The sequence below is a fragment of the Fulvivirga ulvae genome, from assembly GCF_021389975.1.
GTDB classification, from domain to species: Bacteria; Bacteroidota; Bacteroidia; order Cytophagales; family Cyclobacteriaceae; genus Fulvivirga; species Fulvivirga ulvae.
The window spans coordinates 173,014-230,684 of the sequence record NZ_CP089981.1 but is presented as its reverse complement, the minus strand read 5'-3'; the positions used below and the strand labels follow the sequence as shown (position 1 = coordinate 230,684).

The following is a 57,671-nucleotide window of genomic DNA, read 5'->3' as shown; positions in this document are numbered from 1 at the left end:
AAAAGTATAAGTTATGAAAAAAGCCCCTCAATTACCCGACTTGCCTTTTCACGCATGGACTGATACCCGCCTTACACTTCATTTGATATTGCAGATTATCGGCAAGTCCCGGTTAAAACTTACTGCAAGGAAAAACCACTGGTGGTATATCACCCTTTATGTTACCTCACGAGGCTTTGGCACTCATAGCATTCCTATTAATGATGGTCAGGATAGTGTCGATATAGAGTTTGACATACTGAGAAAGGAAGTCGTCATATTGTGCAGTACAGGAACAGTAATGACCATATCTCTTGAAAGTAGCCCTGACATTGCCACTTTCTACAAGCAATATATGGATGCTCTGGCCAGCCTTGGGCTACATCCTCAGTTTGTAGCGAAGCCTTTTGACATGGGTATTGAAGAATCTTTTGAACAGCTGACAATGTATCGTCAATACGACTGGGATTTCATCCATAGGTTCTGGAAGCTAATGAGGTGGAATAATGCTATTTTTAAAGAGTTCAGTGGAATGTTTTACGGCAAGACCTGCCCTGTTCAGATCTATTGGCATCATCTGGACCTGACTGTTACCCGGTTTTCCGGGAAGAAACTACCTAAAATGGATGGGTCTGCCCGCATTCTGGAAAAGGACACCTACTCACACGAACAAATAAGCTTTGGCTTCTGGGCAGGCGATGACAACCTGCAGGAACCTATGTATTACTCTTACACCTACCCGTCGCCCGCAGGCATTGATAAGGAAACGTTACAGCCCGAAGCCGCCAAATGGGCAGAAAGCAATGGCAGTCCCATGGCACTATTAAGGTATGAAGATGTGAAAAATGCGGATGATCCTGCCGGGGCTGTATTAGCCTTTCTGGAAAGTGCTTATCAAGCTGGAGCAAGGCGGGCAGGATGGAATATGGAGGAATTGAAAGTGCCTTCTATTAAAGAGCTGTAATTAGTCATTTTATAATTTCTTGAAAACTTAACCTAATCTGTAACCTTTCAAAAAAGCAAAAGGACTATTTTAGTGTCGTTTTTATTAGGCCTTAGCTATATCCATGCGGCAATTTAATTTCTTCTTTCCGGTCTGTCTTATCTTTTTTCTACTGGTCTTAACGGTTTCATGTAAAAACGATGACTTCGGCTCTATTCCTGAAAAAGAAAAGCGGCTCACCATTTTCTTGTTTAATGATCCGCACGGTCAATTGGATAACTTTGCCAAGATCAAGCATATCGTAGATGCTGAAAAGGAGAAAACCAATGTGTTACTGGTATGTGGAGGGGATATATTTTCCGGCAACCCTATCGTTGATCAATATAACAAGAAGGGCTACCCTATGGTGGACGTTATGAACAGGGCAGGGGTAGATATAGCGGTATTGGGCAATCATGAGTTTGATTACGGTGTGCCTATTCTGAGCAATCGCTATGCAGAAGCCGAGTTTGATTGGGTTTGTGCCAATGTCAATACAAGTGGAAGTGAGCTTCCGCAACCCGATCCTTATAAAACATTAACCATTGACGATTTGAAGATAACTGTACTTGGTCTTGTGGAAACCAACGGAAAAGAAGGAGAGGTTATCCCCTCAACCCACCCTTGGCGTGTTATGGATCTGGAATTCCAGCCTTATACGGATGTGGCAGGCCAATATCAATCTCTGAAGACAAGCGAAAATGCAGACGTATATATGGCATTGACCCATCTGGGAGAGTACACTGATAAAAAGTTAGCCAATGACTTTCCGTATTTTGATTTGATCGTAGGAGGGCATAGCCACACTTTTGTAAACGAGAAGGTAAACGGTATCCCGATATTTCAGGTAGGCTCATACCTTTCGCATTTGGGTAAGATAGAGCTTACCGTTGAAGGTGGGAAGGTAGAGGTAATTGACACTGATCTGATTGATTTAAATGAGTATACTGAGGTAGATGAAGAGTTAAAGGGCATTATTGATGCGTATAATGATGCGCCGGAGTTTGAAGAAGTTGTCGGTTATGCTACGTCGTACCTTAATACTACGGAATTGGGATGTTTTTATACTACTGCTTTGAAAGAATACATGGGGGTAGATGCATCTTTTCAAAATGGTGGAGGCATACGGGCAGGGATTGATGAGGGGGATATTACAGCTATGGAGATATACAGGATGGATCCCTTCAACAATGGAAGTGTGGTATTTACAATGACGGTAGCTGAAATAAAAGACTTCTTTGAAAGTACCGGAACCCGGATGCACATTTCCGGCATTACACTGGAAAATTCAGGTTCGGGAATTATCATTTACAATGAATCCGGAGACGAGATGAGTGATAGCGAAACGGTTACGATCGGAATCAACGACTACATACCTGCTGTTCATGACAGCTACTTTAATTATAGCGGAGCAGATATTAAGGAATTGACCTCGGCAGAAACTATCATCCAATATTTGAAGACAGTCAATAGTACAGTGGATTATGAAGGGTGTGACAGGTATTTTTAATAATATGGAAGTTGAAATAGAAATCTACGACAAAAGGGAGCATTCTACTACCAGGTTGTATGTAGAACAGATTGCTGATAACAAATTCAGAATGCTTGATAATGATATTTTCAATTTCAGGTTGACCCTTGGGACGGAGTTTGAAACCATCATCAATAACGAGGGAAAGCATCAGATAGTAAAAATCACCAAAGAATCAGAATACATAACAAGGTGTTTCTTTTTATCTCCCGAATACAAAGAGTCAGACTACAGGTTGCTTGGTGATGAACTGACAAAGAGAGGAGGTTTCTGGCAGGTGGATTTTGGAGGTATTGCTACCGCTAATTTTCCCAAAGGTTTTGAATTTGATATAGATAGATTAGCCAGCGATCTTAACCTGTCCTGGACAGAAATTGGAGATGATGAATAAATTCATTTTTGAGTCTTTTTCTAAATGAGGTGCTCTGCAGAGCAACATAAAATGAATGTAGATTGGATGAGCACTATTGTTAAAAAATAAAATTCCAGGATGTGCACTTAAATTACAGTCAGTTCTATCAAATTTTTACAAAATAAAACTCAGGAAATTATAAAGTTTATTAATTTGGAATTTGATTAGGTAGCACATCAGCCTGGGGCATTATCATTTATCAACAAATTACAATTATGGGACTATTTAGCAGCATCAGAGGGGAGTTCATCGACATTATAGAGTGGACCGATAATACCAATAATACCCTGGTATATCGGTTTGAACGACACGATAATGAAATTAAAAATGGAGCAAAACTTACCGTAAGGGAAGGTCAGGCAGCGGTATTTATTAACGAAGGCCAGCTTGCCGATGTGTTTTTGCCAGGCATGTACACCCTCACTACGGCTAACCTGCCTATTCTTTCCACCCTCAAAGGCTGGAAATATGGCTTCGATAGTCCGTTTAAGGCCGAAGTGTATTTTGTTAGCACCCGTAAGTTTACCGATCAGAAATGGGGCACGAAAAACCCCATAACCCTTTCCGACAGCCGGTTCGGTATGTTGGAGATCCGGGCCTTCGGTACCTATGTGATGAAGATTAATGACCCCGCTCTTTTCATCCGCGAAGTGGTAGGTACAGATGGTCACTTCACTACCGATGAGATCAACAATCAGCTCCGGAGCCTGGTAGTTACACGTTTTACAGATGCCATTGGAGAGGCTGATCTTCCCGTAGAAAAATATGCTGCGAATACCAACGAGATATCAGGGTTGGTGCAAGGCATTATGCAGGAAGATTTTAAGGTCTACGGTATTGACCTCGCCAATTTTCTCATAGAAAACATCTCCATGCCGGATGAAATTAAGAGCGAGATATTCGAACTAAGCAGGCTCAACGCTGTGGATTTGGATAAATTTGCCAAAATTAAGGCAGCCAAAGCCCTGGAGAAAGCGGCAGAAAACGAAAGTGGTACAGCCGGTGCAGGTATGGGCATGGGTATGGGCTTTGCTATGGCCAACCAGATGGGCCAGGCCTTCTCCCAACAGCAGAACCAACAAACACAAGGCGGACCACCACCACTTCCCAACCAGGTGGCGTTCTATGTGGCTATCAATGGACAGCAGGCCGGGCCATATGATATGGCAGCTTTGCAGCAAATGGTTGCTCAGCAACAAATCACCAGGGAAACTTTGGTCTGGAAGCAGGGCATGGGCAACTGGACGGCAGCAGGTCAGGTACCCGAACTTAATAACTTGTTTGGTAGCGTACCACCACCACTTCCTCCTCAATAATAATTATGGATCAACAATTAAATCAGGAGGCTGCTACTACAGGTACCTTTGGCTGCACCTCCTGCGGTGCGGATTTAAAATACAGAGTTGGAACTACCGAGCTGGTATGCGATTACTGTGGTGCAACCAACGAAATTCCTCAATCAGAAGTCGCCATTGAAGAGCTGGATTTTGAGGCTCATCTTGATCAGGCATCCGTAGCCCAGGACCACATGGAGCTAAATGTGGTAAAATGTTCTGTTTGTGCCGCAGAATCTTCACTGGAGCCGAACATTACGTCATCACACTGCCCATATTGTGATACACCACTGGTGATAAGCAGTGCCCATATCGAAGATATATTACAGCCCAAAAGCCTGTTGCCATTTAAGGTTACCAAAGACGAAGCTCTTAAGGCATTCCGTAAATGGATTAATGGCCTCTGGTTTGCTCCCAACGCCCTGAAAAAAGCAGTGCTTTCATTTGACCATTTCAAGGGAGTTTACCTGCCATACTGGACCTATGATGCCAATACGGACACACCCTATATCGGGCAGAGAGGAGAGTATTATTACATAACAGAAACCTATACAGCTACCGAAAACGGCAAATCGGTGACTAAAACCAGACAAGTTCGTAAAACCCGCTGGTACTCAGCCTCAGGTCGTGTTCAGCAGTTCTTCGACGATGTGCTGGTGCCTGCATCCCGGAGCCTGCCTCAAAAACAGGTAACGGCCCTGCAACCCTGGGACCTGAACAACCTCATTCCGTTTGATGCCAAATACCTGAGCGGCTTTATTACCGAAAAATACCAGGTTGATCTAAAGCAGGGCTTCGGCCACGCCTGTAGAATCATGGATGGCCGTATCTCCAACCTGATCCGTCAGGATATCGGAGGCGACGAGCAACGGATTCTCAATTACAAAACAGGCTATTCCGACATAACCTTCAAGCACATACTGCTACCGGCTTACGTGAGCGCATATAACTTCAAAGGCAAACTATACCGCTTTTTAGTCAATGCCCGAACAGGAACCGTACAAGGCGAGAGACCATGGAGTATAATCAAGATCGTACTGACAATCCTCGCTGTTATAGGTATTTCAGCCCTTTCTTATTGGCTTTTCAGGAAGTAAGGACAGGTGCATTTACCATCAGTTCCTCCAGCCTGTGCCTGTCCCCAGACAGGCACGCTGACAGATGGAATATACTACATACTAAAGATGATCTGTAGGGGGACCGGAACATGGAAAGTTCTGCTATCTTCTGTTATAGCAAAGTAAAAATTCCTTCTTCCGCGACGGAGAGGGCATTCAGGCTATGGCCAAAGGCCCTGGGCAGGGTGAGGTAAAATACTACCCTCCCACCGATGTCCAGCGGCAGCTTTCATATGCAGCAAATACCATAAAACTCTCAAAATCAAAAGCCTGAACAAAGATGCAGCCTTTTTATAATCCACCACATTATAACCAAAAGCCCTGCAAGGGAGAATCACCACTACCTGGAGATATTATCTACTGCCAATGCCCCATAGCAATCTGACTTTACCAAACTGTCGGAATTTAAGCAATGTCCAGTTTTTTAGTTCTGCCAGCTATTGGTTTGGTAAAATCAAACAACTCCTTTAACACTTCATTTACAGCCTTTAACAACCCATTAACATAAATACTGATTGAAAAAATGTTGTTTTACCATTTCAATAATCAACCAAACCATTATGAAACTACCCCTAATCCTTATCGCCCTTGTATTTAGTCACTTTGTACACGGGCAAAATCCTGATACATATTCTGCAAAAGGGCAAACCCATTTGATCGGAGAGTTTGACCTCACTGTACTTGAAACCGATACTGCATATAGCAAATGGTACAAGGAGAGTTATGAAAATGCCCAATTAGATCTTTCAAAAACAGACTGGAAAGAAAATCTGGATAATACAAAGGTCGAAATTTACATGGGTACCTGGTGCGGAGACAGCAAAAACTGGGTGCCGAAATTTGTGAGAATGTGGGAAGAACTTGGCCTTGAAAGAAGTCAGCTAAAATTCATAGGCTTGTATGGTTCCGGTGACCATTATAAGCAAGGGCCTGAGAGCGAGGAGAAAGGGAAACAGATACACAGAGTTCCGACCTTTATCTTTAAAAAAGATGATACCGAGTATGCCAGGATCGTTGAAAGCCCATCCTCTGATTTGATTACAGATGTCGCCCAGATAGCATTAGGGTATCCTCCAAAACCGAATTATAAAGCTGCTAATTTTCTTCTGGATCACTTTACAAAAAACACTATGGGTCAAATGCGAGAACAGAAAAGATACTACCTCTACAGCACATACCACATGGTTGGGAAAAGCAGCGAGTTAAATACTTTGGGCTATGTGTTACTGAAAGCTGGTGAAACGGAAAAGGCTATTTATATTTTCGAGCTTAATACCCACCTGTTCAGGTATGAACCTAATGTTTACGATAGCTATGGAGAAGCGCTGGCAGCGGCCGGGAATGTAGAAGAGGCTAAAAAACAGTACCAAAAAGTCCTGGAGCTTGACCCGGAAAATGATAATGCAAAACAACAATTAATGACTTTGAAAGACTAATCCGGCATTGTCTTTTAAGCATTTTTAAAGAAACTCATTGGCATAGCCGGCTTAAGATAATCCTGAAAGTAAGGCGGCTATGGTCGAAGATTTGGTTATATTTCCTGAGTCTTATTATGGGTTTTTGTCAGATTATACGGAGTTTATACATTGCGATGGCCATGCTTTGGTGCCACACGACTCATGGTCAGTATCTTAACGAAATATGCAACGAACAAGTAAGTAAAAGAGATAGCCTGATCCGGGAAATACTTTATGTCCGCCCGAAGGAAGCATTAGAACTGGCCAGAGAAAATCACAAAGCCGTTCAGAGACAGTATGATAATGACAAATGCAAAGGACGGGTATTGCTGACTCTGGGGCTGGCGGAGCAATATACAAATGACCTTGTTAAATCTGTTGAATACTTAAAGCAGGCCAATACGATATTCGAAAGCGAGGCAATGTATGAGGCATTGGTTGAAAGCCATAACCTCATTGGTGGTAGTTTTTATAAAACAGGTCAGATAGATCTAACCATCAAGTCTACCCAGAAAGCGCTGGAAGTAGCCCAAATACATGGATTAACTGACAAAATTCCTGTTTTATATAATAATCTTGCCGGGGCATATAAAGAACTAAATCAATTTGAGGCTGCACTGAAATATGCAAACCTTGCTATTGAGGAAGTGGCAGATCAAAAGGATTTTACAGGGTTAATGTACGCTTACAGCACAAAAGGGGAAATATTGCTCAGTCTGGAGCAATACGATAGTGCATTGTACTTCATGGAGCAAGCCTACAACACAGGCAATCTTCACAATTTACATATTGACTATTCCGAAGCATTTTGCCTCTACGGGATAGCTGTGAACCACTTCTACCTGGGTAATACCGATCTGGCCATGTCATTAGGCAACAAAGCGTATCAAATAGCCAATAAAGATCATATGGTCTTTATACAAAGAGATATAGCACTCCTGATGTCTCAGCTATGGCACCGGATCGGCAATATAGACAGTGCCTTTTTTTACCAGTCGAGAGTGCTGGAAATAGATGATAAAATACAGTCGAAGGAAAAGACAAGTCAACTGAACAATATTATTTTCAGAGAACAGGAAGAAAAGATGGAACGGCAGATTGTTAAAACTAAAAAACAACAAAACATTTCCATAGTAGGTGCCATTGTGGCCTTTGCGTTGATATGCCTGCTTCTGCTTTTTGTTATGGTCAATAAGAAAATACGGAGCCTGTACCAGCAGCTGAAGGCTCAAAAAGAAACTATTGAGGTATATAATCATCAATTAGCAGCACAGCGGGACGAACTTGATAACCTGAACCAATTAAAAGACAGGATGTTTTCAGCAGTAATACATGATTTTAAAACACCTATCAATACCCTTGAGAGCATGCTTAACCTGCTCATAAAAAAACACATGTCTCCCGATGAAGCAGTGCCTGTTTCAAAAAAGCTGCTACAGAGCGTGCAACAATCCAAAGCATCCATCAACAATATTATTACCTGGATAAAGAGCCACTTTCAGGGATTTAACCCGCAAAAAGAGCCTATAGATTGCGACTCATTGTTCAATGAAATTAAAATTTATCATGCAAGCCCTGCAAAAGAAAAGCGGCTAACAGTAGACGTGGAAAATGGTGTCGATATACTATTTACCTCCGATAGGGAAATACTTTTTATTGTGCTCAACAATTTAATGTCAAATGCCATCAAATTTACAAACAGAAATGGTGAAGTTAGTTTAAAATCCCGTATTGATGGGGAAACCATAATTTTTGAAGTGTCTGATACAGGCATTGGCATTCCCGCAGATGCCCTGAAAAAGTTATTTGGAGTGTCAAACTATTCAACAGCTGGAACTGCGCTGGAAAAGGGTACGGGGTTAGGTTTGCTGATTTGCAGGGAATTGCTGGAAAAAATTGGTGGTACCATATCCGTTGAAAGTGAAACTGGAAAAGGCTCGACTTTCCGGGTTGTTGTCCCTTTTGAGAATTCCTGATCAGGGTCAATACGACCCGGCCTTATCCATACTTATATTTTATCTTCGCAGACTTGGTTAAAATGGTTTCGATTTAATTATCTGATTATTAATTATTTATTCATTTACAAATGACTACAAACGAATAATAAGCGACTACAAATATTTACCATCCGACTATCGCTTTTTGGCTACCCTTACTTTGTGTCAACAAAATCGATGAACAACTCATCAGAATGAAATTTATAAATATATTAATAATTACACGACATGAAAAATTTAAGAAACAGCGTACAATTGATTGGCAGATTAGGTAAAGATCCTGAAGTTAAAAACCTTACAAGTGGAAAAACCGTGGCCACTTTCACACTTGCTACTACCGACAGTTATCGCAATTCAAAAGGAGAAAAAGTTGAAGATACTCAATGGCACAACATTGTAGCCTGGGGGAAAACCGCCAAAATAGCTGAAGAATACCTGCAGAAAGGGCAGGAGGTAGCCGTGCAGGGCAAACTGATCCATCGCTCATACGAAACCATCGATGGTGAAAAGAAATACTTCACCGAAGTCAATATTAACGAAATCCTGATGTTTGGTGGCAAAAAGTAATATAAAACACCACATTCTACCTCGCCGTGGCCTCGTCTCCCGACAGGCCACTAACACCTTATCCACATTCTCCCCTTGGTTTCGTCAGGAAGGAGAATGTGGATATGAGAATGGCACCATAATCCTTGTTTCGTTCCTCTCTTAGAGCGTTGTTCCTATTTCCAATCCGTGGTCTCGTCCCTATTCCCATCCCGTGGTCTCGTCCCCTGACAGACCAGCAAACCCAATTACTCCTGGTGAAGGAACAAACTCCGCCTCGTCCCTGGCAAACCACTAAGCATCCTAAACATTTAATTCGAGGGCTCAGCAATAGAAATGTTCATAGGCAAACCCTTCCTGCCCTTATCGTACAACCTCTTTTCAGCAGGTACAGTCAAAGACAAGTTGCGATACTCCGCAGGCGTAATTCCGGCCCGTTGGGCATAAATCTCGTAATAAGCAGCCTTAACCTCATCCAAAGTTTTAATGAACATCTCCTGCGTAGTGCCCCGATTAGTCTTAATAGAAACTACAGCTTTAGAAGGGCTTTCACTTAGATCAGTCGATTTACCATTATTTAAAATGAAAGTTTTGATTTCCTCTCTCAACCCTGAAGTATTATCACGAGGTTCACCTTCCACCAGGAGTTTATCCTGAGAGTTGATCTGGATCTTGAACAAATTACGTTCATTAATTGGCACCATTTCAGTTTCCTGTCGGTCGGGCGGCAACAACAAACTGATGCCTTTGTCGTTTACAATCGTGGTGGTGATCATGAAAAAAATGAGTAACAGGAAAGCTATGTCGGCCATAGAACCGGCGTTTACCTGCATTTGTTGACTGTTGTGTGAATTTCGCATGACTTTTTTATTTCCATAATCTTTTAAACAGTTAAAGTCACTTCAATTAATCTGCGTATGATTGATTGATTTTTTCTACTTTTGCAGCCAATGAATTTTCTATACCCACAATTCTTATACGCCCTTTTCGCCCTCCTCATTCCGATCATCATTCATTTATTTAATTTTAGAAAGACCAAAAAGGTATATTTCTCCAACACCCGCTTTCTGCAAAAAGTAAAAGAAGCCAGCAGTTCCAAAAGAAAACTCAAGCATTACCTCATTCTGGCCTCAAGGCTTCTGATGCTGTTTTTCCTTGTTATCGCTTTTGCCCAGCCTTTCTTCCCCTCGGAAGAAGAGGCCTCAGCCCAGGGAAAAACTCTGATTTATCTTGATAACTCATTGAGTATGAGTAATGAAGTAGATGAAGGTATATCGGCTTTTGACGAGGCTCTGCAGTATGTTAATACCCTTACAGAACTTTATCCTACTTCCGTAGAATATAAAATACTTACTAACGACTTCAGTACACACTCCGGTATTTATCAAAATAAAAAAGATGTTACGGAGCTCACCACAGAGCTGCGCATGACCGGGGTGGCACGGTCATTCGAAGAAATTAAGGAGCGGCTTACCTTACAGCAGGAGAGCGGTAACTATGATGTGTACTGGATTGGTGATTTTCAGTCTGCAACAGCCGGCAAGGAAGAAGAAATACATTTTGACAGCACCTATAGTGTTAACCTCGTACCTATGAATTTCACTGCTGTTAACAATGTCTATGTGGATTCTATTTATCTGGATAACCCATTTCTCATTGGAGATGAGAAATTAAAGCTAAATGTTGTACTCAAAAATATAGGAGTGGAGGAGGTCAATGACCTTATCGTAAAGGTTTATGTAGACGAGGTGCAGTCAGCCACGGCCAGTGTCAATATCAAACCCAACAATATCGTGACCGCCACTTTTGACCTTGCATTTAATATCGAAGGCAACAACAAGTGCCGCATCAGCTTTGAAGAGTTTCCAGTCACTTTCGACAACGATTTTTACTTCACCATCAATGGAAGTCAGAAAATAGATGTACTGGAGATCAAAAGCAGTTCTCAGGTTACCAATGTGCAGAATGTATTTGGCAACGAAGAATTATTCAATTTAAAAAGCATCAACTTTTCAAACCTCGACTATAGCCTGATACCGGAGGCAGACCTGGTGATTGTAAATGGTCTTGAAAATATTGATCCTTCACTGGCGATTACTTTGAATGAATATCTCGCTGAATATGGCAACATTATTTTTATTCCGGCTTCAGCGCCTGATATAGCCAGCTACAGGCAACTGTCAGGACTAGGAAACTTAAGTCCTATGGATTCTACCGGCAAGGCCGCCCTGGCAACACCAGATTTTAACGATCCGTTTTTTGAAAACGTTTTTGAGGAAACCAACAAGAGCTTTGCTATGCCTGAGGCTGCCGGAGTAGTACAATGGGGCAGGGACCGGACTGCTTTATTAAAATACAACAACGGAATGCCATTCCTGTCAAAAATGAGAGGCAACGGAAACCTCTATGTCTTTGGCTCTCCACTCCACATCGACTATACCAGTCTGCAGGCTCATGCTATTTTTGTGCCTGTCATGTACCGCATAGCCGCTCAAAGTGCCTCAAAAGAGTCTAAGCTCTATTATTTTATTGATGATCCCAATATTATCTTCCGAACTGATACGCTTATCACCGATAATGTATTCAAACTCAGAAGAGGCGATGAAGAGATTATTCCTTCACAGCGGATTTCCGGCAATAACGTATTTATGGAAGTGCCCAGATTTACCCTGGGCATAGGCTTTTATGACCTGATGTTTGAAGGAAAAAAACTCACTACTCTTGCATTTAATGTCTCCCCTGGTGAGTCTGACTTGAGGCAATACACTGTTGATGACCTGAGAAAGATTTTTAAAGGTAAAGTAGATATTTTTGAAGTGCAGGATAAAGAAGGTTTCAAGAGTTCTGTTGAAAGAAAATATATCGGACAGCCCCTGTGGAAATATGCCATTATCATTGCACTCATATTTCTGTTAATGGAAGTTTTATTAATTAGGTTTTTACCATAATTTCATGTGTCTATAATATAAATGAAGAAGATACTACTAAAATCAACCAAGGTAATTGACGAGCCATCCCCCCATCATAACAAGACAGTTAATGTGCTTATTGATAAGGGAAACATCGCAAAGATCGGAAAGGAAACCCCCAATGCAGACAAAGTAATCGATGCTAAAGGAATGATACTTTCTCCAGGCTGGTTTGATATGCGTGCTTCATTTGGAGATCCCGGTTACGAACATAAAGAAGATATTATCTCTGGACTTGAGACTGCTACCGCAGGAGGTTTTACTGGGGTTGCGTTACTTCCCAATAATAAGCCGGTAACACAGACTAAAAATGAGGTCAGCTACCTGAAATCCCGTAACGCAGGTTCAATAACAGAAATATTCCCAATTGGTGCTGTCTCCATAGATGCCAAAGGTGAGGAACTGACCGAGATGATAGACCTGCACCATGCAGGAGCGGTAGCCTTTTCTGACGGGATTCAACCTATTTGGCATACTGATATCCTGCTGAAATCATTACAGTACCTTCAAAAATTTAACGGACTGCTCATCAACCTGCCCGAAGATACCAGGCTCAACCTGTTTGGTACTATGAACGAGGGTGTGAACAGTACCATGCTGGGTATGAAAGGTATGCCTAAACTATCTGAGGAGCTGATCGTGCAGAGGGATCTGGAACTGCTACAGTATGCAGGAGGAAGATTGCACTTTACCAACATCTCTTCAGAAAGATCAGTAGCCATGATCAAAGCCGCCAAAAAGCGAGGATTGGAAGTGTCATGCGATATTGCCGCCTTTCAAACCGCCTTTGATGACAGTGCCCTGAGTGGTTTTGATACCAACTTTAAGGTAAATCCTCCCTTTAGAGAAAAGAAAGATAACAAAGCCTTGATCAAAGGCCTGCAGGAAGGTACCATTGACGTCATCGTATCCAGCCATATACCTCAGGATGAAGAAAGCAAAAAGCTGGAGTTTGACCTGGCCGATTTTGGTATCATCAGTCTGCAAACCATGGCTCATAACCTGGCTATGTTGTCGACATCTGTTGATATGGAATTATTGATCAAAGCAGTAAGCCATAACCCCAGAAAGTTGCTGCACTTACCTGTACCAGCGATAAAGGAAGGCGAACACGCCAACCTTACACTGTTTGACCCCACACGTGAGTGGGTTTTGGACAGCAAAAGCAACAAGTCAAGATCAAAGAACTCACCTTTCTGGAATAAAACCATCAAAGGAAAAGCAGTAGCAGTATTTAACCAGGGAAAGCAATATATAGATGATACAATTTAGCAGTATAAAACCCATATTTAAGATTCCCCTGAAATATGGTCTGATAGGCTCTCTCTTTGGTATTGTTCTTATTGTAGTCCTGTTTTATTCCAACAGGCACCCGTTGCTGATACCACCGATGTTTGATTTCAGGATCATACTGTTTGGCCTGTTTATATTCTTTGGTTTGAAAGAGTTCAGGGAATATCACAATGGAGGCATTTTAAATTTCTGGCAGGGCATGGTGATCAGCTTTATCATGTATATGATGATCGGTATCGTGGTAGGCCTGTTTATTATTGCTTTTTCGAATCTTGTACCTGAGTTCCTTGATGGATATATTACAGGTACGATTAAGGGAATGGAACTGGAGAAAAGCAGGTTGCTGACCGAAGGCAGTATTACCATCTCAGAAGAAGAGTACAGCCGCCAGATGATGCTTTTAAAAGAAACCAGTCCGGCACTCCTGGCAGTCGACTACATCATAAAAAGCTGCTTTATAGGCTTTTTCCTGGCCATCATCATTTCAGTGATCCTGAGAAGAACAGAAAAAAGGTTTTGATAAAAAGTAACCGTATGAGCTAAATCGCCAGCTTTACTAAACTTCTGAGAGTTTGGTAAAGCTTACCGTTCCTTAGTACCTGCTGAAATTGGTTGCCATAAACAGAAGAAAACGGTTTTGTTCTATCTCCGACAGAACACCAGACCCTTCATCAGCCCATCGCTACCTTCTGCTAAACAGGCATTTACCCTTGTCAGTTACGTTAACACCTCCCTTTTTCCGGTTAACAGGATTTCAGACCATGCAATCGATAAGTTTTTGAAAAGCAGATCAATGAAATTAATTTTCAACCATTAATAATTTCAGTTAACTTAAGCGAAACAACCAAAAACCTTTACTATGGAAGATAAAAATTCAATGTTGGATCACTCACATGGAGGCGAGCAGATCAGTGTGAAGCAAGTCGCTACTAAATATGGATTGATTTTAGGTGTTATTTCAATTGCATTATTATTAATTACAGTTTTTGCTGGTCTTATCGGAAATCAGGCTATGCAGTATGTGGGCTATATTCCTACTATTATACTCATTATTTATGCCCATAAGGAGTTTAAAGCACAGGGAGACGGTTTCATGTCGTATGGACAAGGACTGGGGATAGGTACTTTAACGGTTTTGATAGGAACTATCATCTCTACCGTCTTTTTCTATGTGTACGTAAAATTCATTGATGCTTCTTTCATGGAGATCATAAAAGACAAGCAATTGGAAGGTATGCAGGAGCAAGGCATGAGCGAGGAACAGATTGATCAGGCAATGGCCATGACGAGCGGTTTCATGACGCCTGAAATTATGTCGGTATTCGCCATTTTCATATCTGTATTTTTTGGATTTATCTTATCTTTGATCATCAGCGCGTTTACTAAAAATAGTAATCCGGATCTTGATATGTAACTATGTTAAATAACTTGGATATTTCCGTCGTGGTTCCCCTTTACAACGAAGAGGAATCACTGCCGGAACTTTGTGATTGGATAAGCCGTGTAATGTTAACACACGGCTTTACTTATGAAATAATACTGGTGGATGATGGTAGCAAAGATCGCTCGTGGGAGATCGTGCGTAATATTTCTGTCACCAATCCATATGTAAAAGGGATTAAGTTTAATAGAAACTATGGCAAATCAGCCGCTCTAAACACCGGTTTCAAAAAGGCTAAAGGCAATGTGGTGATCTCGATGGACGCCGATTTGCAGGATAGCCCCGACGAAATCCCCGATCTCTACAAAATGATCATGACCGATGGTTACGATATGGTGTCAGGCTGGAAGAAAAAACGCCACGACCCGGTCTCAAAAACCATCCCGTCAAAATTTTTTAATTACATCACCAGGAAAATATCAGGGATCAAACTCCATGATTTCAACTGTGGACTGAAAGCCTACAAAAACCAGGTTGTGCATAACATCCATGTTTATGGCGAAATGCACCGCTATATACCTGTAATTGCCAAATGGAACGGCTATGCTAAAATAGGCGAAAAGGTGGTAGAGCACCGGGCCAGAAAGTATGGTACTACCAAATTTGGCCTTGAGCGGTTTATCAATGGTTTCCTCGACCTGCTTTCCATTACATTCGTTTCTAAATTTAAGCGTAAACCCATGCACTTTTTTGGTTCATTGGGCACGCTGTCATTTTTGTCAGGTCTGATCATCACTATTTACGTTATAGGAGACAAACTCTATCGCCTGCATTACAAAATGCCTGCAAGGGACGTGGTAGATCAGCCCTTGTTCTTTCTTGCACTTGTAGCGCTGGTCATTGGGGTGCAATTGTTTTTAACCGGCTTTTTGGCTGAGATGATGGCCATGAAATCGCAATCATCCAACGAATACCTCGTGATAGAAAAGATAGGTGTAGAATAAGATGCGTCTTTACTCGGTAATTATTCCTGTATACAACCGTCCTGACGAGGTAGACGAGCTGCTGGAAAGCCTGACCCGTCAGACCTATAACAATTTTGAGGTGCTGATAGTAGAAGACGGTTCATCAAAGAGGTGTGACAAAGTAGTTGAAAAATATACAGGCAGTCTACACCTTACCTATTTTTACAAGCCCAATTCCGGGCAGGGTTTTAGCCGTAATTTTGGTTTTGAAAGAGCAAAGGGAGATTTCCTGGTCGTATTTGACTCAGATTGTATTATCCCTGAGCACTACTTTGAAACCGTAGACAAATACCTGGACGAACATATGCTGGATGCTTATGGCGGCCCTGATCGTGCACACAATAGCTTTACAGCCACACAAAAAGCTATTAGCTATTCCATGACCTCCGTTTTTACTACCGGGGGTATAAGAGGAGGCAAAAAGCGCATGGGAGCTTTCCACCCCAGAAGTTTTAATATGGGGATCTCCAAAGAAGTGTACCAGAAAACCAAGGGCTATAAGATCACCCGAATGGGAGAGGATATTGAATTCAGCATCCGCATTATTGAACTGGGCTTTAAAACCGGTCTGATAGAAGATGCCTATGTTTACCACAAGCGACGAACCAGCCTGAGCCAGTTCTATAAACAGCTACATTTCTTCGGGCGTGCCAGGATCAACATCAGCAGGTTCTACCCCGGAGAAGTTAAACTTGTACATTTGTTGCCCGTCATTTTTACCCTCGGCTTCTTTTTCATGTGGTTGCTCCCGGCTATCAGTACAGTGCTTTTTTCTATTGCACTCATACTTTTCGTGTCGTTTTTCGGACTCATATTTTTCGACGCTCTGGCCAAAGAGAAAAGCCTCTCAGTAGCTATACTCAGCGTAGGAGCTGCATTTACCCAATTATTTGCCTACGGCATCGGCTTCCTCGCGGAAGGTTGGAGGAAATTAACGAAAGGCTAAATCCAAAGCCATATCTGATTAAACTAAGCAGCTATTTTACTAAACATCAAAAAAACAGCAAAAGCTTGAACTTTTAACCCTGAAAGGGTGCCATCAATCAGCAAAAGGTGCAGCCTTTTGTAAATAAATATGAATCAATACAAGCCTTGAAAGGGCGAAATTGAACGATTAGATCGGAAAGCATTGAGATCATTTACTCGAACCATGAGTTTGCCGATTGCCATTAACAGGTGCATGTAAAAAAAGATACGAACGCTGATCTCACCGGAACCTTGGATCAACCTCCAATTACCCTTTCTTCCTGCAAAAATAAATGATTTCATGGGCAGGCAGTGCATACTTTTTAACTGCTTCCTCACCCAATTCATAAATAAATTTGTCCTCAGTAACCTCAAAACCGGCCTTACGCAAACGATCAGGATAGTCTTTACCGTACAAACGTACATGGTCGTCCTGTCCGTACCATTTTTCCCGCTCACGAGGATCGGTGATGGTTTTATCTTCAAAAGTAACATCAGGGATAGGATTAAAGAAAGGTACCTGCATAACAGCCCATCCTCCCGGCTTCAATACCCTGTAGATCTCGCTCATGGCTTTGATGTCATCATCTACATGCTCCATAACATGATTACACATGGCAGCGTCAAAAGTGTTGGCCTCAAATGGGATTTTATGCACGTCCATTTTTACTTTAGCCAGCGGGGATTCCAGGTCTCCGGTAATGTACCCATCCTGATGCCGGGCCTCAAACTGCTTCATGAAACACTGCTCCGGGGCGATATGCAGGAAGTGAAGTCTCTCATTAAAAAAATTGGTTTTCTCCTTAAAATAAAGCCACAAAAGACGGTGCCTTTCCAGCGACAGAGAATCAGGGCATAGAGCATTTGCACGAGGATTAATCCGGCCGTAGGGAAGAAACTTTTTATAGCTCTTGTTGATTATAGGGCAGGTGACATTATTGCCACGGAGAAATATTCCTACTACTTTTAGTGCAGGGGCACTCACCCGCTGCAAATACTTACGGGGTACAAAACGTATAATGAAGCTGATCAATTTTTTCATGAAGGGGCAAATATATCAATTTTCACTAACTCTGACAGGGTTCAAAACCGGGTCAGAGTTAGTGAAAATATTTATGTTAGATTTGTAATATGAGAATTTACATATATGTAATAGCATTTATACTAACTATAGGTGTTAGCTATGGCCAGGAGGATTTGAAGTTTGGAGATACAGGCACGACCAATAAAGCACCCAAATATAAGCCCAACGCTAAAAAACATAAAAACAAGCGCATGATCCAATGGGTGAAGAGTGATGCCAAAGGATTGCTGTTGGGCAATAAATGCCTGAAAGAAGTTACTGATGACATGGGATTCATCTACGTAGTCCAACCCCGTGGACAAGCCGGAAACAGAAGCGAATTTGGCCGTTTGGCTCATAACTTCTTCGCCAAAATAGGGATCACCCTACGAAATGGGCCCTTTTGGAAATTCAAGCTGAAAAAGAAACGCAAAGAATGCCGCCGCAGTACAGGAGATTTTGTCGGGTAGCTTTCAGTTTGCAATTGTCTGATAGTCAGTGACCGGAAGCCAGCCGCCTGAGGCGGTAAATGGTGGTCAGTGACCGGTAATCAGTTTTTTAAACAAGCAGCTTAGAAGTAACCAGTAATCAGTTACAGGTAATCGGTTGTTTTTTGCCATCCTGACAATCAGAAACCAGCACCCAGTAACCAGCTACACCCCAGTATAATTAAAAGGAGAAATAACCTTAAGCTCCTCTTTTACGCTATCGCTTACATTCAAAGTGTCAATAAAGCTTTTAATGCTTTCTTCGGTAACTTTTTCATTCTTACGGGTCAGCTCTTTAAGGGCTTCATAGGGTTTTGGGTAGCCTTCGCGACGAAGAATGGTTTGGATAGCTTCGGCCACAACGGCCCAGTTTTCGGCCAGGTCTGCTTGTATTGCGTCTTTGTTGAGCTCAAGCTTTCCTAGTCCTTTTTCAAGAGACTTGAGAGCTATTAAAGTATGGGCCAGTGGCACGCTGATGTTTCTTAGTACTGTGGAGTCAGTAAGGTCGCGCTGAAGTCTGGAAATAGGTAGTTTGGCAGATAAATGTTCAAAAATGGCATTAGCCAGGCCCAGATTTCCTTCGGCATTCTCAAAATCGATGGGGTTCACCTTGTGAGGCATGGCCGATGAGCCAATTTCCCCTGCCTTTATTTTTTGTTTGAAGTAGTTAGAGGCGATATATTGCCAGATATCACGGCTAAGGTCAATAAGAATGGTGTTGATCCTTTTCAGGTTGTCGAACAAAGCCGCAAGATTGTCATAATGCTCAATCTGGGTAGTGGGATGGCTTCTCTCTAAACTGAGGTATTCTTTGACGAATTTGTTGCCGAAAGCCACCCAGTCCGTATCAGGATAAGCGATGTGGTGTGCATTGAAATTACCCGTTGCCCCGCCAAATTTCGCAGAATAAGGTACAGTTTTCAGCAACTCAAGCTGCCTGGCAATGCGGGCGTGAAAAACCATAAATTCTTTGCCCAGTCTGGTTGGCGATGCAGGCTGTCCATGGGTTTTGGCCAGCATAGGTATGTCCTTCCAGCTCTCAGCGTCTTGGGCTATTTTGGTGTGTACCTCACCCAAAAGAGGTAATACAACATTCTCCAGAGCATGCTTCAAAGAAAGGGGTATGGCCGTGTTGTTAATATCCTGGGAAGTCAGGCCGAAATGGATAAATTCCTTGTATTCACTGATATTCAGTTTGTCAAAATTCTCCTTGATGAAGTATTCAACAGCCTTTACATCATGATTAGTAGTTTTCTCTATTTCTTTGATGCTTTCCGCATCATTTTCAGAGAAATTTTCATAGATATTGCGTAGTTGGGCAAATAATCCGTGGTCAAAACCTTTGAGTTGTGGTACGTCAGCTTCACAAAGTGCGATGAAATACTCTATTTCCACAAGCACACGATAGCGGATAAGTCCGAATTCCGAAAGGTACTGAGCTAAGGGGTGAGTATGTCTTCTGTATCTACCATCAACAGGTGATAGCGCAGTTAATGCATTTAAATCCATGAAAGATAGGTTTTCTTTGAAGCGCACAAAATTAATAAAATAACTCTTTTAAGCAGTTAATAATTACGGATTTAATAAGCCCCGTTAAGGCCGTTTTTGTTAATTTTGGTTCAGGCAGAAAAGTGGCAAAAGTGCTCTGGTCTTTTTTGGTATGGCTGTGGCTCTGGCGCTTAAAAACAGTGGTTTTCAGAGTTAGGTGATAACTTGCTACCTTTGTGCCTGCAAAATTATAGAACATAAAGCGGATATAGAGCTTTTAAAATAAACAGCTAAACATTCAAATCAATGGCATTCAGCTTTTTTAAGAAAAACAAAGAAGAAAAAGAAGAGAAAAAACAGCCGCAGGGAGCAGGTAGTCACTATTATAACCTGAAGGTAAAAGAGATTGTTCAGGAAACCAAAGACGCTATAACAATCGTATTTGAGAGCCCTGAAAGCAAAATAAACTATAAATCAGGTCAATTCCTCACCCTGATAGTTCCTATGGAGGGTAAAGATGTGAGAAGAGCATATTCCCTTTGCTCATCACCTTTCGTGGATGGTGACCCGGCCGTGACAGTTAAAAGAGTGGAAGGCGGGTTGATGTCCAACTGGTTACCGGACAACCTAAAAGTGGGCGATACCATGAAGATCATGGAGCCAATGGGTGTATTTACCACGGAGTATAAAACCGATAATAAGAGGCATATTGTGATGTTTGCCGGTGGTAGTGGTATCACACCGATGATGTCCATCACCAAATCAATGCTTACCCAGGAGCCTGACAGTATCATATCATTGATCTACTGTAACAGGGATATTGATAGCATCATCTTTAAAGATAAACTCGAGCAATTACAGACCGACTACGAAGGAAGGTTCCGCGTAATCCATATCCTCGATGATGCTCCGATGAACTGGCAGGGACATTCCGGACTGTTGAACCACGATATGCTGGTGAAAATATTTGAACGTATTCCTGACTGGGGAGCAGATAAAACCACTTACCTGATGTGTGGTCCGGAAGGGATGATGAAAAATGTCGAAAACCTGCTGGAAGAGCAGAAGATTGACAAAAGCCAGGTATTCAAAGAAAGCTTTGTAGCTGGCACTATCGATAAAGAGTTGAAAAAAGAAGGTGCAGAACCTTCTGACGGAGAAATAGTTACCCGTGAAGTAACGGTGATCTATGATGGTGAAGAGCATAAATTTACCGTGGAGCCGGACTCTACCATCCTCGAAACAGCACTGGATCTGGGCATTGACCTTCCTTATTCCTGTCAAAGTGGTTTATGTACGGCTTGTAGAGGCAAGTGCATTTCCGGTAAAGTGAAACTCGATGAAGAAGAAGGTTTAAGCGAATCAGAGCTTGAAGAAGGCTATGTGCTTACCTGCGTGGGGCACCCGATCAGTGATGATGTGGTGATAGAAATAGGGTGATTAAATCACTAAATATAAAACCTAAACCTTCCGGAATAAGGCAAGTTATATAAAGGCAGGTTAAATATTGTAAGAACTTTCAGATGACTGAGCTTCCTATAGAAGTTTAGAATTATCAACGAAAAAGAAACAGCAACCTATGAAAAAGGAAATAGCATTACCGGAAAGAAAACCGAGGAAGTTTTTGCCAGAAGACTTTAAAATAGAAAACTGGGAAGGGCTTGAACCATTCTATAAAGATCTGTTGGAGCGCGATATCAATTCTGCAGAAGATCTGCGCGAATGGCTTAGGGACAGAAGCGAGCTGGAATCAATTATTTCAGAAGATGCCGGCTGGCGCTATATCTATATGACCCGCTTCACTGATAATGAAGAATATACAAAGGCATACCATCATTTTGTGCAGCAAATACAGCCTAAAATATCCCCCATCACGGATAAGCTGAATAAGAAGGCGCTTAATACACCTTTTACTGAAAAGCTGGAGCAGGAAGAAGGTTTCAATATAATGATCCGTGAATTGAGAAAAGATATTGAGATATTCAGAGAGGAGAATATTCCAATCTTTACCGAAATGCAGACAGAGACCCAGAAGTTTGGGCAGATCAATGGTGCCATGACGGTAGAAATCGATGGCAAGGAACTGACCCTGCAACAGGCTGCGGTTATCCTTCAGTCGACAGACCGGGCCAAACGCGAGGAGGTATACCACAAGATCGCCCGGCGCAGATTGCAGGATAAAGATAAGCTGAATGACCTGTATACCAAACTCATTTCCTTAAGAGACCAGGTGGCTAAGAATTCCGGTTTTGACAACTATCGCGATTACATGTTCAAAGCTATGGGGCGCTTTGATTATACCCCGCAGGACTGCTTCGATTTCCATGCATCCGTAAGGGAGGAAGTAGTGCCGATGCTTAGCCAACTGGCTCGTGAACGTAAGGAAAAACTTAACGTAGATCAACTTCGTCCCTGGGATAAAGCCGTTGATGCAGAGGGAAAAGAGGCTCTAAAACCATTTGCCTCCAGCAAAGAACTAACCTCCAAAACCATCGAATGTTTCAAGCGACTGGACCCCTTCTTGGGGCAGTGCCTTGAGATCATGGAAGAGATGGGGCACCTTGATCTGGAGTCGAGAAAAGGCAAAGCGCCGGGCGGTTACAATTACCCGCTTTCAGAAATAGGAGTGCCGTTCATTTTTATGAATGCTACGTCAACCCTTCGGGATATGATCACCATATTGCACGAAGGAGGCCATGCCGTGCACTCGTTCCTCACCAGGGACCTGGAGCTGACCGATTTTAAGCATACACCTTCCGAAGTAGCGGAATTGGCCTCAATGAGTATGGAACTCATTTCCATGGATAACTGGAATCTTTTCTTTGATAATGATGAAGATCTGAAGCGAGCCAAAAAGGAACACTTGGAGCAGATCATTGAGACGCTACCGTGGGTTGCAACCATTGATAAATTCCAGCATTGGATTTATGAAAACCCTGAGCATTCAGAGGAAGACAGGATAAAAGCCTGGAATGAAATCTTTGCCCAGTTTTCTGATGATGTTACCGACTGGTCTACTTTGGAAGAGAACCGCAACTTCCTGTGGCAAAAACAGTTGCACCTGTATGAGGTGCCTTTCTACTATATCGAGTATGGCATGGCTCAACTGGGAGCGGTAGCAGTTTGGAAAAACTACAAAGAAGATCCACGAAAAGGTCTTGAAGGATACATGAATGCCTTGAGATTAGGGTATACCCGTTCAATACCAGAGGTTTATGAAGCGGCACATATCAAGTTTGATTTTAGCCGCTCCTATATCAGGGAGTTGATGAGCTTTGTGAAGCTTGAAATGGAAAAACTTTAACGATTTACAGTTCACGGTTCTTAATTCACAGTTCTTTGTTCTACTGCATTCTTTTATAAAAGTCATGTAGTCGGCAGTGAACTAAGAACTGTGAACTTAAAAGCTACTCTTAGATTCAAAGATTACCGAATGACCATTCCTGCTTACTGTAAATGACGTTTCACTTATCTCTTCTATAGTTCCGAAAAGGATCACTTCTCCATTAAATGCCGTATTAGGATCATCCGTGGCATGTATGGCCTTGATCTTTAGTTCATTCCTATTGGTGATTTCCCATACTCCTTTAAAATCAATGAAATCGCTGCATTTAATGCCACCGTTTATTTTTCCTCCGTCAAATTTAAAATCTCCGTTAGGGTAGAAGATCCAGGAGTTGTCCCGGATAAATGCAGCATCCGGTCTGCATTCAGCTTCTACATTGAGCGGGTACTGTTCAGTTATATTCCATGATTTAACATTTCCTGCTGTTAGCATTTCCCTGTGGGCTGCATACGGCGTTTCCTCTTCACTGCAGCCTATCACGGAAAATATGCCGACAGCTGCAGATAACATATAATATATTCTATACATGAGATTAGATTCAAATGGTTGTTAAATAACTTCATCGTGTTGTTGGTCAAGGTTATCATGTAACACGTTATAAGCTTTCATTGCCCTACTTCACAACATATAAACACCTGATGCACACATTTGGTTAAGCGCTCTTAGTATTCTGCATTACAGATTGATTGGGCGGAACATAAATCCCAAGCCATTGATGTAATTTTTTCTGAAGTAATTAAGGTTTGTATTTGGTATATAAAAATCAATATAGGCACGCAATAGGGAATATTTATGTAAGGGAATCACGTATTTTGGGTTTCTATATACATAAAAAATTTTTTTGTTATGTAAGAAAGTTATAAAAATTAACTATATTCATGGGTGATAAAGGTTACTTGAGTAGTGAAATTTATCATAAATTGAGTGTAATGTTTTTGTTAAAATGTAACCAGACAGTATTCTTTTCAACCTACCGGAATCATCTTTACCTATAATACCAGATTTAACGCCTGAGCTATACTTTATAGGTAAGTGGAGAGAAAAAATTTGATTAACAGAAAATAACAAGAATGATGAAAATGACTTGGGAGGACTCGAATGGCCGGTACAATAAACTTTTTGAAAGCTTAAATGTACTGCTTGACAAAACAAAAAAAGCACTTTCCGATTATGAGCAGATCAATATGGAATTTGCTCACAAAATATACAATGAAGACCTTACGCCATTAATGGAAAAAGCCGAATGTCTGGAAGATTATGAAAAGGAGTTTAAAGTTATGCATGGCATAATGACAAAGCAAATAGAACACTTACATCAAATCAGGGATGAAGTAAAAATGATGATGATTAAGGATAGTATAAACTTTCCTCTTAACTAATATTTAAGGTGTAGGATTTGTAGTAGTCAGGCTGCGGCTTTGAGCAGTCATTTTGATCCCGGGCCTCGGTCCGGGATTTTTTGTTCATAACCGCAAATGTTTGATACGAATCAACGGGGTCTTTATTGTTTATCTTACTGAGGGGCAGTTTTGTTACATGTATTGCCCATGCTTAAATGACTATGATTGTATACATACATCGGGCCAGTAAATGTGCTTTTTGTTGTAAATTGCTGTGATTCAATTATTTATTGTAATTTGTTTGAATTTCTTATTCTCAGTTACGCTCTGCTGCGAATATTTGAAAATAATTGTTGATAAGTCTTGCAGGTTTTTGTTTTATATGAACTGTTAATTTTTTAAACTTGAATAGTGCTTTTATTATGATCAAAAATCATGATACTAGAATGATTACTAACTCAATGGAGTAGATATGATACTCTGTCAAAACTCTTCAAAAAACCATTTTAACCTTTATATTTTAACCATAACTAACACTAATTAACTATGGCAACCGAAACTATTTTTATTAGTAAACAAACCAGCGGTACCGGTCTTTACCTATCTGATAATGAAGGACATTCCGGCGATAACACAATAACCACTACCGTTTCACCAGGTGATACAGTGGTCTGGCAACTTGTAAATGACGGTGGTATTGATGAAATTGTTAATATTTATCCTAAAGTAGGCAGTCAGGATATTTTTAGTAGTGACCCTGCAAAGCAAGGAGATGGTTCATGGAAAGGAACAGTTAGCAGTTCAGCATCAGGAAATGAATCTTATAACATTGCTTACAAAATTAATGGCGTAGAGTATGTTGATGATCCTGAGCTCGAGGTTCAAGATGATGATGGTGAATAATTTCACACTTTTATTAATTCGTTATTGGGCCTATATTTTAATTATAGGCCTGTTTTTTAAAATTAATATGATTTCAGCGCAAGACCAGCATAAGGCAGACAGTCTTATTAACCTGATGAATAACGGTAAAATCATGCCTGACTCTACAAAATTTGAAGTTCTTAGAGGAATTTTTATTAATCAGACAGACCCTGATTTAAAGTTGCACTATGCTTACAAAGCATATAAAATGGCTGTTGAAGCTGACAATCTGCTTTGGTTATATAAAAGCACATTAAATATTGGCCACGCTCATAAGAAAAAAGGAGATCTTCAAAAGGCTTTAGATGCACTATTAAAATCTCTGGAATTTGCAGGGGAAATGAAGGACGGTGGACGTGAGGCTATTGCATATAGTGCTATAGGAAGCGTGTACAGGGTTCAGGGGAATTTTACCTTATCTTTAAAGTATTACAATTTGGCTATAATTAAGCTGAGAGAGAAAAAGGACTATAGAAACCTGGCCAAAAGCTTAATGAACACCGGAGAACTATACAGAGTCAACCATCAAATGGATTCGGCATTGATATATTTTACGGAAGCCGGTGAACTTTTTGATAAAATTAATTACAGAATTGGAAAAGCTTACAATCTGGGTAACATTGGCCTTATCTATGCAGAACAAGGAAAAAATGCTCTTGCTGAACAAAATATCAATGAAGCGGTCAGAATACTGAAAGAACTGGGAGATATTTATGCCATATCGGTTTACGATACCTATATGGCAGATATATACAAAGATAAAGGGGATTATATAAGAGCGCTGGAATATGCCAACCGAAGTCATATGGAGGCTGTAAAGGGTGGGCTTAAAGAGCAGATAAGAGATGCCTCTCTTAAACTTTCAGAGCTCTATAGTGATCTTAAAGACTATGAAAGAGCTTTCGGTTTTCAAAGTCAATATATAGTCTACCGAGATAGCATCAATAATGAAGCAACGATTCGTAAAATGGCCGATCTGAGGACGGAGTTTGAGGTGTCTCAGAAGCAGGCAGAGGTCGATCTGCTGAATGAACAAAAGCGTAACCAACAAATTATTGGCATCGGACTTACCATTGTAATTTTATTGGTAGGAGCTTTAGCCTTTATGTTTTACAAAAATAGTAAACAGAGACAGCACACAAACCAGATACTTAGCGAACAGAAAGAGGAGATTGAAGCCCAAAGGGATCAACTGGACGAGCTTAACCAATCAAAAGATAAGTTCTTTTCCATTATTTCCCATGACCTGCGTGGGCCGGTGCATGCTTTTAAGGGGATGTCACGGCTTATCAAAATGTACATCGACCAGAATTGCATAGATGAGCTGGCTGAACTTAATCAGCATTTTGATAAATCAGTTGATCAACTGTCAACATTGCTGGACGATTTGCTGGATTGGGCGGTTTCGCAGCAAGGTAAGGTGCCCTACAGTCCGGAGGAGGTTAGTCTTCACGATCTTTCCGAAGATATTATGGGGCTGTTTCATAATATGGCTCAGGCTAAGAAAATTAATTTAACTACCAGTATACCTGAAGATATTCAGCTCTGGGTCGATAGTAACAGTTTGAGGACAATACTGAGGAACCTGGTAAACAATGCATTGAAATTCACCGAAGAAGGCGGTTCAGTAACATTGTTTGCTGGAAAAGATGGAGACATGGCGGCACTGCACGTGGCAGATACGGGAAGAGGTATCCCCCAGGTCCAATTGGAAAGCCTTTTCAAATTAGGAGGACATAAGAGGTCATGGGGAACAGAGGGAGAAAAAGGGCTCGGTCTGGGATTACAGCTGGTTTATTCTTTCTCTGAAATGAATGGTGGTAGTATTACTGTCGAAAGTGAAGAAGGTGTGGGAACCACTTTTACCATACACATGCCTTTGTTTCAACCAACACCTATTCCTGATGCAATGGCTCCAAGCCCCGCTTAGACTATGTTGTTTAGTTTTGGACGCTTCTTTTTAGGTCTCAGACATATATGGCTAGTCCCTGATCCTATCCAACAACTCATTCAGAAGCCCTGCATCTTTTTCTGACAAATTGCCCATTTCATGATCGAGTTTGTCAACTGCGATATCCATTTTTTTAAGCAACGTCAGGCCTTCATCGGTGATCATAACATCCACAAGGCGGCGGTCGTTAGGGCAGGTTTCCTTGCTCACCCAACCTTTCAAAGTAAGACGATCTACTATTCTTGAAACGTCAGAATTTCTGTCCAGCATGCGTTCTTTGATGCCACATGTGGATATGGATTTAGGGTGTTGACCGCGCAAAATGCGGAGCACATTGTATTGTTGATTGGTAATGCCGAAAGGCTTAAAAAACTCTTTATGTTTATTAACCAGCCACCCGGATGTGAAAATCAGGTTTAACGTGGCCTTCTGTTTCTCACTTTTGAATTTCTTCTGCTGTATTTCTTCTTCAAATTTCATTTCTAAGGGGTTCATCTCCAGCGGTCTATAAGTGAAACAGACAATGTGGACCTGAGATACCCAAGTCCATATTTTGTTTGTTGAAAAGCTGGAGGGTCTTTTTAACCCTCCAAGATACTAACCTTTTTTCTGTAACTCAACATTACAGATGATATTGACTTCATCGCCAACCACTGCACCGCCTGCTTCAGTTAATGCTCCCCATTTCAAACCATACTCCTGACGATTTACAGTACCGTTTATTTTAAATCCTGATTTGATGTTTCCCCATGGATCTTTAACGGTTCCATTATATTTAACATCAAAAGTCACCTTCTTGGTTACACCTCTCATGGTGAAGTCTCCCACTAACTGGTACTTTGAACCTGATTTTTTGATTTTTCCGTCAAATTTGATTTCAGGATATTTTTCCGCATTGAAAAAATCTTCTCCCTTCAAATGCTCATCCCTTTTTTGATTGTCGGTATCAATAGAGGCAACCTTTGCTGTAAATACAACTGCTGCTCCGTCAAAATCTTCTTTGCTGCTAGTCACTGTAGCATCAAATTCTTTGAAATTTCCTTCCGTTTCAGAAATTACCATATGGCTTACAGTAAAGCCGATGTTTGAATGTGCTGCATCAATTCCCCAATTAGTTTGGGCAAATGACATACCAGCAGCTAGTACTAAGGCTGATAAAAGACTTACTTTTTTCATGATTTTAATTTTTAGTGATTTCAATTTGTTGATGCAAATATAAACGATGTTAAAACAATAATGTTTAAACATTGAAATATTTTTTTTATAATATTTTCAACTTACCTGTTCCTGTGTCCAGTCGTCTGATGGGTTTACTTATATCAGGAAGGCTATGGATCAGCCTGTATTTATCTACTCAGCTACTCATCAGATGACTGAAGATGCATGAATTTAAAGGGAGTGACCATGTCTGGCGTGAAATGTGAATCGCAAAAAACACCGCTCATCTTTCTGATTGGGGTAAATTGGTTTAGAACAGCAGTTTACAGTACCAAGCAGCGGCTTTACTAAACTTCCAAAAGTTGGTAAAGCAGAACTATTCAGCGGTACTGACAAAGGTAGTATCTTCAAACATCAGTTATAATGTTTCTGCGCACATGCTCTTACCCGGCAAGGTATGTAGGTTAGCGCTGGCGGAATGCCCTCTCCGACGCTAGGAGGGGACTTTGACCCTGCGGCTTTTTGGTACAAAAGCAGTTCACACTTGCAAGAAATGCACTTAATCATAGGTAGGTTGTGGCCATCTGATGAATTGCTTAAATCAGTAATGATATCTAATATCACAGGCGCGACATCTACAAAGTTCAATAAAAAACCACCTCAAAATAATTTAAGGTGGTTTTGTAACACTGACATTTATTATCGATTAATAACTTTCAGTCTTCGGTCTCGCTTCTTTAACAACGATAGTTCGTCCGTCAAATTCTGTTTCGTTGAGTGACTGGATGGCCTCTCTGGCTGCATCATCGTCAGGCATTTCAACAAATCCAAAACCTTTAGATCGTTGTGTTTCTCTGTCAAAAATAACTTTGGCAGAAGTGACTTCACCAAATGCTTCAAATTGTCTTTGGAGTTCTTCGCTGGTGGTTCGGTAGTTTAGCTTTGCTACAAAAATGTTCATTGGAAATAATAATTAATTAAAAACACGATGTTTGAGTGTCAGGAAGTAGCAGAGGCTAAAGTGGCCCTCGCTATATCAATGAGGCCCAAATATCGTTATAAAGATAGTAGAACTCATCGATTAATGCTAATGATAGGGTTATTGTTTATTTTTAGGTAACATTCAAATGGTTTTAATTGTAATTAACTGAAATACAATTAATTATTTAATTAATGTTCCTTTTTTAGAAGTCGTGTGGCCTGTCATCTTCAAATTTTTATTAGAAACCGCTGCGTTCAGTTGCCTTATATTGTCCAGTGACAACAGTGTTTTTTTTATCTCGGATTAAAAGACTGTATATGGTGGCAGTCGGCCCTTTACCTGTCATAGCTTAATATGAAAATCCCTTGTCAGGTTTTTATAATCATCGGTCCATTCACCATGCTCATCGTACTGAACCAGCCGGTCTTCTTTGTAAGCAGTATTTTTTCTGGAGAATTCGATCAGGTGGCGTTCAGCGTGCTTGCGGGCTTTAGGAAAAAAGATAGTTTTACGGCCCGGCCATAATTTGCTGCCCGCAGCTGTACTAATAAATTGCTCACTCTCAGTGACTGGCAGGATAACACAAAACCTGCCGTGGTTTGAAAGTAGTTTTGCAGTAGCCAGCACAAGATCCCGTTGAGATAGCTGACTGGTATGCCTGGCCTGGTGCCTGCCGGCAGCTGGTGAGGGTGTACCCGCATTGAAGAATGGCGGATTGGAGACTATAAGGTCGTAGGTAGCCGATGTGTCACTGCTGAAGTTTTGAATACTCTCATGAAGCACCTTTACCCTGTCTGCCCAGGGACTACGGCTTACATTGCCTGATGCCTCTATTGCAGATTCCTTATCAATTTCAATGGAATCAATAACAGCACTAGGATTCCGCTGGGCTAACATCAGGGCAATTAATCCGGTACCGGTGCCAATGTCCAGAATCCTTGCTGAGCCTGCAATGTTGGCCCAGGCTCCTAACAGCACTCCATCAGTCCCTACCTTCATAGCACTGAACTCCTGTCTGATACTAAACTGCTTGAAATCGAATTGTCCCTTTCTTCTTTTCACATTACAAATATAAAAAGCTGCCTCTAACTATGGTGATGTAATTAAAAACAACAAATCCTGCCATTGCTACTTCAGTTAAACTTTGATGTTTGAGGTAACTTAATCGGTTGTGTTATGTAGCGGGCTGGTAAAAAGTCAGTTAAATACACCCTGAAAAATAATATGGTTTCCGATTACCCTGTTAAATTTGAATATTAGTAAGCCAAATAAAGAACAAAAAGAAATGAGTACTTCTGTAAAAAGAAAGCCCGGAACCGACCTTGAAATAGCCCAATCAGCAGATCTCCGTCATATTCGTGATATAGCGGCGTCAGTAGGAATAGCTGAAGATAGCCTGGAGATGTATGGCAAATATAAAGCAAAACTGCCTTTGGACCTGATCGATGAAAAGAAAGTTGCCCAGAGCAACCTTATACTGGTCACTGCCATGACGCCTACTCCGGCTGGTGAGGGTAAAACCACTACTTCCATTGGATTAACCGAAGGTTTGAACCAAATAGGTAAGTCAACTACAGTGGTGCTTCGGGAGCCATCGCTTGGCCCTGTATTTGGTATGAAAGGTGGTGCCGCCGGAGGAGGTTACTCCCAGGTTGTACCTATGGAGGATATTAACCTTCATTTTACGGGTGATTTTGCAGCTATAGAAAAGGCCAACAATTTGCTGGCAGCTATGATTGACAACAATATTCAAAATTCCAAAAACAATCTGGGTATTGATCCGCGTACAGTGGAGTGGAAACGAGTGATGGATATGAACGACCGGTCGTTGCGCAATATAGTCACCGGCATGGGAGGCAAGGCAGGAGGCATGATGCAGGAAACAGGTTTTAACATTACAGCAGCCTCCGAAATAATGGCAATACTGTGCCTGGCAAAGGACATGGATGACCTGAAGGCTAAGATCGGTAACATATATATTGGAGATACCTATGCAGGAGAGGCCGTGTTTGCCAGAGATATTAAGGCTGAAGGGGCAATGGCCGTTTTGTTGAAAGACGCCATTAAGCCTAACCTGGTTCAGACCCTTGAAGGTAACCCGGCTATTCTCCATGGGGGGCCTTTTGCCAATATAGCACAAGGTACAAATTCTGTGATAGCTACTAAAATGGGTATGTCCTTATCAGACTATGTGGTAACCGAAGCCGGCTTCGGTGCGGATCTGGGTGCTGAGAAATTTCTGAATATCAAATGTGGTTATTCAGGGCTTTCTCCCAAAACCATAGTGGTAGTAGCTACCATACGTGCATTGAAATATCATGGAGGCCACCCGCTGGCAACCTTAAAGGAGCCGGATACCGTCAGCCTGTCCAAGGGCTTGCTTAACCTTGAAAAGCACCTTGAAAACACTAAAATATATGGAGTGCCGGCTGTAGTTGCCATCAACAGATTTATCAGCGATACTGATGAAGAGATCAATATTGTAAAGCAGCGTTGTGAAGCTTTGGGGATCCGTGTTGCCCTGTGCGAAGGCTGGGAGTATGGAGGAGAAGGTACCAAAGCATTGGCAGAGCAGGTTGTGGCATCGGTGGAGTCATTTAAAGGAAAATATAAACCCGTCTACGACTGGAGCTGGAGCGTGAAGGAGAAGATCGAGGCGGTGGCACGAAAGATCTATGGCGCCCGTGATGTGGAATTTTTGCCTAAAGCAAAGCAGAATCTGAAGAAAATTGAGAGAATAGGGCTGAATGATAAACCTATTTGTATAGCCAAAACACAAAACTCATTTAGCGATGATCCTAAGTGGCTCGGCCGGCCGGAAAACTTTACGCTTACGGTAAGGGAAATAGAAATTGCGGCAGGAGCAGGGTTTTGCATACCTGTAACAGGCAATATGTTGCGCATGCCGGGACTACCGGCACTACCTGCAGCCGAGGGTATGGATATAGACAATAATGGTAAGATCACCGGGTTAAGCTAAAACTTTTAGCTGGTGAGGCCTGTAGTAAAAGCGAGATAGCCGTAATGAACAGGGTAGGTAAAGCAGAAATACTAAAGATAGGGGAGGGTACTCCAGAATTGAAGCCGGACCTGATAGCTGTTGAAGAGCCGCTTGAGATTCGGATAGGGTTTGGGGAAGAAAGCCAACGGGAGCAACGTAGCATCTCGGTTACAATGAGGACGCCCGGACATGATTTTGAGCTGGCGCTGGGTTTTCTGTTTACTGAAAATATTATATCCGATCATGATGAAGTAGTAAGCATCCGCTATTGCTATGATGCCGGCAAACAGGAAGAACGGGAAAATGTGGTGCGTGTGGAACTGTCACCGGCCGTGAAAATCGATTTTAAAAAGATTGAGAGACATTTTTACACCTCATCCAGCTGTGGTGTGTGCAGTAAAACATCAATAGATGCAGTAAAAACCGGTTGTCCGGTATTGAATTCTGATCTGCGGATTGATGAAAATATTATTCACCAGGCTCCGGCCACGCTGCGCCATGAACAGCAGGTATTTGAATACACCGGAGGCTTACATGCTGCCGGGCTATTTAATGAAAAAGGAGATCTGATCATCATGAGAGAAGATGTTGGCAGGCACAATGCCCTTGATAAACTTGTAGGGGCGGCTTTGGTGAAACAGATGGTGCCCCTGTCTGATTACTTTGTATTGGTAAGTGGAAGGGCAAGTTTTGAATTGGTACAAAAGTCGCTAATGGCGGGCATACCCTTGATGGCTGCAGTTGGAGCGCCCTCAAGTCTGGCGGTGGCCCTGGCAGAAGATTTTAATATGACCTTACTGGGGTTTGTCAGAAACCAAAGCTTTAATGTATATTGTGGAAGAGAAAGACTGACCTATGAAAATAAGAATTAAGGGCAATACACTGAGGTTTAGGCTCTCGCAGAGTGAAGTTGAAGAATTGAAGAATGAAGGCAGGACCAGTGATAGTATTGACTTCGGTCCCCGTAAACTCATTTATACACTGCAGGTGACGGATCAGCCTGAGGTTACCGCCAGCTATGATGCTGATTTTATCATGGTCAATATACCCTCGGAGATTTCTGAAAAATGGGTAAACACCAATCAGGTGGGATTTGATGCAGAACAGCCATTGAACGAAGGGGATAAGCTGTATATTTTGGTGGAAAAGGACTTTCAGTGTCTTAACCCAAGACGAGGAGAAGATGAAAGTGACCTTTTTGATAATCCTCAAAACGATACCTGCTAAGGAAAATGAAAGAGTGCCAGGTAATATTTCCAGGGCACTCTTTCAGACTCTTTTTTTAATGTTGTCCTACTTTGTAATTTCCTGGAGTAAACCTGAAGCAGGTAGCCACCCTGTTCCATGCATTGATCTGAGCAACTGCCAGGGTTAAGTTCGCAATCTCTTCTTTTGAAAAGTGTTTACGAAGTTCCTCATACAAGTCTTCATGTACCCCTTTCTCTGGCAGCAGTGTCAATGCTTCAGCCAAAGCCAGCATGGCTTGTTCCCTTTCAGAGTAGTACGGTGTCTCACGCCAGGCAGAAACTGAATATAGCCTGAGAGGCGATTCCCCTGCATGGGTAGCCTCTTTAAAGTGCATATCCAGACAGTAAGCACAGTTGTTGATCTGCGAAGTTCTGTAACGCATAAGCTCCAGCTCTTTAGTGCTTATTCCACATTGACGTAAATGCTCCTCAGTTTTTAACATCCCGGTAAAAACACCCTGCGGCAATTCCTGATACGAAATTCTTTCCATGATTTATATGATTTTTAGATTTTAAAAGTGATTTCATGGATATGACAGAAAATCGAAGGAGCGCGTGACATATTTTTCGGTTTTTTTGAAAAAGTTATGCGCGGATCAGGTTCTTTAGCTTTTCAGGATTTCTTATAAAGTAGATGTTCTCAATATTTCCGGACTCATCGAGCTGCAATACCTGGCAAAGATGAATGGTATTACCTTCGGTGTATAAAAGGGCAGGCTGGTGATTCAGCGTGGTATAGCTTATCTCAATCTCTGAGCCTTTGAAGAACTTTTCGAAAATCCCAAGCAGTAATTTTCTGACATTCTCAGGGCCAAAAATGGTTTTTCTTGCCGCCGAAGCTTCTTTTCCTCCATCGGATACGGCCTTAATGTCGTTGGTGAGCATCTGCTGTAAAGCCTCAGCGTTGCCGTTTAACATAACTTCTACAAACTGTTTCAGTTTAGCTTCGTCCTTTCCCGTATGAGGTACTGCTGTTGGGTTTAGCCTTTGTTTTGACCTTTTGAATATCTGACGACAATTTTCAATAGAAATGTTTAGTAGCTCAGATATTTCTGCATGACTGAAATCGAATGACTCCTTCAAAATGAAAACGGCTCTTTCTTTTGCTGTTAATTGCTCAAGTAAAACCAGTAATGAATAAGAGAGAATATGCCTGCGGTCCATCTCCGTTTCCAGGTACACCGGTTCAGGCAGCCATTCCCCGGGGTAGTCGGAGAGCCTTTCTTTTTGTTTGCCCTTGAAGTTGATGGCGCCATTAATGACCGATCTGATGAGATAAGATTTTTGATTTTCAACCTTGCCATGGTCTACACTTTGCCACTTGATCATGGTGTCCTGTATGACATCTTTTGCATCTTCGGCACTTCCCAAAATATTATAGGCATAGGGAAAAAGTGTTTTCTGATACTCGTCAATATTAAATGGCATGGCTCATTCTTTTTAGTGAAACTAGGGAAAAGGAATAAAATCTGCCATAGAAGCCATATAAAATAAAAACGGCTACTCATCGAGAAGTAGCCGTCGTTATGAAGCTCTGACAGGTTTTATTTCAGAGGCCTGTCAAGGATCAGCCTGTTTGTTCGTTGCTTTTTATCCACTGAAGTCATAATTGGGGTAAATCCTTCGCCTGTAGCCCTGGCCTGACGCCCGCCTGTGCTTGAGCCCTGGATCAGTTCTATTGCACGCGCCAGCAATGGTTCTTCGATATCGCCCAGAGCCTTCATGGGATATTGGAAGTCGTTGACCAGGTTGTCTCCCAAAGGAGAAAATCCATTGTCATAACCTGAGTACATCTCACTATTGAAGATCTTAAATACTATAGGAAGTATGCCATACTCATTATCTTCATTATCCTGATCTTCAATAGGAATAGAACCTACATTTTTCCCTACCGTAGTATCACCAATGATAGTAACATCCATATAAGGATCAAGTCCGTTAATGATCAGTTCGCTGGCAGAAGCGGTTCTTGAGCCGGTGAGTACATACAGCCGGCCCCCTATGTCGCTTCCTATATTATCTGCTTTACTTAAAAATTTCCCCCTCAGGATGTCGTCACCATCAGGTTGGCTCTCTATGTAGTTTTGGTACAGATCGTTCCACTGGTTCTGATAGAAAATGCTTGAGGTACTGATACCCGGGGCCAGAAGACTGGCCAGGTTAGTGGCAGATGATACTGAGCCACCACTGTTGTACCTCAGGTCAAGGATCATTTCGTTGACACCGGCACTTTTAAAACTGGCTATAATCTGATCCATTTCGGCATCATATGCTTTTGCGTCGGTCGGTCCTGGAGAGAAAAAGTTATATACATAGTAACCTATTTTCCTGTCGCCGATGGTAAATACTGTGTCCATCAGGTTAGGGTTTTCAGCCAAAACCACTGCGGTAAGGTTGGCTGTTCCCTTATCTTCGTAGCTGCTTATCAGGTCATTGTACCTTCTGTAGCTGATAGAATGGTTATTGTAAATTTCAGGGACCAGTGTTTGATAATTTGATAAAGTGATGGTTGTACCATTGATTTGATAGATCACGTCTCCTCTTTTCAGTCCTATGCTTTTGGCTGATGAATTGTCTTTGACATATAACACAATGGCCACAACATCATTGCTGTCCTCGACCCTGGCCAGGGCAAATTCATAGCCGGCATCTTTGCTTACACCGCTCAGTGAGTTGATAAGCTCTTCATAGTTGGGTACAATAACAGAGAACCTGTCTCCCTGATACAGAAGCTCATAAAAAAGATCTTCGGGTTCCTGGGTTTTGTCCACATCGGCAGGAATTTCGTCAGTCCAGTAGTAAACCTCTTTCATAATATCGTAGAGCCAGTTGTTAGTATCTATTTTTAACTGTTCTTCAGGAGTTAAAGAGGCATCGTCATCTTTACAGCTTGAGAAGCCGATCAGGACAGTTAATAACAGAAGAATCGAGCGGTTAATCTTTAGCATTATATTTAATATTTTTTTGATACAAAAATAGCAACGTCAGACCATGAAAAAAAATTCTTTTGGTCAATTGAAAAAAATTAGATACCAAGGTTTATAATAAAGCTGCTTATGCCCAGGTACAGACAAAGCGGGGAGTAGTATTTGGTATCAAGAGAAGCAAAAGTACTATGCCTGATTTTCTTCATAAACCCAACATACCGGAAGTCGCCTATGGCACGTAAAATGAAAATTGTACCTATGAACCACAGACTATTAGCCATAAACCACTCTGGTAGGATAGTAATAGAGATAAATGAATGGAATATAAATACTGAAGCAAATATGAGCAGACCAGCAGCAACAACTATACAGGCAAATATGCCCGGTGCGAACAGCGGTTTACCTTCCGGTGATTCGGGTAAGGCCTTTTCGGCTGCCCAGCTACCTCCAAATGCCCAATAAATATGCAGAAAACCCAGTAATGTCAGGATAGAAATATTAATGGCAGATAAGATACTGATCATTAGTAAACAGCTTTGTAATTGATATCTATGGTTATCTCCGTCATTTCTCCCGGCTTTACAGTAACCGGATTAATGTTGCCCTCACCATCAAATACATTGGCAAACAATCCATTTTCCTCTTTGGTAAAGACGGAATACCTTCCGGGAGGCAGATGAATTGAAAAATTGCCATTCTCATCTGTTTCTATAGTTTTTATCAATTTTGAAGGAACCTTCTCGTAAAGCTGGTTCTCCTGCACAACATTATTCATAGAAGTTACTTCATAAATAAGCACCGTCCTGTGCACGGGCTTGCCCTTATTGGATTGGCCGGGCCCGGGCATGAAATTTCCTTCAAACCACAAAACCTGCCCCTTAATCCCTTGCAACACCTGCTGCGCCGTGCTGCTTTTACAAGCTATAAATGATACTGCCATAAGAAATAGTAATACGTACTTCATGTTTATTCTATGCTGGTTTGAAATAAAGTTACATCTGATCATGGGAATTGAAAAAGAAAACAAATAATATCCATCAATAAAAGACATCCTTAAGTACCCGTCATCCTGAAATTTTCTTTTGGGAAACTGTAATTGTTGTCAGCCTCTATTCAGGATCTCCCGGATCAGGGCAGTGCATGAATTTTTGACTACATACTTAGTCGCCAAACCCCGAAGTAAAGATATGTGCAGGCAAAAATGGCATGGAGCCTCTTTGAGAGACATCTGCAGGGAAAGATCGGTAAAAGGTGAAGAAGTGATCGATGATTTAGTAAGGATTGAACTTCAAAAATAAATGACACCGTCTCCGTGGACTGTCCCCAGACAGCCCACGGGGACGGAGATGTTAAAATTTATGAGGTATGCTTGGCAGTGTCCGTACCCATACTCATACTCATACAATACTTCTAATGAGCAGCATTAAGAGTCGCAATGGGTATCTGCAAAAAAAAAGTAGTGGGCTGTCAGGGACAGCCCACGGGATTCATTTTAAGGGGATTAGGTGAACGAGACCCTTAGCCTCATCTGCACCGGAATCCTACAAGCCATTGCGCTCACTGGTAACCCTGGCACCACCGCGGTGATTTATTTTGCTGGCAAAGGTTTCTTCAATCTCCAACTCATCGGTCACATATACCTTTGCTGTGGAGGCCCCATGAGCCTCTACCGATGCATTGTTAGCCTTGAAACCATCAGCATCCAGGTGGGAAGCTCCGGCAAGGTCAGCCCTGAAATTTGAGGTTTCTCCGCTCAGGATCATTTCAGAGGCCCCGGCAAGCTCTAACTCCATGTCATCCACGTAAATAGCTGTAAGCTTGGCGTGTGATGCACCACTCATGGAAATGTCAAGATTGCGTTGCCTGAAGTTATTCATATAAAATTTACATGCGCCTGAAAGGTTGACTTCTGTTAATTCAGGTGTATAAACTGTGACCTCAATGCCATCTCTGGTCAGGTCATGCAATTTCAGCTTTCTTCGGCGGTCATAATCGATAAAGAGTCTGTCGCCTTCCACGTAAACCTCTACATTATCCAGGTACCTATCCTCACCATTGATGCCCACCTTATAAGCTTCGGCATTTACCACATTGATGATGAATGCACTCTCCGCCTCAATGGATTCAAATCCATCATGGAAGGTATACTCTTTGTCAAATTCTCCATGGCGATAAGGGCTGGTTTCGGTAGAGTATCTCTCGTTGGTATCTTCGTCATAGTGTTCATCTTGGTAGCGTTCTTTTATTCTTTCAGGGCATGTGGTACACTTTAAGCTGCCATCTTCGGTAAACATCCAGGTGTTGTTTTCCATGTCGGATACCCTGTAACCGTTTCGGTAGATCGTATTTCTTATAATATGCTTCATGTCCTCATCCATCATAAAAGGCTTGTTGTATGGAATGTATAACGTCATGTCAAGGTGTTGGGCCCTGAAAATGGCATCGTCCTTAAACCTGATATTGGAGTCAAATGTGAAAACGGAGTCTGTAAAAGCCACATTGTAAGTAATCATTTGTGCATTTTCCATCGCATCCCTTCTTGAGCGGCCGCGTGATTCGAATACCTGGACCAATTCATAATTATCACCACTATGGCCTCTTAATTCAAGTGTGGTGACATCATAGTCTTCCATACCTACTTCCTTAAGCGTCAGAACGGCTGTTTTGTTGCCAGGATCATAAGTTTCGGTCACTTTGTGCTCGCCTTCTTCCCTGAAGTTGTAAACAATTCTTGGTACGTTGGCAGAAACCACTATTCCGCTGATAATGAATATGGCAAATAATGACCATCCGGCTGTGGCATTGAAAATAATTCTCTTGGCAATGATTGATGCTCCTAAAAGGATGAGAAAAATGCTGGGTACAGCTACTACCAGAAAGGCAGCAACAGAAGTAAACATAGGAAAGCTATCTGAAATAAGCTCCAGAGGAAGCCCCATACTTTCATAATCGCCAAATGCGGGGTCATACAGGAAGCCGGTGGTGAAAACACCGAGTAGCGCTCCCAAAGCTATGACCATCGCCAGCACAAAAGAGGCACCTGTAAGGATGAATATTACACCGGCAATAACCCTGATAAACTCAACCAGAAAAAGCATGACAGGTCCCAGTACCTTACCTAAACCGTTGATGATGGCAGCAAGCAACCTGAAAGGGAAAAGTAAGATCTTGATCAGAATGTTTTCTTCGCCCTCTTTTACATTAAGTCCTTTTTTGATATTCGATTCTATGTTACTAAGTGTAACCGGGTCGCCCTGCATTTGTACCTTGTCAGTAATAGATTTAGCCTCCGGGAGTATGATCCAGAGGATAATATAAGCCAGCAGACCCGAACCGCCGATAAGCGTAAAAATCACAAACAGCACCCGGATCACTACCACATCCACCCCGAAGTAGGTGGCTACGCCTGATGATACACCGGCTATGACCTTTCCGTCAGGGTTGCGGTACATTTTTTTAAGCTTCTTGTCTTCGGAAAGGTCGTAGTTCGGGGGCAGCACTATCCAAAGGATGATGTAGGCCAATACCAACCCTCCATAGCTTCCTAAAAACAGGATAAGGGTGATTAACCGTATCCAGAGAGGGTCTATGTTGAAATAATGAGCCATACCGGCACATACACCTCCCAACAATTTCCTCTTTTCGTCACGATACATTTTTTTTGAGCCTGTATCGGACCATGCCTGTTGTGACCCCTCTTGAGAATTTTCGGTTTTCTCTTCGTCGTCAGGAGTGTCCTGCTCCTCCACTGCCTGAAAATCCTTAATACTACCCATGGTAGCTATTAATGAATCAACATCTTCCGCATTGATAATCTGCTTGCCTTCGTTTAATTTGGCAAGGAAAATTTCAGCTATACGACTTTCAATGTCAGCTATGATTTCTTGGCTGCCTTCGAAACTGGAAAAGTAACGGTTTATGGAGTCCAGATAATCTCTGAGCTTTTCAAATGCGTCTTCCTCGATGTGAAAGATGATGCCGCTGATATTTATACTGATATTCTTTTTCATTGTTCTGAGTTTTTAATCGATAGTGTTAATGGTTTCTGGTAAGCTGCTGTCAGGTTAGCTCTTGACTTTTTTTGAAGTAATTAATTTAGTTGACTTTACCAGATCTTTCCAGGTACTGTCAAGGCTACCGAGAAAACTGTTGCCTTTTTCCGTCAGCGTATAATACTTTCGGGGTGGACCTGAATTTGACTCAACCCATTTATACTCTACCAGGCCCGATTTCCTTAGCCGGGTAAGCAATGGGTACAAAGTACCTTCAACAACCATGATCTTTGCTGTTGTTAATTCCTCCAGCATGTCGGAGGCATAGACCTCTCCACGGGAGATAATATGCAGAATACAATACTCAAGAATGCCCTTCCGCATCTGCACTTGTGTGTTTTCTAAATTCATACATTTTACTTTTTAGAAGAGATGTCAGTGGGTGGCCCTGTCCTGCTCATGTCGAATCTTTTGGTAAGCCCTTATCCTTTAGGATATTGACTTAATTAGGAGACTTTATAAGCTGGCTTAGCCACTCCATCAAAACACCTCTGAGTTTTGACCTTGATCAAGTATACGGAAAAGGTACTGTGTATGGCCAAGTACTAAGTAAAAAATATTAGCTTGTATTAAAAGTTCGTATTTATATTATGCCAAATATTTGAATTGTTAAAAAATGAAGTTGTTTTAGATAGATATTTGTTACATTCTTATTTAAGAAAGTATCAACCTATTGAACTTTATGAAGCAAAAACTTCTTTTGTAGGGGATTCATTTTAGATATATTTACAGATATCACCCAGGCGCAAATCAAATGGCAAAAAATACTATATTCAGCTTTGTATTTATTTTAATATCCTTCGAAGTGCTGGCCCAGAGTACTCCCAAATACAGTAATGAATTTTTATCTATTGGTGTAGGAGCCAGGGGGCTGGCTATGTCCGGCAGTCAGGTAGCTCATGTTTCTGATGTTACCTCAGGTTATTGGAACCCGGCCGGTCTGCTGGAAGTGAAGGACCAATATGAATTTACACTCATGCATGCCGAGTACTTTGCCGGAATTGCCAAGTATGACTATGCAGCATTTGCTACTCCTGTTGATTCTATGAGCCATTTAGGAATTTCAATTATCCGATTTGCCATTGACGATATTCCGGATACGCGTTTCCTGTATGATGCCAACGGGGCAATCAATTATGATAAAATCCGCTTCTTCTCGGCTGCCGATTACGCTTTTTTGCTAACCTATGCCCGCCGCGTAAGCCTGATTAAAGGCTTGAAACTGGGTGCGAATTTTAAAATTGTACATCGCAAGGCTGGTGATTTTGCTAATGCCTGGGGTTTTGGGCTTGACGCTGGAGCTCAGTTGGAGCGTAAAAACTGGCAGTTTGGTTTAATGTTAAGAGATGTTACAGGCACATTCAACGCCTGGACCCATAATACGGAACTCGTGATTGATGTATACACGCAAACAGGTAATGAAATACCGGAAAATTCCGTGGAGGTGACTTTACCTAAGGCTATATTGGGTGTTGGTAAGTATATACCTGTAAAATCAAAGTTTGGCATATTGGCTTCTTTGGATCTTATCACGACCTTTGATGGTAAGCGCAATACTGTTGTAAAATCGGATTTTGCTTCCATAGAGCCTGCCATGGGTTTGGAGCTTGACTACAAGAAGACTGTTTTTCTCAGAATGGGAGCAGGTAATATTCAGGAAGTAAAGGATTTCGATGAATCGACATACAAAACTTTTCAGACGAATTTTGGGTTGGGAGTAAAGATCAGGAGCATAACCATCGATTATGCACTCACGGATATAGGAGATCAGTCCGAGTCGCTTTATTCACATGTTTTCTCACTTAAGGCCGGTTTGAATAAAAAATGATGAAGAAATTAGCATATTTGATACTACTCACCTTAATCTCAGTACCTGGGCATACCCAGAACTATGGCAATGAGTGGATTGATTATAACAAGCAATATTATAAAATCCCTGTTGCAAGAGAGGGCATCTACAGAATATCCCACGCAGATCTTGTCAATGCTGGATTTCCAGTAAACTCGGTGGACCCGCGGAGGCTACAGCTTTTTCATATGGGTGAGGAGCAGGCCATCCATGTACAGGGGCAGGGTGATGCCATATTCAACACCTCTGACTACATAGAATTCTACGGGCAGAAAAATGATGGTAGATCAGATACTGAATTATATCAGCCAACATCGGCACAGCCACATCAGCTTTATAATATCTATACTGATACCACCGCTTATTTCCTTACATACAATGTATTACCCGTCAACGGTAAAAGGATGGCGACATTCTCAGAAAATAACATTAATGGTCTTCCTACTCAGGCTTCCCACGGAGAGCAGATCACCACAATAAACATAAATCAATATTCAGGAGGACGTAGCTTTAATGCCAGCGATGTTACCAAATATAGCTATTTCGACTATGGCGAAGGCTGGACCGGCCAAATGATCCAGGAAGGGCAATTCGTGGATTATATACTTAGTGGCGTAAACCTTTCAGTGCAATCGGCAGGCAACCCCCGGCTGAGGGTACTGCTGGTGGGACGTGATGATGTGACACACCGGGCAGAAATATTTGTTGGCCAGAATCCGGCAACATTAAGGTCCCTCGGGCCGGTACAGTTTGATCAGTATAATACATATTTGTTTGATGGGGCAATAAACTGGTCAGATATCAACTCCAGCGGTGAGCTATATGTGAGGGTATCAGCTTTAGGTGTTAGTGGAAATAATGACCGGCTGAGTACTTCCTACCTGCAGTTGGTCTATCCGCAATCCTTCAACATGGGCGCAGCCAACAGTAAAAAGTTTAACCTGAATGTAAACGCGGGCAATAAATCCTATGTGGAAATACAAAATGCCCCTGTCACGCCTTTGATTTTTGATATAACAGACACGGATAACGTCAGGAAAATTGGGTATAATACATCAGGGTCGACGATCAGTGCTATGATTGATAATACCAGTGCAGCAAGGAAACTATGGGTTAATGGCACGTCATTTATTACACCAGTTCTTAGTAAGGTCAATTTTCAGAATATTAATGCTGCTAATTATGATTACCTGATCATTAGTCACCCGATACTGATGAACCCTGTCGGTGGTGTGAGCGATCCGGTTCAGGCCTATGCTGACTACAGGGCTTCCTTTGGGTTTAATGTACTCAAAGCAGATATTACCATGCTTTATAATCAGTTTAACTACGGCATTGTTAATCCTTTGGCCATTTATCGGTTTATGCGATATATGGTGGACAATGGTGATCCAAAATACCTGTTCCTGATAGGGAAGGGTATCGATCCCGGGGCTAATTTTCACCGAAATGCTACCGGATATGTCCCTGTTACAAAATTTGGGGTTACTTATCAGGTAAGAGACCTGGTACCTTCAGCTGGCTCTCCTCCCTCGGACATTGTATTTACTGCCGGTCTGGATGGTACTACCTACGAGCCTGCCGTGCCGGTAGGCCGTCTTCCGGCTGTTAACGCGGGGCAGGTTTTAGCCTATCTCGATAAGGTCAAGGAAATGGAGGCCTTGCCGTTTGATGCCCTGTGGAGAAAAAGATTACTGCACCTTAGCGGAGGTATTTCCACTACAGAGCTTGCTGTATTCAGAAATTATATGGACGGGTTTTCAAATATTGCTGAAAATAAATTTTTGGGAGGAAAATCAAAAACCATTTCCAAAGAGTCTAACAGTACCGTAGAGCTTATCAATGTAGACGAAGAGATTAATAACGGTCTCAATATGGTTACCTTTTATGGACATTCTGCACCATCAGTGACTGATATTGATATTGGGTATGTTTCAGACCCTCTGCTTGGATATAACAACACCGGTAAGTACCCTTTCTTCCTGGTGAATGGGTGTAATGCAGGTCAGTTTTTTAATGCCAATGTACTTTTTGGTGAAGACTGGGTACTTGCAGAAGATAAAGGAGCCCTTGGGTTTATTGCCCATAGTTCGTTTGGTTTTGCCACCAACCTCAAGAAATATACAGATACTTTTTACGGTACAGGATATGCCGATTCGGTTTACATCAGCAAAGGGGTAGGGGATATCATGAAGGAGACCATCAAAAGGTATATGGCCACATCGGGTAATTCGCCTGCAAATGTTACGCAAGTGCATCAGATGGTTTTGCTGGGAGATCCGGCCGTGATGCTTTTTGGTTCTGAAAAAGCTGATTATGAGATAAATGATAATAATGTATACCTCGAGTCTTTTGATGGAGGAGTGGTGTCAGCTCAGTCTGATTCCTTTGCCGTAAAGGTTATCGTCAGAAATTTCGGAAGGGTTTCTTCCAGAAATTTGAGCATGAGGGTAACCCGGACTTTGAGTAACAATAATGTAATGGTGTACGACTCACTTTTTTCACCTGTGTATTTTCAGGATACCCTTGCCATAGTCATTAAAAATGAAACACTGGCGGGCTTTGGAAACAACCAGTTTATGGTTGAACTCGACTATACCGCAGAGGTGGACGAACTCAATGAAGGCAACAATACAGCAATACTCAATGCCTTTATACCATTATTCGGCACTAAAAATTTGTATCCGGTTAATTATTCCATTGTCTCCTCTCAACCGGTTGAATTGTTGGTACAAGCCACTGATATTCTGACCGACAGCCGGGACTTTGTCATTGAAATAGACACAGTAAAAACATTTAACAGCCCGTTTAAAAAGCAGAATACCATCAATAGCAAATTGCTGGCGAGTTGGCAGGTATCCTTACTACCGGATATTGCTGCGAATGACAGTGTGGTATATTTCTGGAGGTCAAAATTTGCCCAGACCGGAGAGGATGAGAATGAGGAGTGGGCTGTAAGTTCATTCATATATATTAAAGATGGCCCTGAAGGATGGTCTCAAAGTAAATTTTCTCAATACGATGAAAACGAGCTGGATGGTCTGGACAGGGATATCCCCAACAAAGAACTTATCTATAAAGAGTCTGAAATAGATGTTTACGTGAAAACCTTTGGTGCAGCAAACCCGGCTGGAGTGTATGATATTTCAGTAAAACTGAATGGTACAGAATACATCATTGCCAATGGAAGGCCATGTCGTGATAACACCTTGAACATCCTTGCCTTTGATAAATCTTCAACGATTCCATACCCTGCGATTCCATTCATTATTACTGACAGCCGAACCTGCGGCAGATTACCTCAGGTCATTAATAGTTTTACACGTGCAGAATTTGAAGCAGGTGATGAAAACCTTCTTACTTGTATCGACAATATCAGCGAAGGAGATTCTGTTATTATTTTCACTATTGGAAACCCTCAGTTTAGCCTGTGGTCTGCTGCCGTAAAAACCAAACTGGCAGAGATTGGTGCATCTACCGCCAATATTAATGCACTTACCGACGGGGAACCTTACATGTTGTTCGGGAAAAAGGGCGCGACAGCTGGTAGTGCCACTGAAATCAAAGCCACCATAGCCCCGGCTAATGAGCAGGAAATAGAGCTGGATGAGAATATAACAGGCATCTATTCCGATGGTATGATGTACTCTACACTTATAGGCCCGGCCTCTCAATGGCAGTCCCTTTTGTCTCATGTGGCTATTTCGGAAGTGCCGCAGACAGATATTTATGGTATAGACGTTTATGGTATAAACCCAGCCGGAGACGAACTGCTATTGCGTGATAATGAAACAGCAAAAGTTGTAGATATTACTGGTATAGACGCAAACCAATATCCTTTTTTAAGATTGAAATATAACATACAGGATGACGTCAACCTTACTCCGGGTCAGCTTCGCAAGTGGCAGGTATTATACTCAGGAGTCCCGGAAGGTATTTTACTCGTTGGTGATGATACGGCAGATAAGAAAGAGCGCCCGGAAGGTGATGTGGTTGAAACTGCTTTTGGATTCAAAAATATTTCAGATAAAAACTTTCCGGATTCCCTTACCGTGCAGTATACCCTGTTCAATCAGGAGAGTCGGTCTTCGGAAGTTAAAAATGTTAAGATCAAATCCCCAACACCGGGAGATACGACCAGTTTTAACCTTAATTTGAAGACATTAGGTAAAGTAGGGCTCAATGATTACAACGTTTTTGTAAATCCTAATGAGTATCCCGAACAGTACCTGGAAAACAATGTCTTTGATCATAAGGGATACCTCAAAGTGATAAAAGACAATATTAATCCTTTAATTGATGTGGTTTTTGATGGCAGTTATATCATGGATGGCGACATTGTCTCACCTACACCACTGATCTCAATCCGGATGAAGGACGAAAACCAGTTCATACTTAAGCAGGATACCGTTGATGTGAACATTTTCCTCCGTAAATGTGAAGCATGCGATTTCAAACGTATACCGTTCTCATCTGAAAGATTACAGTGGTTTCCTGCTGATGATGAAAATGATTTCCGTATAGAGTATAAGCCCGACTTCAACGAAGACTACGATCCCGCTAAAACGGACCCTTACATCTATACTTTGAGGGTGGAGGCCGAAGATGCCAGCGGCAACACCTCGGGTAGCGAACCTTATTCTATTAATTTTGAAGTTGTATTCGAGTCTTCTATTACCAACTTTTATCCTTACCCGAACCCCTTCTCTTCCAGTACGCGGTTTATTTTTACCCTGACAGGAAGTGAGGTCCCTGATGAGATCAAGATCCAGATCATGACAGTGTCAGGAAAAATAGTAAGGGAGATAACACAAAATGAACTCGGACCGGTTAGAATTGGTAATAACGTTACTGATTTTGCATGGAATGGTAAGGATGAGTTTGGGGATCAGCTGGCCAATGGGGTTTATCTTTACAGGGTCATAGTGCGGCAGAATGGAGCAACACTGGATCATCGGGCAACCTCGGCTGATAAGGCCTTTAAAAACGGGTTTGGAAAGATGTATCTATTGCGTTGATCACAAATTTCCTTGTAAGCCTTTTGGCCTGAATGTGGGAAAGAACCGGGCAGTAGCTTTACTAAACTTCTGAAAGTTTGGTAAAGCTTACTATTCAGAAATACGGGCAGAACAAATACACTCAAACCGGAATCATCCCGCTCTTTTGAGGCTCTTCCGTGGTATTAAGCCTTCGTAGAATGTAAATTTCATCAATGATTCAAAGGCCTGTATGTTTTGTCCTTATGGCTATTCTATAAATATTTTATCCCTATGGGAATATTGAATTAAGCTGAAAATCTGTGGAACAAAGGATTGGAAAATAAGCGTGCAAAGCGAACCTAACCACAGCGGACCACTCACGCCTATTGCTTTATCCAGGTTTGCCGACTGCCATTAACCGGTGTCTGTAAACTAAAGACCCGAAATGTCAGCGTCTCCCTGGAAATTCTGCTTGATCAGGATTTAAGGTGAGGTAAAAACAAATCAAAACCTTATCTTAATAGTATCTTCTCCCCCGAAATGGGTGATATATTTTTTCGTGCTATTTTGCATATTGAATTTGAGATTAAATAGCCTGTGGTTCGTCATATTCTTCGATATATTCTTATGCTATGCCTGTTGGTGAGGGGCTACACGGGCTATAGCCAGTCATACAATTTTATCAACTATGGAATCTCCGACGGTCTTGCGCATGAGAAGGTGCTCGACTTCTGTGAAGATAAGTTTGGGAACCTCTGGATAGCTACACTTGGCGGCGGGCTTTCAAAATTTAACGGTCTTACCTTTCAAAACCTGACTATTCGTGACGGGTTGGCCAGCAACTATGTAAGAGATGTAATGGTGGATAGCCGAGGCAATGTATGGGCAGCCACCGCTGTGGGTATATCAAGATACGATGGTAAGCAGGTTCGTAATTTTGAAATAGCTGATAATAATGACAGGGAAAATTCGGTCAATGTTATTTATGAAGACGGGACCGGCAATATCTGGTTTTCAGCGCCAACAGGAGGAATAGGGAGGATAGATTCAAAAACGGAGCAGATCGAGACTTTTAATATTCCCAACAGCACTCCCAATGACAAGGTTATAGCTATAACCGAAGATAAGAAAGGTAAACTTTGGTTTATTTCTGCTATTAAAGGGCTTTTTGCATATGATGGTAAGAGCTTTGTTAATTATGTCAACAATTCAGAATTTAAAGGCTACCTGCTTTCTGTTTGTGCAGATGACAATGGAGTACTTTGGCTGGGCTCTAATAAGGGACTTTTGCGGTTTGACCCGGATCAACCTGGGATTATCAGTGATTTCTTCCCACCACTTAAGGGCGTTTTTATAAAATCTGCAATTGTAAAAGACACCTCAAACTTCTGGAGCGTTTCTGCCTATGGCATCATGCAGTATGATCAAGGTAAGGTGCGTACCTTTAGTTCGCAGCAAGGTTTCACCAATCTGGTCGTCAATAATATATACCGTGACCGTGAAGGTATAATATGGGCTGGCACGGATGGTGACGGAATATACAAACTTTCCAACGAAATTTTTGTCCATTACGGTCGGGAACATGGACTTCACAATTATTTCATTACTTCAATATTGCAGGATTATCACGGTAAGTACTGGATCAGCTCCTACGGAGGAGGGGTTGATGTTTTTGATGGAAAGAGCTTTAGCAACCTGAGCACTGCGGATGGTTTAAGCAATGCTTACATATGGGCAAGTACACTCGACAAGCAGGGTAATGTGTGGCTTGGTACCAAAGGCTCAGGCTTGATCCGGTTCGACGGCGAAAATTATACTTACCTGAATATGGATGACGGGCTGGTCTATAATTCCATCAGATGTCTTTTTAGTGATAGTCAGAATAATCTTTGGATTGGTACGGCCAATGGCTTAAGCCGGTTTGATGGTAAAACATTCCATAATTACAATATAGATAACGGCTTATACGACAACACCATCTGGAGCATTTCGGAGCCGGTAGAAGGTAAAATAATGATCGTTACACGCGGAGGGTTCAGTTATTTTATGGAAGGCAAAATGAGTAAAGGCTTCAATGATGGAAATGTCTTTGATAAGAGAATAAATGTGGCCCTCGAAGATACTTATGGCAATTACTGGATAGGTTACTCCGGCCATGGGCTGCTCAGAATAAGCAAAGACAGGGAGAACTATGAACTGCTGACCACTGACAATGGCCTGACGTCTGACCTGATCTATAACCTTATCTTTGATAATGAAGGAAACCTGATCGTAGGCATGGAGCGGGGGGTAGACAAGCTATTCCTTACCGGTGAGAATCAGATAAAAAGAATAAAGAACTACGGTAAAACTGAGGGGTTTAAGAATATTAAGACCACGCATAATGCAGTGTATAAGGATGAGGAGGGCAACATCTGGTTTGGAGCTCCTGATGGCGTCTTTAAGTTTCAGCCCCACAAGGAATTTCCCAACCAGGTAGAGCCGGTCACCTATATTTCAGGAGTGAAGCTCTTCTACCAGGAAGTAAACTGGGATAATTATGCCGATAGTACGTCAAGCTGGCATAACCTGCCCATTGACCTGAAACTGCCTTACAATGAAAACAACCTGGTAATCGAATACTTTGCGAGTAGCCTCAATAACCAGCCGGAAGTTACCTATAAGTTCAGATTACTTGGGCTGGAAAAAGAGTGGAGCCCGCTGACCGCAAAATCAGAGGCTGTTTACACCAATTTATCTCCGGGCGAGTATACGTTCGAGGTTTTGGCCTCCAACAGCGATGGTGTATGGAATCAGCATCCGGCAACTTTCAAGTTTGAGATAGTGCCACCATTCTGGCAAGAGCCCTGGTTTTTTATTTTACTCGTCGTGTTGATCATAGCAGGGATCAAGCTGTTTAACGATTACAGGATAAGGGCCAACCTCAATAAAATACTAACAGTTGAGCGTATACGGGCTGAGGAGCTGGTGAAGGTAAGAAAGCGCATGGCGAGGGATTTTCATGACAATATGGGTAATCAGCTGGCTAGCATTACCGTATTTGCGAACCTGATCAGTCTGAAGTTAAAAGATAAGTCAGCAGAAATTGATGAATTGCTTAAGAACATTGAAAAACATACCAAATCTCTTTTTAATGGTACCAAAGACTTTATTTGGTCCATTGATCCCGAGAGTGATAATTTAGGTGAGATTTTTACATATATTAAAGATTTTGGCGAAGACCTCTTTAATAATACCAATATTTCCTTTTTCTCTAAAGCGGATGATCTAACCGGGAGAAACCTGCCTTTGCCTTCAGGGTGGAGCAGGCAGATCGTTCTAATTTTTAAAGAAGCTATGACGAATGCTTTGAAGCATTCAAACGGTGACGAAGTCCATCTGGATTTAAACCTTGTCAAAAATGAATTCGTTATAACCTTTAAAGATAATGGTGTCGGCCTTGACCATGAGAGGTTGGGGAAGGGGCATGGCTTTAAAAACATGCGTTCCCGCGCTTCGCAGATAAGCTGTACGGTAGAAGTGGAAAGCAAAGTCCGGAATTATGGTACGATTATACGCTTTAGAGGAAGTATTCAATCAGAACCCAAAGAACGAGAAATTAAGATTTACTAATTAAATGTACATGAGATGAATTACTTCAGGTCAAGAATTGTAATCGTTGAAGACAACGATGCGGTAAGGGAGGGGTTTTCCTTGATTATTAATAGCGTAAGCAACTACTATGTTGTAAATGCCTATGATAATGCAGAGGACTGCATTAAGAATTTAAAAAAAGATAAGCCGGAAATTATTCTGATGGACCTGGAGTTACCAGGCATCAATGGGATTGAAGCCATTGCCCTGATCAAGAAACAGAATCCCGGCATTGAGCTGATCGTTAACACCATTTATGAAAACAGCGATTTGGTTTTTCAGGCTTTATGCGCCGGAGCCTCCGGGTATATTACCAAAAACACCAGTCATACCGAATTGCTGGATGCTATAGACGAGGTAATTCAGGGAGGGGCACCCATGAGCAGTAAAATAGCCAAGCTGGTCGTTAATTCATTTCAGAAAAATCCAAATTCTCCACTTTCAGGTCGTGAAACCGAAGTGCTTGAGCTGCTGGCCAAAGGTAAAAGTTATAGCATGATAGCCCAGGAACTGTTTATTACCAAAGAGACGGCCAAATCGCATATAAAAAATATATATTCCAAGCTTCAGGTGAACAGCAAGTCCGAAGCTATAGCCAAAGCCACCAAGGAAAAATTAATTTAAAGCAATTTTGCTCCTGCATCTCTTACAGGACAATACCCTGCACGAGATGCAGGAGCAAAATATACCCGGATATTCCCCAATTTGGATGGGTTTAGAGCTTCTGTAGTCCCATCAATCACTACCAAAATAACATTTCCAGCGAGACCCAAAGGCCTGATTTACAGACTCAAAATGAAGTCCTTTTTTCATAAGAAGGGGATGCAAATCCCTATTTTTCTGACATTTAGGTTAAAAAAACAGCTATAAATTCCGTCATTCCGGGGGATTTTTCCTGCACGCAGTTTAGTGACCTTTGATTAAGATCCAAATTGGCTTTAAAAGGGAAGGAGTGTATTCATCTGGCACTCCGGTATATCCTTTCAGGCCGGTTGGGTCGAAATAATTTATTTCACTTAAACCGTATAGTATGAAGAAGTTTTTACTCATTAGTTTCATGCTCGTCCTGATACTCGGCCACTATGAGTCTCAGGCGCAGGAACGATCAATCACGGGTAAGGTGACCTCAGTAGATGAGGGACAGCCTCTGCCCGGTGTAAACGTGGTGCTGAAGGGAACCACGACAGGAACAGTTACCGATATTGAGGGTAACTATAAGCTCAATGTCCCTCAGGAGGGAGGGGTACTGGTCTTTTCTTTCATTGGTTTGGAATCACAGGAAATGCAGATTGGTTCACGGGCCGTGATCGATGTGCAAATGGCATCGGATGTAACGCAGCTTAGCGAAGTCGTGGTAACGGCCGTGGGTATTGAGAGAAGCAAAAAATCATTGGGCTACTCAGTAGAAAACGTTGGTTCGGAGCAAATCCAGCAAAAATCAGAGCCTGATGTGCTGAAAGCTTTGCAGGGCAAGATACCCGGTGTTCAGATTTCGGGGTCTTCAGGGTCGCCCGGTAGTGCTACAAGGATCACTATTCGAGGCGCTTCGTCATTCCTGGGCAATAACCAGCCACTATTTGTGGTAGATGGTATTCCTTATAACGACACGCAGTTTGATACCAACAACCAGCTAACCGGTGGCGCTGCCTATGCCAATGGCCTGGCACAACTGGACCCTAATAACATTGCCTCCATATCGGTATTAAAAGGAGCCGCTGCAGCTGCTTTATATGGTTCAAGAGCCGCAAACGGTGTTATCGTCGTTACTACAAAATCAGGAAGCGCGAGGGCATCAAGAAAAGGATTGGAGATAACGGTTTCTTCCTCTTTTGCATTGGAAGAGATTGCCAACCTTCCTGATTATCAGAATACTTATGGAAACGGTGCTGAGTTTTTATATTCAAACTCAAATGGTTCATGGGGGCCTGCTTTTGCTTCTCTGGATTCGTTCCCTACATGGGGAAACTATTTAAATGCCTTCCCGGATATGCCTGCAAATTTGCCATATGTGGCTCAGCCGGATAATGTTAAGGACCTCTTCGAAACCGGTACTATCTATGACAACTCCATAAGTATAGTAGGTGGTAATGAGAAGGCTACATTATCTGCTGTTGTTTCCCATATGACCCAGGATGGTTACATTCCGTTTTCTTCTTTTGACAGAAGCAACCTCAGTATAGGGGGTAATGCGCAGTTGGATAACCGGGTGATTATCGGTGGTAACCTGTCGTACACCCGTACGGAGCAGCATGGACCTATATTCGGTGCTGCAGCAGCAGACCCTACTGCTGCCTCTTCTTTTGCCAGAACGCTATGGTTGGGAAGAACATGGGATACCAGCCTGCCTTATGAAAACCCTCAGGGAGGATCAGTATTTTACAATACACTTGCTGTTGACCACCCGCTGTGGTCATGGAAGCATAATGGGCTCACGGCAAACGTAAACAGGCTCGCAGCCAATTTCAATGTAGCCTATGATATTACCGACTGGCTCACAGCCTCATTTAAGGTTGGAACCAACACCTTCAATGACAGAAGACAACAGGTATGGGATATCGGTTCCAACGCTTTCAGTGGTACGGGAGCCATACTGGACGATGATATATTCTTTGAAGAAATCGAGACTAACTTCCTTCTTACTTTCCAGAAGGACCTTAATGAAGACTTTGATATTAAGGCCATAGTAGGACACAACTCCAACCAAAGAACTATCGACAGACAATCTACTTTAGGTACTACTATCGTTTCGCCCGGTATTTACGATATCGATAATACCAATACGCTGGTGCCTAATGGGGGTACATATTCCAAGCGAAGGCTTATGGGTGTTTTCGGAGAGGTGAATGTTGGCTACAGGGACTTCCTGTTTTTGAATATGACGGGTAGGAACGACTGGTCATCCACGCTGCCTGTTGAGAGCAGAAGCTTCTTTTACCCAAGTGCTTCATTATCATTCATTTTTACCGAAGGGTTTGATATCAACAGTACGGTACTTACCAATGGTAAGCTGAGAGCCAGCTGGGCCAAGGTAGGTAACGATGCAGGCCCATATTCATTAACAAATACTTTCTCCGTAAACCTGGGCAATAACACGGGCGTGATCGGCTCTGTTAATCAAAATGATCTTCCATTCTTGGGTCAACCCGGTATTACTCAAAGCAATGTGGCATCAGACCCTGATCTGACACCGGAATTTACCAAGGAGTGGGAGCTGGGTACCAGCCTGGCATTTTTTGAAGACCGCATCAATCTTGATGTTACGTATTACAAAAGAAACTCCACGGATCAGATCGCCAATGTAACGTTACCTTCAGCTTCCGGTTTTGAACAGTTGATCACAAACTTTGGTGATCTCGAAAACAAAGGATGGGAAATCGGATTAGGTTTGGTGCCCGTTAAGCTTGGTAATGGATTTAAATGGGAAACCTATACCACTTTTACGAAAAACGAGAGTAAAGTACTGGCATTGTCAGATGGAGTGGAGCGGATCAATATCCGAAATCTGTTTGGAGGAGGTGTGAGACCAATTCTTGAAGTAGGGCAGCCCTATGGAGCACTTTATGGTTCGGTATCAGCGAGAGATGATGAAGGTAATTTCCTGATTGACCCACGAACAGGTATCTTATTTCCAAGCCTTGAAAACAACGGTTTAGGTATCATTGGTGACCCCAACCCCGATTTTACGATGGGTTTCATTAATACCTTTAGTTTCAAAGGCATTACACTACAAGCTCTGATTGATTACAGGCACGGTGGCGATATGTATACCACTACAGTTGAGCGTTTGCTGGGTAGAGGTGTGACCAAGGATACAGAAGACAGAGAGTCCTCAAGGATTATCCCCGGATTCTACGGAGACCCGAATACAGGTCAGCCGTTGCTGGATGAGAGTGGAAATAAAATACCCAACACCACGCAAATCACAACTAACGACCTGTTTTTCTCTAATGGAGGCTCTCAGCAGTCGTTTGGTATTAATGGAGCGGATGAAATGTCAGTATATGATGGTACCGTTATCCGTTTGAGAGAAGTAAGCCTGGGATATCAATTGCCTAAAAAGCTTTTGGAGAAGACTCCTTTCGGAAGTGCTTCAATAACATTTACAGGCAGAAACCTCTGGTATAATGCCCCCAACATCCCTGAGTATACCAATTTCGATCCTGAAGTTAACGGCTTCGGTTCTACCAACACACAAGGTATAGAGTATGCTTCAGCTCCTCAGTCCAAGCGATACGGAGTAAACTTAAAGTTCACATTCTAAACTTACAACGATGAAAAAATTATTCAATAGATATATGCGGGTTGTAGTTTGTGCGGTCTTGTTGCTCTTCTCATTTAGTTGTAACGACTATTTTGATATCAATACAGACCCGAATAACCCTACAACTGCTCCGCTAAACCAATTACTGACTAATTCACAGTTGAACATTGTCAATTCCGTGGGGCTTTCTAACGGAGGTCTTACCTCTCACCTGGGAGTGTTCATGCATCAGGTTACCCGCAGAGCGACCCCTGACCAGTATGGTACGCAGGGTAGTGACTTTGCCATCACCACTTCATGGCAGGCATTTTACGACATTGCCCTTGAAGATATCCGGTACATGATTGAGACAGGTACGGAGAGTGGCGATTTGCAATATGTAGGCATAGCCAAAATATTAAAAGCTTATACCTACAGTGTACTTGTGGATGTATGGGGCGATGTACCTTTTAGTGAGGCCAATAGCATGCCGGATATTCGGTTTCCTGCATTTGACGATGATGCGGTAATATACCCTCAGATTATAGCCTTGCTGAACGAGGGGATGGCTGACATGGCCAATACAGAAGCTGAAAACCAAAATGTACCTGGTTCGGATGACCTGATCTACGGAGGTGATATTGATTTATGGAGAAAGGCTGCAAAAACCATTAAGTTGAAACTTCTTAACCAGGTGAGAGGTGTAAATGTTATACCAGATGCAGAAGCCCAAATTGTGGCACTGATTAATGAAGACGATCTGATCGCGAGTCAGGATGAGGACTTTGAGATGTGGTATGGAGTTTCAACCAGTCCTGATAACAGGCATCCTGCATTTATAACAGACTATGCCAGTGCTACTAAAACTTATTACATCAGCATTTGGCTATACCAGATCATGACAGGGCAGAACCCCGACATATTTACGGGTATTCAGGATCCGAGAGAGCCATACTATATCTATAACCAGCTGGCCCCGGGAGCATCTCCGCAGAATCCGTGGGAGTATTTAGACGGTCAGTTCCTGTCCATACATTTTGGTTCCACGCACCCTAATCAGGCTCAGAATCAGGACAGGTCCAGTTCCGTGCTTGGCCTGTATCCTGCCGGTGGCAAATATGACGATGGAGCAGGAGGAGCAGTGACGTTAAATACCGGGGCAGGTGATGTACCTGAAAGAATATTGCCTTATTACAGCCGCCTGTTTATAGAAGCAGAACTGGCGCTTGACGGGGTGATTGCCAAAGATCCGAAGCAATTACTGGAAGATGCTATGATCGCGGCTTTTGCCAAGGTAAATCAGATTGTGGATAACACTTCTAGTAGTCAGACGATCCCTAACATATCAGATGCCGACCGGGATGCCTACATAACTGCTGTTTTAACACAATATGATAATGCAGGTAGCGATGACAGAAGACTGGAGATCATTTTGACTGAAAAATGGCTGGCGAGTTTTGGTAATTCCATCGATCAGTACAACGACTACAGAAGAAGGGGCTACCCGGTGCTATTTGATCCCAATAATGATACAGGGCCTTTTGCGGCTACGACCATTTCTGCTAGAAATTTCCTGGTTTCGTTGCCCTGGAGAGATCAGGACCTGAACCTGAACCCTAATTCGCCTGAGCAGAAGAATCCTACTACATACAAAGTGTTTTGGGATGCTAATTGATCACCTATTAAATAGAATATTATGAAAGGATTTTTAAAATATATAGTTGTGGGGCTTGCCATAGTGGCTTCTGCCTGCGAGGATGAAGATGCTATCAAATTTAAGCTTGAGGACACTCCGAAGGGAGCCATAGCTAACTTTACCACGACGGAGAATGATGACGGGTTTATTAACCTGACCAATCTTGATAATGTTAACCTGGAATTTTCCGTAGACTTGAGAAATGACCTGCAGCAGGGAAGTGACGGCCTTACGCAAGGATCAGGCAAGCTCGATGGTAACCTTGAATTTGCACCGGTGAATTCTGTAGATATCGAAGTGCTTTGGACACGAGCCAA

At 42.1% G+C, this 57,671-nt stretch carries 45 protein-coding genes (1 of these 45 running past the window's edge); 30 read left to right on the top strand and 15 right to left on the bottom strand.

Annotated features, from left to right (window positions below):
- Window positions 1–13: 13 nt before the first annotated feature.
- From LVD17_RS00975 to LVD17_RS00940, 8 genes are all read left to right on the top strand, one after another.
- On the top strand, window positions 14–943 hold the full coding sequence (locus LVD17_RS00975; RefSeq protein WP_233764098.1) for a DUF5996 family protein: 930 nt from the start codon (window positions 14–16) through the stop codon (window positions 941–943).
- Between the two features lie 103 nt (window positions 944–1,046).
- Window positions 1,047–2,471 carry a bifunctional metallophosphatase/5'-nucleotidase gene (locus LVD17_RS00970; protein WP_233764097.1) on the top strand — a complete coding sequence of 475 codons (1,425 nt, stop codon included), beginning with the start codon at window positions 1,047–1,049 and terminating at the stop codon, window positions 2,469–2,471.
- Between the two features lie 4 nt (window positions 2,472–2,475).
- Window positions 2,476–2,883, top strand: a complete 408-nt coding sequence (locus tag LVD17_RS00965) for a hypothetical protein (RefSeq protein ID WP_233764093.1) — start codon at window positions 2,476–2,478, stop codon at window positions 2,881–2,883.
- A gap of 236 nt (window positions 2,884–3,119) precedes the next feature.
- Window positions 3,120–4,220 carry an SPFH domain-containing protein gene (locus LVD17_RS00960; protein WP_233764092.1) on the top strand — a complete coding sequence of 367 codons (1,101 nt, stop codon included), beginning with the start codon at window positions 3,120–3,122 and terminating at the stop codon, window positions 4,218–4,220.
- A 5-nt stretch (window positions 4,221–4,225) separates the two neighbouring features.
- Window positions 4,226–5,335 (top strand): TFIIB-type zinc ribbon-containing protein, encoded by a 1,110-nt coding sequence (locus LVD17_RS00955; RefSeq protein ID WP_233764091.1) that lies wholly within the window; start codon window positions 4,226–4,228, stop codon window positions 5,333–5,335.
- A 581-nt stretch (window positions 5,336–5,916) separates the two neighbouring features.
- On the top strand, window positions 5,917–6,792 hold the full coding sequence (locus LVD17_RS00950) for a tetratricopeptide repeat protein (RefSeq protein WP_233764090.1): 876 nt from the start codon (window positions 5,917–5,919) through the stop codon (window positions 6,790–6,792).
- A gap of 161 nt (window positions 6,793–6,953) precedes the next feature.
- On the top strand, window positions 6,954–8,789 hold the full coding sequence (locus LVD17_RS00945; RefSeq protein ID WP_233764089.1) for a tetratricopeptide repeat-containing sensor histidine kinase: 1,836 nt from the start codon (window positions 6,954–6,956) through the stop codon (window positions 8,787–8,789).
- A gap of 249 nt (window positions 8,790–9,038) precedes the next feature.
- Window positions 9,039–9,377: a single-stranded DNA-binding protein gene (locus LVD17_RS00940; RefSeq protein ID WP_233764088.1), complete on the top strand. Its 339-nt coding sequence runs from the start codon at window positions 9,039–9,041 to the stop codon at window positions 9,375–9,377.
- Window positions 9,378–9,667: 290 nt separating this feature from the next.
- Here LVD17_RS00940 and LVD17_RS00935 read toward each other — a convergent pair whose 3' ends face one another.
- Entirely contained in the window at window positions 9,668–10,216 is a 549-nt protein-coding gene (locus LVD17_RS00935; protein WP_233764086.1) for an ExbD/TolR family protein, read from the bottom strand.
- A 90-nt stretch (window positions 10,217–10,306) separates the two neighbouring features.
- Here LVD17_RS00935 and LVD17_RS00930 point away from each other — a divergent pair, with 90 nt between their 5' ends.
- From LVD17_RS00930 to LVD17_RS00905, 6 genes are all read left to right on the top strand, one after another.
- Window positions 10,307–12,304: a BatA domain-containing protein gene (locus LVD17_RS00930; protein ID WP_233764084.1), complete on the top strand. Its 1,998-nt coding sequence runs from the start codon at window positions 10,307–10,309 to the stop codon at window positions 12,302–12,304.
- 21 nt (window positions 12,305–12,325) lie between these two features.
- Complete coding sequence (locus LVD17_RS00925; protein WP_233764083.1) at window positions 12,326–13,597, top strand: dihydroorotase; 1,272 nt, start codon at window positions 12,326–12,328, stop codon at window positions 13,595–13,597.
- Window positions 13,584–14,138: a DUF4199 domain-containing protein gene (locus LVD17_RS00920; protein ID WP_233764081.1), complete on the top strand. Its 555-nt coding sequence runs from the start codon at window positions 13,584–13,586 to the stop codon at window positions 14,136–14,138. Before LVD17_RS00925 ends, LVD17_RS00920 begins: the two co-directional genes overlap by 14 nt.
- Before the next feature lie 339 nt (window positions 14,139–14,477).
- The gene (locus LVD17_RS00915; RefSeq protein WP_233764079.1) at window positions 14,478–15,032 is read left to right on the top strand and encodes a DUF4199 domain-containing protein; all 555 of its coding nucleotides are present in this window, start codon (window positions 14,478–14,480) and stop codon (window positions 15,030–15,032) included.
- 2 nt (window positions 15,033–15,034) lie between these two features.
- The gene (locus tag LVD17_RS00910) at window positions 15,035–16,003 is read left to right on the top strand and encodes a glycosyltransferase family 2 protein (RefSeq protein ID WP_233764077.1); all 969 of its coding nucleotides are present in this window, start codon (window positions 15,035–15,037) and stop codon (window positions 16,001–16,003) included.
- A 1-nt stretch (window position 16,004) separates the two neighbouring features.
- On the top strand, window positions 16,005–16,970 hold the full coding sequence (locus LVD17_RS00905) for a glycosyltransferase family 2 protein (RefSeq protein WP_233764076.1): 966 nt from the start codon (window positions 16,005–16,007) through the stop codon (window positions 16,968–16,970).
- A gap of 288 nt (window positions 16,971–17,258) precedes the next feature.
- Here LVD17_RS00905 and LVD17_RS00900 read toward each other — a convergent pair whose 3' ends face one another.
- A complete protein-coding gene (locus LVD17_RS00900; RefSeq protein ID WP_233764074.1) occupies window positions 17,259–18,032 on the bottom strand; it encodes a class I SAM-dependent methyltransferase in 774 nt (257 codons plus the stop codon).
- An 89-nt stretch (window positions 18,033–18,121) separates the two neighbouring features.
- On the opposite strand from LVD17_RS00900, the gene LVD17_RS00895 reads away from it, so the two are divergent.
- Entirely contained in the window at window positions 18,122–18,523 is a 402-nt protein-coding gene (locus LVD17_RS00895) for a hypothetical protein (RefSeq protein WP_233764073.1), read from the top strand.
- Window positions 18,524–18,706: 183 nt separating this feature from the next.
- Here the strand turns inward: LVD17_RS00895 and purB are convergent, their stop codons facing one another.
- Entirely contained in the window at window positions 18,707–20,050 is a 1,344-nt protein-coding gene (purB, locus tag LVD17_RS00890; protein ID WP_233764072.1) for an adenylosuccinate lyase, read from the bottom strand.
- Window positions 20,051–20,335: 285 nt separating this feature from the next.
- Here purB and LVD17_RS00885 point away from each other — a divergent pair, with 285 nt between their 5' ends.
- Complete coding sequence (locus tag LVD17_RS00885; protein ID WP_233764071.1) at window positions 20,336–21,469, top strand: ferredoxin--NADP reductase; 1,134 nt, start codon at window positions 20,336–20,338, stop codon at window positions 21,467–21,469.
- 139 nt (window positions 21,470–21,608) lie between these two features.
- Window positions 21,609–23,333, top strand: coding sequence for a M3 family oligoendopeptidase (locus LVD17_RS00880; protein ID WP_233764070.1), 1,725 nt, complete (start codon window positions 21,609–21,611; stop codon window positions 23,331–23,333).
- Window positions 23,334–23,429: 96 nt separating this feature from the next.
- On the opposite strand, the gene LVD17_RS00875 is transcribed toward LVD17_RS00880, so the two are convergent.
- The gene (locus tag LVD17_RS00875) at window positions 23,430–23,903 is read right to left on the bottom strand and encodes a hypothetical protein (RefSeq protein WP_233764069.1); all 474 of its coding nucleotides are present in this window, start codon (window positions 23,901–23,903) and stop codon (window positions 23,430–23,432) included.
- Window positions 23,904–24,445: 542 nt separating this feature from the next.
- Here LVD17_RS00875 and LVD17_RS00870 point away from each other — a divergent pair.
- From LVD17_RS00870 to LVD17_RS00860, 3 genes are all read left to right on the top strand, one after another.
- Entirely contained in the window at window positions 24,446–24,754 is a 309-nt protein-coding gene (locus tag LVD17_RS00870) for a hypothetical protein (RefSeq protein WP_233764068.1), read from the top strand.
- 507 nt (window positions 24,755–25,261) lie between these two features.
- Window positions 25,262–25,618, top strand: coding sequence for a DUF8788 domain-containing protein (locus LVD17_RS00865; RefSeq protein WP_233764067.1), 357 nt, complete (start codon window positions 25,262–25,264; stop codon window positions 25,616–25,618).
- A gap of 67 nt (window positions 25,619–25,685) precedes the next feature.
- The gene (locus tag LVD17_RS00860; RefSeq protein WP_233764065.1) at window positions 25,686–27,569 is read left to right on the top strand and encodes a tetratricopeptide repeat-containing sensor histidine kinase; all 1,884 of its coding nucleotides are present in this window, start codon (window positions 25,686–25,688) and stop codon (window positions 27,567–27,569) included.
- Between the two features lie 51 nt (window positions 27,570–27,620).
- On the opposite strand, the gene LVD17_RS00855 is transcribed toward LVD17_RS00860, so the two are convergent.
- From LVD17_RS00855 to LVD17_RS00840, 4 genes are all read right to left on the bottom strand, one after another.
- On the bottom strand, window positions 27,621–28,070 hold the full coding sequence (locus LVD17_RS00855) for a MarR family winged helix-turn-helix transcriptional regulator (protein WP_233764063.1): 450 nt from the start codon (window positions 28,068–28,070) through the stop codon (window positions 27,621–27,623).
- A gap of 117 nt (window positions 28,071–28,187) precedes the next feature.
- Window positions 28,188–28,766 carry a YceI family protein gene (locus LVD17_RS00850; protein WP_233764062.1) on the bottom strand — a complete coding sequence of 193 codons (579 nt, stop codon included), beginning with the start codon at window positions 28,764–28,766 and terminating at the stop codon, window positions 28,188–28,190.
- Between the two features lie 688 nt (window positions 28,767–29,454).
- Window positions 29,455–29,709, bottom strand: a complete 255-nt coding sequence (rbp, locus tag LVD17_RS00845; RefSeq protein WP_233764061.1) for an RNA-binding regulator — start codon at window positions 29,707–29,709, stop codon at window positions 29,455–29,457.
- A gap of 363 nt (window positions 29,710–30,072) precedes the next feature.
- A complete protein-coding gene (locus LVD17_RS00840; protein ID WP_233764060.1) occupies window positions 30,073–30,792 on the bottom strand; it encodes a tRNA1(Val) (adenine(37)-N6)-methyltransferase in 720 nt (239 codons plus the stop codon).
- Window positions 30,793–31,015: 223 nt separating this feature from the next.
- On the opposite strand from LVD17_RS00840, the gene LVD17_RS00835 reads away from it, so the two are divergent.
- From LVD17_RS00835 to LVD17_RS00825, 3 genes are read left to right on the top strand one after another with little or no spacing between them, the layout of a single operon-like run.
- Window positions 31,016–32,710, top strand: a complete 1,695-nt coding sequence (locus tag LVD17_RS00835) for a formate--tetrahydrofolate ligase (protein WP_233764059.1) — start codon at window positions 31,016–31,018, stop codon at window positions 32,708–32,710.
- 44 nt (window positions 32,711–32,754) lie between these two features.
- A complete protein-coding gene (fdhD, locus tag LVD17_RS00830; protein WP_233764058.1) occupies window positions 32,755–33,603 on the top strand; it encodes a formate dehydrogenase accessory sulfurtransferase FdhD in 849 nt (282 codons plus the stop codon).
- Complete coding sequence (locus tag LVD17_RS00825) at window positions 33,587–33,958, top strand: DUF7009 family protein (protein ID WP_233764057.1); 372 nt, start codon at window positions 33,587–33,589, stop codon at window positions 33,956–33,958. Before fdhD ends, LVD17_RS00825 begins: the two co-directional genes overlap by 17 nt.
- A 55-nt stretch (window positions 33,959–34,013) precedes the next feature.
- Here LVD17_RS00825 and LVD17_RS00820 read toward each other — a convergent pair whose 3' ends face one another.
- The 7 genes from LVD17_RS00820 to LVD17_RS00790 form a co-directional block, all read right to left on the bottom strand.
- Window positions 34,014–34,469, bottom strand: a complete 456-nt coding sequence (locus LVD17_RS00820; RefSeq protein WP_233764056.1) for a carboxymuconolactone decarboxylase family protein — start codon at window positions 34,467–34,469, stop codon at window positions 34,014–34,016.
- Window positions 34,470–34,563: 94 nt separating this feature from the next.
- A complete protein-coding gene (locus LVD17_RS00815) occupies window positions 34,564–35,406 on the bottom strand; it encodes a sigma-70 family RNA polymerase sigma factor (protein WP_233764055.1) in 843 nt (280 codons plus the stop codon).
- Window positions 35,407–35,522: 116 nt separating this feature from the next.
- Window positions 35,523–36,926, bottom strand: a complete 1,404-nt coding sequence (locus tag LVD17_RS00810; protein ID WP_233764054.1) for a S41 family peptidase — start codon at window positions 36,924–36,926, stop codon at window positions 35,523–35,525.
- 77 nt (window positions 36,927–37,003) lie between these two features.
- Window positions 37,004–37,429 (bottom strand): DUF3995 domain-containing protein, encoded by a 426-nt coding sequence (locus tag LVD17_RS00805; RefSeq protein WP_233764053.1) that lies wholly within the window; start codon window positions 37,427–37,429, stop codon window positions 37,004–37,006.
- The gene (locus LVD17_RS00800; RefSeq protein ID WP_233764052.1) at window positions 37,429–37,869 is read right to left on the bottom strand and encodes a carboxypeptidase regulatory-like domain-containing protein; all 441 of its coding nucleotides are present in this window, start codon (window positions 37,867–37,869) and stop codon (window positions 37,429–37,431) included. Before LVD17_RS00800 ends, LVD17_RS00805 begins: the two co-directional genes overlap by 1 nt.
- A 577-nt stretch (window positions 37,870–38,446) precedes the next feature.
- Window positions 38,447–40,915 (bottom strand): PspC domain-containing protein, encoded by a 2,469-nt coding sequence (locus LVD17_RS00795; RefSeq protein WP_233764051.1) that lies wholly within the window; start codon window positions 40,913–40,915, stop codon window positions 38,447–38,449.
- A 54-nt stretch (window positions 40,916–40,969) separates the two neighbouring features.
- Entirely contained in the window at window positions 40,970–41,308 is a 339-nt protein-coding gene (locus LVD17_RS00790; RefSeq protein WP_233764049.1) for a PadR family transcriptional regulator, read from the bottom strand.
- Between the two features lie 403 nt (window positions 41,309–41,711).
- Between LVD17_RS00790 and LVD17_RS00785 the strand changes: the two genes are divergently transcribed.
- The 7 genes from LVD17_RS00785 to LVD17_RS00755 form a co-directional block, all read left to right on the top strand.
- Complete coding sequence (locus tag LVD17_RS00785; protein WP_233764047.1) at window positions 41,712–42,785, top strand: putative type IX sorting system protein PorV2; 1,074 nt, start codon at window positions 41,712–41,714, stop codon at window positions 42,783–42,785.
- Window positions 42,782–47,824 (top strand): putative type IX secretion system sortase PorU2, encoded by a 5,043-nt coding sequence (gene porU2, locus LVD17_RS00780; protein ID WP_233764045.1) that lies wholly within the window; start codon window positions 42,782–42,784, stop codon window positions 47,822–47,824. The genes LVD17_RS00785 and porU2 overlap by 4 nt, the downstream gene beginning before the upstream one ends.
- 558 nt (window positions 47,825–48,382) lie before the next feature.
- Window positions 48,383–51,397 (top strand): ligand-binding sensor domain-containing protein, encoded by a 3,015-nt coding sequence (locus LVD17_RS00775; protein WP_233764043.1) that lies wholly within the window; start codon window positions 48,383–48,385, stop codon window positions 51,395–51,397.
- Between the two features lie 15 nt (window positions 51,398–51,412).
- Window positions 51,413–52,042, top strand: a complete 630-nt coding sequence (locus LVD17_RS00770) for a response regulator transcription factor (RefSeq protein ID WP_233764042.1) — start codon at window positions 51,413–51,415, stop codon at window positions 52,040–52,042.
- A gap of 406 nt (window positions 52,043–52,448) precedes the next feature.
- Window positions 52,449–55,679, top strand: a complete 3,231-nt coding sequence (locus LVD17_RS00765; protein ID WP_233764041.1) for a SusC/RagA family TonB-linked outer membrane protein — start codon at window positions 52,449–52,451, stop codon at window positions 55,677–55,679.
- Between the two features lie 10 nt (window positions 55,680–55,689).
- A complete protein-coding gene (locus tag LVD17_RS00760) occupies window positions 55,690–57,333 on the top strand; it encodes a SusD/RagB family nutrient-binding outer membrane lipoprotein (RefSeq protein ID WP_233764039.1) in 1,644 nt (547 codons plus the stop codon).
- Between the two features lie 21 nt (window positions 57,334–57,354).
- On the top strand, window positions 57,355–57,671 hold the 5' end (the start) of the coding sequence (locus LVD17_RS00755; protein WP_233764033.1) for a hypothetical protein. It continues 646 nt past the right edge of the window; only the first 317 of its 963 coding nucleotides appear in the window; the start codon lies at window positions 57,355–57,357; the stop codon falls past the right edge of the window.

Bases quoted from the DNA above. Each gene is read 5' to 3' on its own strand.
- LVD17_RS00975 (WP_233764098.1), top strand. From the start codon at position 14: ATGAAAAAAGCCCCTCAATTACCCGACTTGCCTTTTCACGCATGGACT.
- LVD17_RS00970 (WP_233764097.1), top strand. From the start codon at position 1,047: ATGCGGCAATTTAATTTCTTCTTTCCGGTCTGTCTTATCTTTTTTCTA.
- LVD17_RS00965 (WP_233764093.1), top strand. From the start codon at position 2,476: ATGGAAGTTGAAATAGAAATCTACGACAAAAGGGAGCATTCTACTACC.
- LVD17_RS00960 (WP_233764092.1), top strand. From the start codon at position 3,120: ATGGGACTATTTAGCAGCATCAGAGGGGAGTTCATCGACATTATAGAG.
- LVD17_RS00955 (WP_233764091.1), top strand. From the start codon at position 4,226: ATGGATCAACAATTAAATCAGGAGGCTGCTACTACAGGTACCTTTGGC.
- LVD17_RS00950 (WP_233764090.1), top strand. From the start codon at position 5,917: ATGAAACTACCCCTAATCCTTATCGCCCTTGTATTTAGTCACTTTGTA.
- LVD17_RS00945 (WP_233764089.1), top strand. From the start codon at position 6,954: ATGCTTTGGTGCCACACGACTCATGGTCAGTATCTTAACGAAATATGC.
- LVD17_RS00940 (WP_233764088.1), top strand. From the start codon at position 9,039: ATGAAAAATTTAAGAAACAGCGTACAATTGATTGGCAGATTAGGTAAA.
- LVD17_RS00935 (WP_233764086.1), bottom strand. From the start codon at position 10,216: ATGCGAAATTCACACAACAGTCAACAAATGCAGGTAAACGCCGGTTCT.
- LVD17_RS00930 (WP_233764084.1), top strand. From the start codon at position 10,307: ATGAATTTTCTATACCCACAATTCTTATACGCCCTTTTCGCCCTCCTC.
- LVD17_RS00925 (WP_233764083.1), top strand. From the start codon at position 12,326: ATGAAGAAGATACTACTAAAATCAACCAAGGTAATTGACGAGCCATCC.
- LVD17_RS00920 (WP_233764081.1), top strand. From the start codon at position 13,584: ATGATACAATTTAGCAGTATAAAACCCATATTTAAGATTCCCCTGAAA.
- LVD17_RS00915 (WP_233764079.1), top strand. From the start codon at position 14,478: ATGGAAGATAAAAATTCAATGTTGGATCACTCACATGGAGGCGAGCAG.
- LVD17_RS00910 (WP_233764077.1), top strand. From the start codon at position 15,035: ATGTTAAATAACTTGGATATTTCCGTCGTGGTTCCCCTTTACAACGAA.
- LVD17_RS00905 (WP_233764076.1), top strand. From the start codon at position 16,005: ATGCGTCTTTACTCGGTAATTATTCCTGTATACAACCGTCCTGACGAG.
- LVD17_RS00900 (WP_233764074.1), bottom strand. From the start codon at position 18,032: ATGAAAAAATTGATCAGCTTCATTATACGTTTTGTACCCCGTAAGTAT.
- LVD17_RS00895 (WP_233764073.1), top strand. From the start codon at position 18,122: ATGAGAATTTACATATATGTAATAGCATTTATACTAACTATAGGTGTT.
- purB (WP_233764072.1), bottom strand. From the start codon at position 20,050: ATGGATTTAAATGCATTAACTGCGCTATCACCTGTTGATGGTAGATAC.
- LVD17_RS00885 (WP_233764071.1), top strand. From the start codon at position 20,336: ATGGCATTCAGCTTTTTTAAGAAAAACAAAGAAGAAAAAGAAGAGAAA.
- LVD17_RS00880 (WP_233764070.1), top strand. From the start codon at position 21,609: ATGAAAAAGGAAATAGCATTACCGGAAAGAAAACCGAGGAAGTTTTTG.
- LVD17_RS00875 (WP_233764069.1), bottom strand. From the start codon at position 23,903: ATGTATAGAATATATTATATGTTATCTGCAGCTGTCGGCATATTTTCC.
- LVD17_RS00870 (WP_233764068.1), top strand. From the start codon at position 24,446: ATGATGAAAATGACTTGGGAGGACTCGAATGGCCGGTACAATAAACTT.
- LVD17_RS00865 (WP_233764067.1), top strand. From the start codon at position 25,262: ATGGCAACCGAAACTATTTTTATTAGTAAACAAACCAGCGGTACCGGT.
- LVD17_RS00860 (WP_233764065.1), top strand. From the start codon at position 25,686: ATGATTTCAGCGCAAGACCAGCATAAGGCAGACAGTCTTATTAACCTG.
- LVD17_RS00855 (WP_233764063.1), bottom strand. From the start codon at position 28,070: ATGAAATTTGAAGAAGAAATACAGCAGAAGAAATTCAAAAGTGAGAAA.
- LVD17_RS00850 (WP_233764062.1), bottom strand. From the start codon at position 28,766: ATGAAAAAAGTAAGTCTTTTATCAGCCTTAGTACTAGCTGCTGGTATG.
- rbp (WP_233764061.1), bottom strand. From the start codon at position 29,709: ATGAACATTTTTGTAGCAAAGCTAAACTACCGAACCACCAGCGAAGAA.
- LVD17_RS00835 (WP_233764059.1), top strand. From the start codon at position 31,016: ATGAGTACTTCTGTAAAAAGAAAGCCCGGAACCGACCTTGAAATAGCC.
- fdhD (WP_233764058.1), top strand. From the start codon at position 32,755: ATGAACAGGGTAGGTAAAGCAGAAATACTAAAGATAGGGGAGGGTACT.
- LVD17_RS00825 (WP_233764057.1), top strand. From the start codon at position 33,587: ATGAAAATAAGAATTAAGGGCAATACACTGAGGTTTAGGCTCTCGCAG.
- LVD17_RS00820 (WP_233764056.1), bottom strand. From the start codon at position 34,469: ATGGAAAGAATTTCGTATCAGGAATTGCCGCAGGGTGTTTTTACCGGG.
- LVD17_RS00815 (WP_233764055.1), bottom strand. From the start codon at position 35,406: ATGCCATTTAATATTGACGAGTATCAGAAAACACTTTTTCCCTATGCC.
- LVD17_RS00810 (WP_233764054.1), bottom strand. From the start codon at position 36,926: ATGCTAAAGATTAACCGCTCGATTCTTCTGTTATTAACTGTCCTGATC.
- LVD17_RS00805 (WP_233764053.1), bottom strand. From the start codon at position 37,429: ATGATCAGTATCTTATCTGCCATTAATATTTCTATCCTGACATTACTG.
- LVD17_RS00800 (WP_233764052.1), bottom strand. From the start codon at position 37,869: ATGAAGTACGTATTACTATTTCTTATGGCAGTATCATTTATAGCTTGT.
- LVD17_RS00795 (WP_233764051.1), bottom strand. From the start codon at position 40,915: ATGAAAAAGAATATCAGTATAAATATCAGCGGCATCATCTTTCACATC.
- LVD17_RS00790 (WP_233764049.1), bottom strand. From the start codon at position 41,308: ATGAATTTAGAAAACACACAAGTGCAGATGCGGAAGGGCATTCTTGAG.
- LVD17_RS00785 (WP_233764047.1), top strand. From the start codon at position 41,712: ATGGCAAAAAATACTATATTCAGCTTTGTATTTATTTTAATATCCTTC.
- porU2 (WP_233764045.1), top strand. From the start codon at position 42,782: ATGATGAAGAAATTAGCATATTTGATACTACTCACCTTAATCTCAGTA.
- LVD17_RS00770 (WP_233764042.1), top strand. From the start codon at position 51,413: ATGAATTACTTCAGGTCAAGAATTGTAATCGTTGAAGACAACGATGCG.
- LVD17_RS00765 (WP_233764041.1), top strand. From the start codon at position 52,449: ATGAAGAAGTTTTTACTCATTAGTTTCATGCTCGTCCTGATACTCGGC.
- LVD17_RS00760 (WP_233764039.1), top strand. From the start codon at position 55,690: ATGAAAAAATTATTCAATAGATATATGCGGGTTGTAGTTTGTGCGGTC.